At 28.3% G+C, this 57,671-nt stretch carries 49 protein-coding genes, 1 other RNA gene and 1 pseudogene (2 of these 51 cut by a window edge); 47 read left to right on the forward strand and 4 right to left on the reverse strand.

Annotated elements, in window-relative coordinates:
* The 6 genes and pseudogenes from WJW32_RS11870 to WJW32_RS11895 all read left to right on the forward strand — a co-directional run.
* Positions 1-631 carry the 3' portion of a LytR/AlgR family response regulator transcription factor gene (locus tag WJW32_RS11870; protein ID WP_340258583.1) on the forward strand. It extends 80 nt beyond the left edge of the window, so only the last 631 of its 711 coding nucleotides appear in the window; its start codon lies off the left edge, out of view; it ends in the stop codon at positions 629-631.
* A gap of 107 nt (positions 632-738) precedes the next feature.
* Complete coding sequence (locus WJW32_RS11875) at positions 739-2,148, forward strand: carbon starvation CstA family protein (protein ID WP_340258585.1); 1,410 nt, start codon at positions 739-741, stop codon at positions 2,146-2,148.
* Between the two features lie 419 nt (positions 2,149-2,567).
* Entirely contained in the window at positions 2,568-4,445 is a 1,878-nt protein-coding gene (locus WJW32_RS11880; RefSeq protein ID WP_340258587.1) for a monovalent cation:proton antiporter family protein, read from the forward strand.
* A gap of 456 nt (positions 4,446-4,901) precedes the next feature.
* On the forward strand, positions 4,902-6,158 hold the full coding sequence (eam, locus tag WJW32_RS11885; RefSeq protein ID WP_340258589.1) for a glutamate 2,3-aminomutase: 1,257 nt from the start codon (positions 4,902-4,904) through the stop codon (positions 6,156-6,158).
* Between the two features lie 56 nt (positions 6,159-6,214).
* An RNA gene (rnpB, locus tag WJW32_RS11890) (RNase P RNA component class A) lies at positions 6,215-6,555 on the forward strand.
* A gap of 106 nt (positions 6,556-6,661) precedes the next feature.
* Positions 6,662-6,769: pseudogene (locus WJW32_RS11895) on the forward strand (IS3 family transposase); the annotation flags it as partial.
* A 59-nt stretch (positions 6,770-6,828) separates the two neighbouring features.
* Here the strand turns inward: WJW32_RS11895 and WJW32_RS11900 are convergent.
* A complete protein-coding gene (locus WJW32_RS11900) occupies positions 6,829-8,967 on the reverse strand; it encodes a methyl-accepting chemotaxis protein (RefSeq protein WP_340258591.1) in 2,139 nt (712 codons plus the stop codon).
* Positions 8,968-9,480: 513 nt separating this feature from the next.
* Here WJW32_RS11900 and WJW32_RS11905 point away from each other — a divergent pair.
* From WJW32_RS11905 to WJW32_RS11915, 3 genes are all read left to right on the forward strand, one after another.
* Positions 9,481-10,389, forward strand: coding sequence for a patatin-like phospholipase family protein (locus WJW32_RS11905; protein ID WP_340258593.1), 909 nt, complete (start codon positions 9,481-9,483; stop codon positions 10,387-10,389).
* A 64-nt stretch (positions 10,390-10,453) separates the two neighbouring features.
* A complete protein-coding gene (locus tag WJW32_RS11910; protein ID WP_340258595.1) occupies positions 10,454-13,147 on the forward strand; it encodes an Eco57I restriction-modification methylase domain-containing protein in 2,694 nt (897 codons plus the stop codon).
* 60 nt (positions 13,148-13,207) lie between these two features.
* Positions 13,208-13,549 carry a hypothetical protein gene (locus tag WJW32_RS11915; protein ID WP_340258597.1) on the forward strand — a complete coding sequence of 114 codons (342 nt, stop codon included), beginning with the start codon at positions 13,208-13,210 and terminating at the stop codon, positions 13,547-13,549.
* A 23-nt stretch (positions 13,550-13,572) separates the two neighbouring features.
* Here the strand turns inward: WJW32_RS11915 and WJW32_RS11920 are convergent, their stop codons facing one another.
* On the reverse strand, positions 13,573-14,508 hold the full coding sequence (locus WJW32_RS11920) for a DUF362 domain-containing protein (protein WP_340258599.1): 936 nt from the start codon (positions 14,506-14,508) through the stop codon (positions 13,573-13,575).
* Positions 14,509-14,664: 156 nt separating this feature from the next.
* On the opposite strand from WJW32_RS11920, the gene WJW32_RS11925 reads away from it, so the two are divergent.
* The 18 genes from WJW32_RS11925 (at position 14,665) to WJW32_RS12010 (ending at position 33,838) form a co-directional block, all read left to right on the forward strand.
* Positions 14,665-15,549 (forward strand): LysR family transcriptional regulator, encoded by an 885-nt coding sequence (locus WJW32_RS11925; protein WP_340258601.1) that lies wholly within the window; start codon positions 14,665-14,667, stop codon positions 15,547-15,549.
* A 78-nt stretch (positions 15,550-15,627) separates the two neighbouring features.
* Positions 15,628-16,605: a YeiH family protein gene (locus WJW32_RS11930; protein ID WP_340258603.1), complete on the forward strand. Its 978-nt coding sequence runs from the start codon at positions 15,628-15,630 to the stop codon at positions 16,603-16,605.
* Positions 16,606-16,737: 132 nt separating this feature from the next.
* On the forward strand, positions 16,738-17,814 hold the full coding sequence (locus WJW32_RS11935; protein ID WP_340258605.1) for an HD-GYP domain-containing protein: 1,077 nt from the start codon (positions 16,738-16,740) through the stop codon (positions 17,812-17,814).
* 23 nt (positions 17,815-17,837) lie between these two features.
* Positions 17,838-19,034, forward strand: coding sequence for a patatin-like phospholipase family protein (locus tag WJW32_RS11940; protein WP_340258607.1), 1,197 nt, complete (start codon positions 17,838-17,840; stop codon positions 19,032-19,034).
* 134 nt (positions 19,035-19,168) lie between these two features.
* A complete protein-coding gene (locus WJW32_RS11945; RefSeq protein ID WP_340258609.1) occupies positions 19,169-19,987 on the forward strand; it encodes a PRD domain-containing protein in 819 nt (272 codons plus the stop codon).
* Between the two features lie 192 nt (positions 19,988-20,179).
* Positions 20,180-20,443: an HPr family phosphocarrier protein gene (locus WJW32_RS11950; RefSeq protein ID WP_340258611.1), complete on the forward strand. Its 264-nt coding sequence runs from the start codon at positions 20,180-20,182 to the stop codon at positions 20,441-20,443.
* Positions 20,444-20,473: 30 nt separating this feature from the next.
* Positions 20,474-22,180, forward strand: coding sequence for a phosphoenolpyruvate--protein phosphotransferase (gene ptsP / locus WJW32_RS11955; RefSeq protein WP_340258613.1), 1,707 nt, complete (start codon positions 20,474-20,476; stop codon positions 22,178-22,180).
* Positions 22,181-22,297: 117 nt separating this feature from the next.
* Positions 22,298-24,151: a hypothetical protein gene (locus WJW32_RS11960; protein WP_340258615.1), complete on the forward strand. Its 1,854-nt coding sequence runs from the start codon at positions 22,298-22,300 to the stop codon at positions 24,149-24,151.
* A gap of 20 nt (positions 24,152-24,171) precedes the next feature.
* Positions 24,172-26,307: an ATP-dependent helicase gene (locus tag WJW32_RS11965; protein ID WP_340258617.1), complete on the forward strand. Its 2,136-nt coding sequence runs from the start codon at positions 24,172-24,174 to the stop codon at positions 26,305-26,307.
* Positions 26,308-26,309: 2 nt separating this feature from the next.
* Positions 26,310-26,978: a PD-(D/E)XK nuclease family protein gene (locus WJW32_RS11970; RefSeq protein WP_340258619.1), complete on the forward strand. Its 669-nt coding sequence runs from the start codon at positions 26,310-26,312 to the stop codon at positions 26,976-26,978.
* A gap of 258 nt (positions 26,979-27,236) precedes the next feature.
* Positions 27,237-27,575, forward strand: coding sequence for a YkvA family protein (locus WJW32_RS11975; RefSeq protein ID WP_340258621.1), 339 nt, complete (start codon positions 27,237-27,239; stop codon positions 27,573-27,575).
* Positions 27,576-27,817: 242 nt separating this feature from the next.
* Positions 27,818-28,345 (forward strand): hypoxanthine phosphoribosyltransferase, encoded by a 528-nt coding sequence (gene hpt, locus WJW32_RS11980; RefSeq protein WP_340258623.1) that lies wholly within the window; start codon positions 27,818-27,820, stop codon positions 28,343-28,345.
* A gap of 222 nt (positions 28,346-28,567) precedes the next feature.
* The gene (locus tag WJW32_RS11985; RefSeq protein ID WP_340258625.1) at positions 28,568-29,860 is read left to right on the forward strand and encodes a double-cubane-cluster-containing anaerobic reductase; all 1,293 of its coding nucleotides are present in this window, start codon (positions 28,568-28,570) and stop codon (positions 29,858-29,860) included.
* Positions 29,857-30,108: a DUF3343 domain-containing protein gene (locus WJW32_RS11990; protein WP_340258627.1), complete on the forward strand. Its 252-nt coding sequence runs from the start codon at positions 29,857-29,859 to the stop codon at positions 30,106-30,108. The genes WJW32_RS11985 and WJW32_RS11990 overlap by 4 nt, the downstream gene beginning before the upstream one ends.
* 18 nt (positions 30,109-30,126) lie before the next feature.
* Positions 30,127-30,882, forward strand: coding sequence for an acyl-CoA dehydratase activase (locus tag WJW32_RS11995; RefSeq protein WP_340258629.1), 756 nt, complete (start codon positions 30,127-30,129; stop codon positions 30,880-30,882).
* Positions 30,883-30,978: 96 nt separating this feature from the next.
* A complete protein-coding gene (locus WJW32_RS12000; protein ID WP_340258631.1) occupies positions 30,979-32,208 on the forward strand; it encodes a BaiN/RdsA family NAD(P)/FAD-dependent oxidoreductase in 1,230 nt (409 codons plus the stop codon).
* Positions 32,209-32,269: 61 nt separating this feature from the next.
* Positions 32,270-33,505, forward strand: a complete 1,236-nt coding sequence (locus WJW32_RS12005) for a competence/damage-inducible protein A (protein ID WP_340258633.1) — start codon at positions 32,270-32,272, stop codon at positions 33,503-33,505.
* Positions 33,506-33,619: 114 nt separating this feature from the next.
* Positions 33,620-33,838 (forward strand): small, acid-soluble spore protein, alpha/beta type, encoded by a 219-nt coding sequence (locus WJW32_RS12010; RefSeq protein ID WP_340258635.1) that lies wholly within the window; start codon positions 33,620-33,622, stop codon positions 33,836-33,838.
* Positions 33,839-33,887: 49 nt separating this feature from the next.
* On the opposite strand, the gene WJW32_RS12015 is transcribed toward WJW32_RS12010, so the two are convergent.
* Entirely contained in the window at positions 33,888-34,565 is a 678-nt protein-coding gene (locus WJW32_RS12015; protein WP_340258637.1) for a Crp/Fnr family transcriptional regulator, read from the reverse strand.
* Positions 34,566-34,701: 136 nt separating this feature from the next.
* On the opposite strand from WJW32_RS12015, the gene WJW32_RS12020 reads away from it, so the two are divergent.
* The 15 genes from WJW32_RS12020 to WJW32_RS12085 all read left to right on the forward strand — a co-directional run bounded on the left by WJW32_RS12020 (position 34,702) and on the right by WJW32_RS12085 (position 51,161).
* Positions 34,702-34,875 (forward strand): hypothetical protein, encoded by a 174-nt coding sequence (locus WJW32_RS12020; protein WP_099187882.1) that lies wholly within the window; start codon positions 34,702-34,704, stop codon positions 34,873-34,875.
* Position 34,876: 1 nt separating this feature from the next.
* A complete protein-coding gene (locus tag WJW32_RS14945; RefSeq protein ID WP_445330239.1) occupies positions 34,877-35,521 on the forward strand; it encodes a TIGR01906 family membrane protein in 645 nt (214 codons plus the stop codon).
* A gap of 143 nt (positions 35,522-35,664) precedes the next feature.
* Positions 35,665-36,165 carry a hypothetical protein gene (locus WJW32_RS12025; RefSeq protein ID WP_340258641.1) on the forward strand — a complete coding sequence of 167 codons (501 nt, stop codon included), beginning with the start codon at positions 35,665-35,667 and terminating at the stop codon, positions 36,163-36,165.
* A gap of 42 nt (positions 36,166-36,207) precedes the next feature.
* Complete coding sequence (locus WJW32_RS12030; RefSeq protein ID WP_340258643.1) at positions 36,208-37,974, forward strand: GAF domain-containing SpoIIE family protein phosphatase; 1,767 nt, start codon at positions 36,208-36,210, stop codon at positions 37,972-37,974.
* 50 nt (positions 37,975-38,024) lie between these two features.
* The gene (locus WJW32_RS12035) at positions 38,025-38,600 is read left to right on the forward strand and encodes a flavodoxin family protein (protein ID WP_340258645.1); all 576 of its coding nucleotides are present in this window, start codon (positions 38,025-38,027) and stop codon (positions 38,598-38,600) included.
* 38 nt (positions 38,601-38,638) lie between these two features.
* A complete protein-coding gene (gene aroC / locus WJW32_RS12040; protein ID WP_340258647.1) occupies positions 38,639-39,823 on the forward strand; it encodes a chorismate synthase in 1,185 nt (394 codons plus the stop codon).
* Positions 39,796-40,833, forward strand: a complete 1,038-nt coding sequence (aroB, locus tag WJW32_RS12045; protein WP_340258649.1) for a 3-dehydroquinate synthase — start codon at positions 39,796-39,798, stop codon at positions 40,831-40,833. The genes aroC and aroB overlap by 28 nt, the downstream gene beginning before the upstream one ends.
* On the forward strand, positions 40,823-42,100 hold the full coding sequence (gene aroA / locus WJW32_RS12050) for a 3-phosphoshikimate 1-carboxyvinyltransferase (protein WP_340258651.1): 1,278 nt from the start codon (positions 40,823-40,825) through the stop codon (positions 42,098-42,100). Before aroB ends, aroA begins: the two co-directional genes overlap by 11 nt.
* A gap of 66 nt (positions 42,101-42,166) precedes the next feature.
* Positions 42,167-42,736, forward strand: coding sequence for a phosphate propanoyltransferase (gene pduL, locus WJW32_RS12055; protein WP_340258653.1), 570 nt, complete (start codon positions 42,167-42,169; stop codon positions 42,734-42,736).
* A 410-nt stretch (positions 42,737-43,146) separates the two neighbouring features.
* A complete protein-coding gene (gene nifJ / locus WJW32_RS12060) occupies positions 43,147-46,686 on the forward strand; it encodes a pyruvate:ferredoxin (flavodoxin) oxidoreductase (protein WP_340258655.1) in 3,540 nt (1,179 codons plus the stop codon).
* A gap of 307 nt (positions 46,687-46,993) precedes the next feature.
* Positions 46,994-47,710 carry a gamma-glutamyl-gamma-aminobutyrate hydrolase family protein gene (locus WJW32_RS12065; protein ID WP_340258657.1) on the forward strand — a complete coding sequence of 239 codons (717 nt, stop codon included), beginning with the start codon at positions 46,994-46,996 and terminating at the stop codon, positions 47,708-47,710.
* A 679-nt stretch (positions 47,711-48,389) separates the two neighbouring features.
* Positions 48,390-48,947 (forward strand): GNAT family N-acetyltransferase, encoded by a 558-nt coding sequence (locus tag WJW32_RS12070; protein ID WP_340258659.1) that lies wholly within the window; start codon positions 48,390-48,392, stop codon positions 48,945-48,947.
* A 58-nt stretch (positions 48,948-49,005) separates the two neighbouring features.
* Positions 49,006-49,551 (forward strand): hypothetical protein, encoded by a 546-nt coding sequence (locus WJW32_RS12075; protein WP_340258661.1) that lies wholly within the window; start codon positions 49,006-49,008, stop codon positions 49,549-49,551.
* A gap of 279 nt (positions 49,552-49,830) precedes the next feature.
* Positions 49,831-50,595 (forward strand): hypothetical protein, encoded by a 765-nt coding sequence (locus WJW32_RS12080; RefSeq protein ID WP_340258663.1) that lies wholly within the window; start codon positions 49,831-49,833, stop codon positions 50,593-50,595.
* 431 nt (positions 50,596-51,026) lie between these two features.
* On the forward strand, positions 51,027-51,161 hold the full coding sequence (locus WJW32_RS12085) for a hypothetical protein (protein WP_340258665.1): 135 nt from the start codon (positions 51,027-51,029) through the stop codon (positions 51,159-51,161).
* Positions 51,162-51,348: 187 nt separating this feature from the next.
* Here the strand turns inward: WJW32_RS12085 and ychF are convergent, their stop codons facing one another.
* On the reverse strand, positions 51,349-52,443 hold the full coding sequence (gene ychF, locus WJW32_RS12090) for a redox-regulated ATPase YchF (protein WP_340258667.1): 1,095 nt from the start codon (positions 52,441-52,443) through the stop codon (positions 51,349-51,351).
* A 227-nt stretch (positions 52,444-52,670) separates the two neighbouring features.
* On the opposite strand from ychF, the gene WJW32_RS12095 reads away from it, so the two are divergent.
* The 5 genes from WJW32_RS12095 to lgt form a co-directional block, all read left to right on the forward strand.
* Positions 52,671-53,084 carry a YhcN/YlaJ family sporulation lipoprotein gene (locus WJW32_RS12095; RefSeq protein ID WP_340258669.1) on the forward strand — a complete coding sequence of 138 codons (414 nt, stop codon included), beginning with the start codon at positions 52,671-52,673 and terminating at the stop codon, positions 53,082-53,084.
* A gap of 98 nt (positions 53,085-53,182) precedes the next feature.
* Positions 53,183-54,301: a hypothetical protein gene (locus tag WJW32_RS12100; protein ID WP_340258671.1), complete on the forward strand. Its 1,119-nt coding sequence runs from the start codon at positions 53,183-53,185 to the stop codon at positions 54,299-54,301.
* A 1-nt stretch (position 54,302) separates the two neighbouring features.
* Positions 54,303-55,562 (forward strand): EF-P 5-aminopentanol modification-associated protein YfmF, encoded by a 1,260-nt coding sequence (yfmF, locus tag WJW32_RS12105; RefSeq protein ID WP_340258673.1) that lies wholly within the window; start codon positions 54,303-54,305, stop codon positions 55,560-55,562.
* A 15-nt stretch (positions 55,563-55,577) separates the two neighbouring features.
* A complete protein-coding gene (yfmH, locus tag WJW32_RS12110; protein WP_340258675.1) occupies positions 55,578-56,858 on the forward strand; it encodes an EF-P 5-aminopentanol modification-associated protein YfmH in 1,281 nt (426 codons plus the stop codon).
* Positions 56,859-57,034: 176 nt separating this feature from the next.
* On the forward strand, positions 57,035-57,671 hold the 5' portion of the coding sequence (lgt, locus tag WJW32_RS12115) for a prolipoprotein diacylglyceryl transferase (protein ID WP_340258677.1). Its footprint extends 101 nt past the window's final position; the window shows 637 of its 738 coding nt (coding positions 1-637); the start codon lies at positions 57,035-57,037; its stop codon lies beyond the right edge, outside the window.

Here is a 57,671-nt window from a genome sequence, read left to right on the forward strand (position 1 = left end):
GATAGTAAAAGAGTTTGATGATTCACTGGATGCCTTGAAGTTTATAGAAAGTAGTGATATCGATGTTATATTCCTTGATATAAATATGCCAAAGTTAGACGGTGTTTGCTTAGCTAGAGTTATAAATAAATTTAATAAACATTTTAAAATAGTTTTTATAACTGCATATAAAGAATATGCTATAGAAGCGTTTGAATTGGAGGCATTTGATTATATATTAAAGCCTTATTCTGAAGAAAGAATACTTACTACTTTAAAGAAAATAGAGAGATTAGAGTCTTGTGAAGAAAAAAAATTCATATGTGATAGAGTGACTGTTTTAAAGGGAGAAAAGATGATAGTCGTAAATATAAAAGATATATATTACTGTACATCTTCAGAACGAGATACTTTAGTTTACACTAAGGATGAAGAATATATTGTTAATATTAGTATATCTGAGTTTTATAATAAGGTTTCTGAGTATAATTTTTTTAAAAGTCACAGGTCTTATATATTGAATATGGATAAAATAGAAGAGATAATACCTTGGTTTAACAACACTTATAATGTTAAATTAAAGGACCTAGATATTAAAATTCCTGTTAGTAGAAAAAATATCAAAGAATTTAAGCACATAATGGGCATATAAATGCACTTTATGTGTTTTTTTTTGCATTTCATGTAAGAATTAAAATTTCATAGCAAAACTTTATTATAATTTAGTTAAAGACAATTAAAATTTAAGGAGGGAATGCAATGATAACGTTTTTCTCAGCAATTATACTTTTAATCTTGGGATATTTTATATATGGTAAGTTTGTAGAAAATGTCCTTGGAATCGATGATTCACAAGTTACACCGGCTATTGAAATGGAAGATGGTGTAGATTATATACCTATGAGTTGGCCTAGGATTTTCCTTATTCAGTTTTTAAATATTGCAGGACTTGGACCTATATTTGGAGCAGTAGCAGGAGCTTTATGGGGACCAGCAGCATTTTTATGGATTGTATTCGGATGCATATTTGCAGGAGCAACACACGACTTTTTATCAGGATACTTATCTATGAAGCATAAAGGTACTAGTGCATCAGAAATAGTTGGTATTTACTTAGGAGAAACTGTAAAGAAGATAATGAGAGTATTTACAGTAGTATTATTAATATTAGTTGGAGTAGTATTTATTACAGGACCAGCTGGACTTTTAGCTAATTTAACTTCATTTGACAAAGGATTTTGGGTTATAGTAATAATAGCATATTATATATTAGCAACTGTACTTCCAGTTGATAAATTAATAGGAAAGATATATCCAATATTTGGAGCTTCTCTTCTTATAATGGCTGTAGGTATAGCTGGAGGATTGGTTGTAAAGGGATATAATATACCAGAAATAACTGTTGCAAACTTACACCCTAAGGGAACTCCTATATTCCCATTCTTATTTATAACTATCGCATGTGGTGCTATTTCAGGATTCCATGCTACACAATCTCCTCTTATGGCTAGATGCGTTACAAAACAAAGCGAAGCTAGAAGAATATTTTATGGATCAATGATAGCAGAGGGAATAATAGCTTTAATATGGGCAGCAGCTGCTATGACTTTCTTCGGAGGAACTGAAGGACTTGCTGCGGTACTTGCTAAAGGTGGAGCGGCAGTTGCAGTTAACGAAATATCAACTTCTTTACTTGGAAAATTTGGAGGGTTATTAGCTTTACTAGGAGTTGTTGCTTGTCCTATAACATCAGGAGATACTGCATTTAGAAGTGCAAGACTTACTATAGCAGATTCTATAAATTATAAGCAAGATAGTTTGGTTAAGAGATTTTCAATAGCACTACCATTATTTGCTATAGGTATAGCACTTACATTCATGGACTTTAATATAATCTGGAGATACTTCTCTTGGGCTAACCAAACTTTAGCTATGATGATGTTATGGGCAGGAGCTGCTTACTTGGCTAAAGAAGATAAGAATCACTGGATTGCAAGTATACCGGCTACATTTATGACTGTTGTAACAACAGCTTATATAATACAAGCACCAGAAGGATTCAAGCAATCTGCAAGCCTTGCAAATCCTATAGGTATAATATTAGGACTTGTAATATTTGGACTATTCTTATCTAAAAAAAACAAAAACAAAGATAAAATAGCTGCTTAATAAATAAATGTATCGAAATGAAACATGTGTACTGTTTTGATACACTGGGAAAAAGATATCAAATTCATAAGTGTATCGATATGAAACAAAAAAGGTATGGTTGAATTCAACCATACCTTTTTTATTTCATAAAAATATATATTTTAAACATAAAATATATATTTTTAACATATTGATAATTATGTTAGATACCAATTGGGTTATGAAACGAAGTTTGTTAGAACTAGGTGTATTATAAGTAGTTGCAATGGGAGCTTGTAAGAAATTTTTATTATATATATGATTGAAACTGTAAGATAAAGGGTATTTAATATAAAAATAAATTGGATAAATTAAAAAACAGACTTTAATAGATAGACTTGGTATAGATATTGCTTAATAAAAGAATACTATAAAATAGAAGAGAAAGGGGGATTTATATGGAACATACATCTATTTCATATATATCTTTGTTAATAATAATTTTACTTGCTACATTTGTGCCTATATTAATAACTAAAATTAAGTTTATACCAATACCTATAGTGGTGGGGGAAATATTATCGGGAATGATTATAGGAAAGAGTGGGTTTAATTTAATTCAAGATAGTCCGCAACTTGAGTTTTTATATACGTTTGGATTTGCATTTTTGATGTTTTTATCAGGTCTTGAAATAGATTTCAATTTGATGAAGCCAACTAGTGAAAATTCTGAATCTAAATGGTATAAAAAACCGTTATTAGTATCTATAATTTTATTTCTTATAACATTGATTTTATCATTTGGTATAGCGTACCTGTTTAAAATATTCGGACTTGTATCTAATGTAGCTCTTATGAGCTTGATACTTAGTACTACATCTTTAGGAATAGTAGTCCCTATACTAAAAGAAAAAAATATAATAAACTCAGAATACGGTCAAACAATATTACTTACTGCTTTGATATCTGATTTTGTAACTATGGTACTTATAACATTTTTTGTTACGTTTTATACATCAAAGGGAGCTTATGAAGTACTTTTAATTTTACTATTGTTTGTTGCATTCTTTTTCTTTTATAGAATGGGACTTAGGTTTGTAGTAAATAATAAGATAGTAAAAGAACTAGCAGATACTACATCTCAGATAAAGGTTAGAGGGGCGTTTTCTTTAATATTAATATTTATATCTCTAGCTCAAAGTCTTGGAACTGAAATTATTTTAGGAACATTTTTAGCAGGTCTTATAGTTGCTCTTTTAGATGAAAAAGACAAATCGGATTTATATGTTAAACTTGATGCAATAGGATATGGATTTTTTGTACCTATATTTTTTATAATGGTTGGAGCTAACTTTGATATTAAATCAGTTATTGATAATCCAAAGGCAATATACCTTGTACCAGCTTTATTAGTTGCTGTGTATGCAGTAAAAATAATACCATCTTTACTTTTGAAATTTAATTTTTCAATGAAAAAAAGTATAGCTGCAGGTTTTTTACTATCGTCAAGACTTAGCCTTATTATAGCTGCAAGTGCTATAGGGTTAAAGCTTGGACTTATAAAAGAGGAGACTAATGGTGCAATTATATTGGTCGCTATAATAACTTGTACATTTTCACCTCTTGTATTTAATCAAATGATGCCTAAGATAGATTTGAAAAACAAGAAGAATATATTCATAATAGGAATTAATGATAAGAGTATGTTGCTTGCTAGAAGACTTAAAAAATTCGAAATGAATTTGATTTTTATAACATACAACAAATCTCAGTTTGACAAGATAAGTGCTAATGGAGAAACTGTATATTTAGGAGATGCTACTGATGTTAAATGGCTTAAAGAGGTAGGGATTAAAAAAGCAGATACTGTTGTTGTTGCAAAAAGTATAGAAGATATAAATACCGAGATATGCAAAATTTGTAAGGTTGAATTTGGCATAGATCATATAATACTTTTAACCAACAGTCAGTCAACGCCTGAAGGCGAGTCTTTATATGGAGCTATGAGTGTGTCTCCGGAATTTGCAACGGCCTTTATGGCTGAACATTTTATAATACATCCTAAGGCATTTTCTTTATTATTTGAAGAAGAGGATTTTATGATAGAAGAAGTATATCTTGAAAATGAAGAGTATTTTTTTAAAGTATTAAACAAGTTGGTTTTACCAGGAGATTGCTTGATTTTATCAATATTAAGAGGATGTGAAAAAATAATACCTCATGGAAATAATATACTTAAGCCTGGGGATGTTATAATGATCGTTGGGGAAAGTCATAATGTTAAAAAGGCAAAAAATATGCTTGGAAGTAAAAAAGAAGGCAGTTATTTATTATAAATAACTGTCTTCTTTTGTTATAAAAAAATTATGATATTTACTTTTAATTGTAATAATGATATAATGAATAGAACGGTTTTAACTCTAAAAACTTCGGAATTAGAATTTACAAATCTTGATGAAATTCTTACCTAGATACAATATCTAAATTCAATTAATAACAATGAATATGCATAATTGAGACTTTATAGAGTATATTTGACTAGGAAAATAGTGAAAAATATCGAAAATATCCAATTGATTAAGCTATAAAAATTTTATAGTGCAAATTGTTGTATAAATATAGTAACGAGTTATAGTTTATATGGCAGTATTTACACCTATATAGTACTTTAAACTTGGAATATTAATAATATGTTTATAAAAATAGAAACAACTTATAATGAACGATAAAAATGTTACAACAGTATAAGTATTCATATTTAAAATAAATAAGGTAATACAAGGAGGTTTTAAATGGAAAACAATAAAAGACAAATTTCATTAAAAAGAGCTGAGGAGTTAAAGGGTAGAATAGAGGACTATTTAGAAGCTAAAAAAACTATACCTAAAGGCTTGGAAAATCAAGAAGTACTACTTGAGAGAAAAAATAAAATTTTATCTGTTCTTGGAGGAACTGAGGAAGATTGGAATAACTATAAATGGCAATTATCTAATAGAATCGCAGATGTAGATACTCTGTCTAAAATACTAGATTTAGAAGATGAAGAAATTAAGAAAATAGCAGAAGTTGGGAAGCAATTCAGATGGGCTGTATCTCCATATTATTTAAGCTTAATAGATCCAAAGGAAAAATTTGATCCTATAAAACTTATGTCTATACCTGAATTTATAGAGCTTCAAGATGATGTAGATGACTTAGATCCTATGGGAGAAGAGTTTACAAATCCTGCAGGAAGTATAACTAGAAGATACCCAGATAGACTTATAATAAATGTTACTAACGAATGTGCTATGTATTGTAGACACTGTCAGAGAAGAAGAAACATAGGTCAATGTGATGAAGCTAAATCTAAGGATGTTATACAAGAGTCTATAGATTATATAAGAGAAAATGAAGAAATAAGAGATGTATTAATAACAGGAGGAGATCCACTTACATTAAATGATGATTATTTAGAGTGGATAATAAGTCAGTTGAGAGATATTCCTCATGTTGATTATATAAGACTTGGAAGTAGAACTTTAGTTACTATGCCTCAAAGAATTACTGATGAGTTCTGTAACATGATTAAAAAGTACCATCCTATATTTATAAATACTCACTTTAATCATCCTATGGAAATTACACAAGAAACTAAGGCTGCTTGTGAAAAACTTGCAAATGTTGGAGTACCTCTTGGAAATCAAGCTGTATTATTAAATGGTATAAACAATGATAAGTTCGTTATGAGATGCTTAAATCACGAATTATTAAAGTGCAGAGTAAGACCTTACTATATATTCCATGCAAAGCATGTTAAGGGAACTACGCATTTTAATACTTCTATAGATGATGGACTTGAGATAATGGAGTATTTAAGAGGATATACATCTGGAATGGCTGTTCCTACGTATATAGTTAATGCTCCAAAAGGAAAAGGTAAAACCCCTATACTTCCTCAATATTTAATTTCAAGAGGAAAAGATTTTGTAATGATAAGAACTTGGGAAGGTGAAATTGTAAAGTATGAGAATCATCCTTCTGTAGATATAAAGGAAGTTATTAAATAGTTTTTGACAATGATATTATATTGTGATACAATACATTTTGTTGAAAAATTAAATAATGAGTAAGTCGGATAGTTACGTGTGTAAACACGAGGAAAGTCCGAGCTCCATAGAGCAGGGTGCTGGATAACACCCAGTGAAGGCGACTTTAAGGATAGTGCAACAGAAATAAACCGCCATAATTTATTATGGTAAGGATGGAAAGGTGAGGTAAGAGCTCACCAGCAACTAGGTGACTAGTTGGCTATGTAAACCCCACCTGGAGCAAGACCAAGTAGGAACTAGAAAGGGGAGCTGCTCGTTCCCTTTCCGATGGTAGGTCGCTTGAGCCTATTGGTAACAATAGGCCTAGATAGATGACTATTCAAGACAGAACTCGGCTTATAGATTTACTCATTATACACGGCATAAACACTATTCTTCGGAGTAGTGTTTTTTGCTTATTGTTCGATTTTTTTCAAAGTGAGTATAACTTTAGTATATAAACCTATAGAGATGAAGATAAAAAAGCAATATCTGAATATATTAAGATGTTCTATAATCGCAAACAAAGGCATTCTTCTCTTGGTTATCTATGTCCCTTAGAATTTGAAAAACTGAACCTGCAGAAATAGACTATTTATAATGTCTACTTAAGTGGGTTCAGTCCAGTCTATTTTATAATTGATTATTTTTAATTTATTTTAAATTTTTCAATCTCTCTTTTAAGGTTTTGAACTAAGCTCCTTGTATTTTCAATATAAGAGTATATTTCATCTAATCCTGATAATTGTTCTTCGGATGAAGTTGCTATCTCTTCTGTATTTGTTGCTGTTTCTTCCGTTGCTGTTGATATATTACTAATACAATTAATTATGTCCTCCTTATCCTTCATAACTTCTGATGTATATTCCGTTAATTTATCAATCTTAGAAGCAAAGCTCTTCAATAATTTAGAAGTATTACTGAATATTTCATTTGTATTCTTAATAGTTTTATTTTGTTCTTCTACTATTTCACCGAATTCATTCATTGTATCTGTTGCTCTATTAGATTTTCCCTGTATATTTTGAAGAAGATTTTTTATATCATTTGTTGCTTTAGATGTTTCTTCGGATAATTTTCTTATTTCCTCTGCAACAATAGAAAATCCCTTCCCAGCTTCTCCAGCTCTAGCCGCTTCAATACTTGCATTTAAAGCTAATAAGTTTGTTTGATCAGCTATACTATTTATTAATCCAATAATTCGTTCTGCATTATTTACATATTCACTCGTATCTTGTATTACCTTTGCTATTTCTGTAGTTTTTTCATTACTTTCTTTCGTTCTAGCATCTAACAACTTCATAATATCCATCCCTTTATGAGTTAACTCACTTGTATCATAAGAAATATGAAATACATCAAGAACTAAGTTATTAGAATCATTAATTTTAGTTCCTAGGTTATTTGCTTTTTCTGATATTATTTCAATATCAGTAGACTGATTTACTATACTACCTGAAATTTCATCTATATTTTTTGACACTTCACATATAATTTTATTTGACTCTTTAGACATATGTGTTACCGCTTCAAAACCTTCATTCACTTCTTCAAAAGATATATTTATCTTAGTTAAAATATCCTTTATATTGTGCTGCATTTTACTGATAGCTCGTCCTAAAATTCCAAACTCATCTTTTCTTTGTATAATATTTTCAGGCATTTCTCCCGTAAAATCACCTTTTTCTAAATTTTTCAGGTAAGTAACTACATTTGACAAAGGCTTGGTTAATTGTTTTAAAGCAATATATATAAATATTAAAACAATTAATAATGAAATTATTGTAATAATAATAGAAGATAATACTGCTGAATTTACCTCGGTTTTAACTTTAGATATTGGCGTATCCACAACAAGAGACCAAGGTGCCTTTATATTTCCAACAAAAATCGGTGCATATATTCTATACACATTCGTGTGCAAATACTCAGAATATACAATTTCCTGGCGATTTTCTCCTTGTTGAATTATATTCATTATACGTTCTTTTTCTTTCTTATATTCTTCAGTCATATTTTCTTCGTTGTCATCATTTTTAAATATACTCTTTCCTAATAATTCACTATTAGGGTTGGCAATATATGTTCCATTGTTCGCTATTAAGCTAACACTTAAATCAGAATTACCTTGTGTAAGTTCCATAATATACTTTTGAAATGAATCTAATGATATATCGCTTCCTACTAATCCACCAAATTTACCTTTATGCACTATAGGCGTCAATACACTTGTGAATAAAATCTCTTTTCCATCTACAGTATCTAAATAAGGATTATGCATTATTGGTTGTCTATCAATCTTCATCTTATCATAATAACTACCTGGCACAAAATCGGGCTCCGTTGGTTCATCAATGATTTCGTCTCCTTTTCTTACAAAGAAAGTTATGTATCTTCCATCATTCATTTCCCCTTCTTTTCCAGCAAATTCAATATCTTTTCCATCTATCCCATTGTTATCTCCTGTTATAAATATACTATTTATATCTTTATTATTTTTTAAAACTGCTATCTGCATATCATCTAACTGACTTCTATCTACATTTCCATAATCCATAATGCCATCTATAGATGATGCCAATATAGATGTCGTTTGCAGTGCTTTTTCCATTTTCGCTTTAATAAGTACTTCATATTTATAAGATAAATTTAATGCTTCCATATATGCCTTTTCTTCAATTATTTTATTTGTCTTTTTACTTATGATAAAGTTTACTCCTATAAAAGATACTAAAATAATGATTGACATTATCATCATTATTTTAAATCTAAAACTTCTAAATTTCATGGTAATTCTCCCCTTTGTATAATGTAGTTGTAACATTTAATATTGTTTTACATCATAGTGTAAATGATGATTTAATTATTGGTGTTACTTTTATATGTTTGGTATAAAAAGCTTAACTACTTTAGAGAATATTGATACTGTAAATACTTGGAGATTTTAAAAATTTTCAGGTTCTAGATAAATAACTCATAAATAATAAAGCAACTGCGCTTGTTGAGATAATGATAATTTTCTAACGCTAAAATTAAAGATTTTGCATTTGTCACCCCCAAAAATATGTAAATTTTACTCTATTATACCAAATATACAATAAAATATCAATTATCGACATTGTTTTACAACATAGTCTACTTCTGCTTAAGGACGGTTCTAATGTTTTAATGGGCATCATTTCTATACTTACAATAAAACAGTATAAAAAGTTTAATAGAGATGTCTGTTAGGACTTAATATCACCACATCCCTCTCTAAATCATATGATGATACTAAGATGCTTTAGAGGAGGAGAGTTTTATGTCTAAGAAAAAATATAGGATAATGGCATTTGATGGAGGAGGTATAAGGGGAGTGCTCAGTGCTACTATACTTAAAAGATTAGAAAAAGAAAATCCTAGATTAATCAAAAGTACAGATTTATTTGCTGGTACATCAACTGGTTCTTTTATAGCGTTAGGTCTTGCTTATGGGTTATCTGTCAAAGAAATATTAAATTTGTACTCTATGGTCAATTGTAAATATATATTTTCTCCTAAATACAACGAACTTTTTAGACCTAAATACAATAATAAGCATTTGAAGGAAGTTCTTATGAGTGTATTTCCAAAAAATCTTAAATTAAAAGATTTAAAAAAGAAGGTATTAATACCAAGTTTTGAAGTTATAAGTAAGAATAATGGTAGCTGGAAGCCTAAGTTTTATACTAATTTTGAAGATAAGGGAACGGCTAATGAGTATGTAATAGACGTAGCTTTATATAGTAGTGCAGCTCCTATATATTTTCCATCTCATAAAAAACATATAGACGGAGGTATTATAGCAAATAATCCGAGTTTAGCATCTATTTGTGTTGCTAAAGATCCAAATGGAGCTAATAAAAAACTTGAGGATATAAGACTTTTATCTATTGGAACGGGATTTACTTTAACCAATATAAAAGCAGATACTAGAAAGTGGGGAGCTATAGAGTGGGGTCTAAATCAAAATCCTCCATATCCACTTCTTAATATATTATTTGAGGGAAATACGGATGCTGATACTTATTATAGCCGTGAATTGTTAAAGGATAATTTTTTTAGAACTAATCCTCAACTTTCAAAGTCTATTGATTTAGATAGTTGTAAAGAAATACCTTATTTGATTAATGTTGCAGATAGTTGTGATATAACATTTATAAACAATTGGATTAATGATAAATGGTTCTAGTATTTGTTTAAATAAATCAGCTGTAGTATAATTTATTTAAACAAATAATACTAAGGAGTGCTGTATGGACAATAAATCGAACTTTACTAAAGAAAAATTAGTACTTAGATTTAAAAAGATTCACAGACAATTGACTGATATATATATAAGGATTTTAAGTATTGAATACAACAGTTGTGATGAATCTTTGGCGTTTAGGCAGGCTTATATTTTTATTAATAAGGTTTTTTTACTTAGAATACTTCAAAATAATGGATTTGAACTAGGAACTTATAATGAAAAACAATTTATTATAGAGAATAAACTTGATGAAATATTAAAAATTTATCTTAAAAATACAGAAAACTATGAAGATTTAAATTTGTTTTGTGAGGAGATAGATTTAAATGAAAAACAATTGAATGAAGATGAAGTATGCGTTATGTACAATGCAATAAATAAAATAAAACTAAATGTGGACTATTTGCAGAGCATAGATAATACTATACTTGGAGATTTGTATGAAGTTTTTATGGATGAGGAGATTAGAAAGTCTCTTGGACAGTTTTATACCCCTGGGTTTATAATAGATTATATTTTAAATAATACTATCGCAAATGAGGATATAGTAAAGAAACCCTTTATCAAAGTTTTGGATCCTGCATGTGGTAGTGGACATTTTATTATAAAAGCTTATGATATGTTAAAAAAGAAGTTTGTTAAAAAGTTGAGTGTTTTAAGACAAATATACAAAGATGAAATCTATACTATAAAAAAAGCAGGAGAGTATATAAATCTTAGGGGTGTAGACTATTGGAAAATAGAAAATTTACATTATCATTTGTTAAAAAATTGTATATATGGATCTGATATTGATAAATTTGCTATAGATATTACTATTGTAAATTTAATTATAAAGGATGTAAAAAATTTTAGTTATGATATTAATATTATACATTCAGATAGTTTGGTTAGATGGGAAAATGATAAGTATAGTAAAAAAAGAGAATTTTGGAGCAATAAATATGATTATGTTATAGGAAATCCTCCTTATGTTGGAAGCAAGAAGCTTGATATTTATTATAAAAAATGGTTAATTGAGGAATATGGTGAAGTATTTAAAGATAAATCTGATATTTACTACTGCTTTTATAAGAGAATATTAGAGGTTTTGGATGTTGATGGTAAGGCTTGTATAATAACTCCCAGGTATTTTATAGAAAGTCCTAGTGGAAAGTCGCTTAGGGGCTATTTAAAGAGAAAATCTAGTATATTAGAAATAGTAGATTTTTATGGTAACCAAATATTCAAAGGAGTAGGTGTGGCTATTGCTATATTTACATTTAAGAAAAAGTTAGATACAGACATTATATCTGTTTATAAGCTTGTGAATGATAGTTTGAATTTTTATAATAATACAAGTCTTGAAACTATGTTGAATAACAAGTGTTTTGAAAAATTCAATTTAAAAAGGTCTGAGCTTGAAGATGATAGATGGATTCTTGTATCCGATGTTAAGTACAATATTTATAAAAAGATTAAGCAAAATTTAAATTATGAACTAAAGGATATAGCTGAAAGTTTTCAAGGAATAATAACCGGATGTGATAAGGCTTTTGTTTTAAATACTAAAGAAGTTGAAGCTAATAATATAGAAACAAGCATACTTAGAAAATGGGTTAAAAACAAGAATGTAAATAAATATTCTGTTGAAGATAGCGATTTGTTTATAATATATTCAGATTTTATTGAAGATAAATATAAATATAAAAATGCTTTGAAATATATAGGCAGGCATAAACAAAAATTGATAAATAGAAGAGAGTGTAAAAAAAATATAAGAAAGTGGTACGAGCTTCAATGGGGTAGAGATTATAAGTATTTTGAAAAAGATAAGATAATGTACCCTTATAAGGCTTCGCATAATAAGTTTGCCATTGATAAAAATGGATATTATTGTAGTGCTGATGTGTACTCTTTTTATATAAAAGATGGGTATGAAAAGATTTTTTCTTTAGAATACATAGTTACTTTGTTAAATTCAAAGATATATGAATTTTATTTTAAAATGTTTGCAAAAAAAATAAGCGCTCGTATATATGATTATTATCCTAATTCTATAATGGATTTGGGTATATTTAAGAATCTTAAGTATGAAGAAATAGAAAACATAGGTAAAAAAATAATATCTTTAAAAAGAGATATAGATATTATAAAAAATAAAAAAAGCTATGATGAAAAAGATCCTATAAAACATTTTTATAATAAATGTGTTGATATATTAAAATTGAAAGAGGCAATATACAGATTGGAATTAGAGGTAGATAATATTATCCTAGATTCGTTTGATTTGACTAAAGAAGATTTGAGTATAGTATATGATGATTTAAATATAAGAGATATAGATGAACTTAAAAGTATAATACCTGAGAATGAATTTGTTGATATGCATATAAACAGGAAAAAATCTATAAGTTATATATCTAATTTATATGATTGTGATGAGTTTAAAATAATTAAGTTGAGGCATGATTATAGTATGTCTTGTTTTGGAGATGAGCCATGGCGACTCTACAATATGAATGAATTATACGATGAGATAACAGAATATTTACAAAAGAATATAGAAATGATAAAAAATAGTAAAGATATGAATATAGAGACTATAGATAAGATTATGAATAAAAAATGCAAGAATTACCTAATCAACATTAAAATATTGGGTGAAAAATACAATTCTAAAAATAGATTAAATACATTAAATAAGATTATGAAATAATAGCAATATATAATAAATTCCTTCATAAATATATATAGAGGCTTAAAAAGGAGGGATTGTATGTTTAAAATAAATGTTACTGAACAGGATTCTATGTTTTTAATAAATGTAGGCGGGAATATATCTAAGGAAGAGATAAATGAATTTTTCATAGAGTACAAAGAAAGTATAAAAAAAATAAAAACATCAAAATATAATTTGGTTGTACATCCGCATGAGTTTGAAACAGATGAAGAATATGCTATGAAAAACATATTTAAAAAATTCATGAAGAGTGGATTTAAAAGAATATACATATTAGATAAAATAGGAATAAAAGAAAATTTGAGACTAAGTAAATTAGAAAAAAAATTCTTTTATAATAAGGTTAGGATAGTTAATTCTATGGCTGAGATAGAATAAGTTGAAAACATTATGTTTTCAACTTATTTTTGGTTCCCATGAATATTTTTAATACCGTTTTTATCTATAACTATCTCTTGATTATAAGCGGCTTTTGAAAATATTTTTTCTGCTTTTGCAATAGGAAGACCCTTTAATATCATATTCTCGGGCTTGGCTTCTCCTACATTATCCATATAAAGTCTGTATAGATAGTTAACTGCTTGTGGTAAAAATCCCAACATCCTAGCTGCTACAGTATCACAAGCAACAGGATCTGTTCCAGCTATTATAAGACCATCTGTATCTACAGCTTTTCCATCACTTGGACCGTTTCCTATCATAGTCTTATCAAGACTTATTATACTTAAGTCTATTGGAATTTTTTTAGACATTGCAACTATAAATCCGTGTAAATCCTCATGTATGCCTAATTTTTTCTTTGGAAATCCGTGAACACCAGCTGGAGGCCAACTAAGCATTATATTTTTGATACTAGCACTCATAGTAGCTTCCTCGTGTTGCTTAAGCTGTGTAAATGATATTAACACATCAACTTCATCTATTAACTTGTTTATCTTGGTATTTGGGATTATATTATGGTCTAAGTCTATTGTTGTATATGGTCCGTAGTTTAAGTCGACAAATTCTACATTCTCATCCTCAATTACCTTATCGTAACCTACAAATTTCATTACATCTAAGGTTTCCTCTCCTCCAGAACCTGTTGCTATGTATATTTTTGAAGGGTTATAAGACTTTACATACTGAATTAATGATTTCAAAGTATTGGGTCCTATTACTGTAGCTGTTGAAGGTTGTTTAGATTTTACCCAGTTAGGGGTTATAACCACTGTATCATCATTTTTTATCATATCTCCTATAGGAAGCATATCTAGAGCATCCTTTAATGAATTTTTTTCACTCTTTGACTGACTTATAGAAACTATACTATCTTTTATTTTCCTGTTATTTCTCATAAAAAAACCTCCTCATTAAATTAGAATATCCAAGAAATTTATATAAATACGTATGAGAATAAACATAAAATCATTATTTACTAATATTAAAAAAATATGATAAAAAAAATTCTTTGAATTATAATAAAAATATATTATGCAAATGGAGGAATTCTTATGATAGATACAAGACTAGATACATTTATAACCGTTGTAAAAACTAAAAACTATACAAAGGCAGCTCAAATACTAAACTTGACACAACCTGCAGTATCTCAACAAATCAAATATTTAGAAAATTATTATAATGTAGAGCTTATTAAAAAAGCTAATAAAACAATATATCTAACTAAAGAGGGGGATATACTATATAATTATGCTCAAAAAATGAAAGCCTTAAATAGAGCTTTAAAATCAGAAATAAAAAACAACTCCTCTTTAAGAAAAATACACAATATTGGTGCTACTATGACAACAGGAGAATACGTAATGCCTTATATACTTGGCGATTATAAAAAAGATTATCCGAATATAGATATTATACTAAGTGTGGATAATACTAAAAGCATAATTGAAAAATTACAGGATGGAGAAATAGAACTTGCCTTGATAGAAGGATATTTTGATAAAGATAAATTTAAATATATAAAACTAAAGGATGATGAGCTCGTACTAGCAGTATCTCCTAAACATGAATTTGCATCCAAAATAGAGGTGGAACTAGAAGAAGTTATAAAGGGAAAACTAATATTAAGAGAAAAAGGATCAGGAACTAGAGATATATTCGAAAGGAAGATATCTGAGTTTGGATACGGTATTGAAAATATGAACGTATATATGGAAATACGAAGCATAAATGCAATAAAATCTCTTGTTGAATCAAACCTTGGATACACTATAATTTCGAAAGAAGCTATAAAAAGAGAAGTGGATTTAAAATTTATAAAAATAGTACCTATAAAAAATATCAAGATAAAAAGAGAATTTAACTTCATATATAAAACTAGCTCGTTTTTAGATTTTATAAATAGCTTTATACAATACTGCTACAACCATAAGTGAAAATTATGAATATATAATAAATCATAATTTTTAATTATATACATTCTTTGGTATAATCAAGCTGAGGGAGTGATTAACTTGAAAAAAATAAAAAGATTATTACCGGGGTTGGGGTTTGTATTTTTAATATCAATACTATCTATGTTTATAAATGATAGCATAAAACACATAATAAACTTAGAGGCATTGACAATAGGTATTGTACTTGGAATTATATATAATAATACTTTTAAAACTAGTGATGTATTAAAGCCTGGAATTACCTTCTCGCTTAAAAAATTGCTAAAGTGGGGTATAGTATTACTTGGATTTAAGCTTAATTTTAGAGCTCTTATAGAATTGGGACCTAAGGTTGTAATGATGATTGTATTATATGTTCCATCTGTTTTGATATTATCGTATTTACTTGGTAAAATATTCAAAATAAATAGTAAGGTAGCTGTTTTACTTGGAGTAGGATCTAGTATTTGCGGAGCGTCAGCTGTTGTTGCGATGAGTAGTTGCATAAATGCACAAGAAGATGATTCGATTGTTGCAGTATCTATAATAAACTTTTTAGGTGCGATAGGTGTACTTGTATACTCTACTATAGCAATAACTTCTGGTATGAGTAATTTAGAATACGGTATTTGGTCTGGAATATCTCTTCAAGGAGTAGCACATGCTATTGCAGCAGCTTTTGCAAGGGGAGACCAATCGGGAGAAATAGGTACTTTGGTAAAAATGGGAAGAGTAGTAATGTTAGTGCCTGTTTCGTTAGTGCTTAGTTATCTATTTAATAGAGAAAGCAAAGAAAGTAAAGTCAAGTTTCCAATGTATATACTATATTTTATATTCGCGGGAATAATAAGTTCTTTGAATATTATATCCATAGATTTTATAAAAATATTATCTAAATTAAGCTCTATGTTTATATTAATGGCAATGGTTGGTATGGGGCTTAGTGTAGACATTAAGAGTATAAAAGATAAGGGGATGAAGGCGCTTATCATGGGATGTTTGTTATTTTTGATAATATCTACGACTATGTATTTTGTATCTATATCGATTATATAAAAATATTGAAATTATAACAAATAATATTATAATTTGAAATTTAATACTGTTTTTATAGTATAATATAGAATAAAAAATAATTTGATTTGAAGTATTTTACATTTGGATAAGACATAAAAATAGGGGGAAATGATGGAAGAAAGAAAAATATTTATAGATATTGATGAATTAAAATCGGGTATGGTTCTTGCACAGCATATTGTAAATAAAAATGGGGTATTCTTATTATTTGAGGGATTTGAATTTAAGGAGATAGAAAAAATAAAGGAAATGCTTTTAAGTCATAATATACATAATTTAAAAGTTATAGTGAAAGAAGGTATGGATGATACTTACACTAAAGAGTATTTTCAAATATATGATTTCAGACAAAATATGAATGAATTAATAAATGATATAAAACACAAATTTTATTGTATAGAGTCTGGAGAAGAAGTAAATAGAGAAGATTTTGAAAAGACGATAGAAATTGCTATTAGATCATGTAATGGAAGTGTTAGTTTATTTAAGCTTATGAATAAGATAAAAGATATGGAAGATTATATATATATGCATTCTATGAATAGTTCATTGATAAGTTATCAAATAGGAAAATGGTTAGATTTAAAAGAAGAGGAACTAAAGGAGTTAACGCTTAGTGCTATATTAAGCGATTTAGGAAAAATGAAAGTATCAAAAGAAATAATTAATAAGCCAAATATACTAACATATGAAGAATATTTAGAAGTAAAAAAGCATTCTATATTTGGGTATAAATTAATAAAGGGCAGCAATTGCATAAACAATAAAATAAAAAGAGCTGTACTTGAGCATCATGAAAGAATAGATGGAAGTGGATATCCTAGAGGAATAAAAGGAGATGAAATATCATTATATGCTAAAATAATAGGAATAGCTGATGTATATAGTGCTCTTACGTCTAAAAGACCTCACAGAGATAGGAATACTCCTTTTGAAGCTATAAAAATACTTGAAGAAGAATTTGTGTCTAAATTAGATACTAAAATTTTGTATTTATTTTTGAAAAAGGTCGCTGCAGAATATTTAGGAAGTGAAATTATCTTAAATGATGGAAGAACTGCCAAGATAGTATTTATACCATCTCAAAATATATGCAAGCCTTTAATTGAAATGGAAGAAAATGGTGAAGTGGTTGATTTAGGTAGTAACCAAAATTCTAAATTATATATAAAGGAATTTATATTATAATATAACTGTGGATAGGTGATATTATGAGAGGTTTGATATTAGAAGGAGGAGGATCAAAAGGATCCTATCAAATTGGAGCATATAAGGCATTAAAGGAAATTGGTATAGACTTTGATGGAATTGCAGGGACTTCTGTTGGTGCGCTTAATGGAGCTTTAATTGTTCAAGATGAATATGAAAGGGCTCATGAAATATGGTCAAATATAACTCCTCAAAAGGTAATAAATATAGAAAATGAAATATTTGAAAAAATAAGGGACATAGATATAAATATAAAAAACTTCAACATGATAATAAAAATACTATCTAAGACTTTAAATAATAAAGGATTAGATATATCACCTTTAAAAAATATGCTAACAGAACATATTGATGAAAATAAAATAAGAAATTCAAAAAAGGATTTTGGAATAGTAACAGTCTCTATTAATTCATTAAAGCCACAAAGATTGTTTCTTGATGATATACCTCAAAATATGCTAGTAGACTATTTAATAGCAAGCTCAAGTTTACCTATATTTAAGTTAGAAAAAATAAATGGAAAGTTGTATTTAGATGGAGGATTTTATGATAATCTTCCTATAGGTCTTCTAAAGGATAAAGGATATGATGAACTAGTAGTGATAAGGCTTTATGGAATTGGAAGAACGAAAAGAGTAAACACAAAGGGAATGAAAATAATATATATAAATCCATCTGAACATCTTGGACCTACTCTTGATTTTAACAAAAACAGGAGTGAAAAAAACATTAAACTTGGTTATTACGATGCATTAAAAAGTTTGAATCAACTATATGGGAATAGATATTATTTTAAAATAGATGGAACTTGCGATGAGTTTTATTTTGATTTAATAAAAAAAATGAATAATAAGACTGTAGCTAAACTTGCAGATAAATTGAAAATTAAAGGAGAAACCTCGTTAAGATTATTATTGGAAAAAATAGTTCCTAAGCTGGGAGAATTATTGGATCTTGGAAAAACATTTTCCTATAAAGATTTAATTATAACTATATATGAAATAAGGATGAATCAGTTGGGATTTGAAAGGTTGAGAGTATATAGTTTTAAAGAAATATTTTGGTATATAAATAGAAATTATAATTTTGAAGAATATAAATCTAAAGATATTCTGAATAGAATATTAGTAAAAAAAGAAAACTTAATAAATGATATTATTAAAGAAATTATAATAGATATACAATATAGAATGGAATAGAAATTCCTCAAAATATAACAGAATATGGCAAAAATCAAAAAGTCAGAAAATATAAGCATATTATATTGACAAAGAAAATAATATTTTATAAAATGGAATTGAAAAATTCATAATATTTTTCGTGGAGGATGCAGATGAGTAAATATTTGGTGAAAAAAGTATTGAGCAATAATGCTATCTTCGTTAGCGAAGGAGATAAAGACTATATACTTTTGGGAAAAGGAATCGGTTTTGCCAAAAAAAAAGGTATGGTCTTAGAAAAATTGGATAATATAGAAAATACATTTGTAGCACTTACTGATGAAGATAAAAATCTAATATACAATGTAGATAAAGAAATATTAGAAACGGCTGAGCAAATAATAGATATGGCATCGAATGAACTTAATGAAGATTTAAATCCATACATTCATATTGGACTTATAGATCATATTAACTTTGCTATAAAAAGATTAAGAGAGGGTATTGAGATAGTAAACCCTTTTTTAGTAGAGACAAAATTAATATACCCTAAAGAATACGATATAGCTAGTAAAGCTGTGGATATACTTAAAGAAAAATTAAATATAGAAATACCTGATACAGAAATAGGATTTATTGCTTTTCATATACATGGTGGAAGAAGCAATACTAGTAAAACTTCTGCATTAAAAAATACCAAATTAGTTAATATGATAGTAGAATATGTTGAGAAAAAGTTAAAAAAAGATATAAAAAAAGATTTGATGATATATAATAGATTTGTGTATCATTTAGTGGCTCTATTAGATAGAGTAAACAGTGGGAAAACTGTAATAAATAATTCTTTAGAGACAATAAAAAAAGAGTTTTTCTTTGAATATAAAATAGCATATGATATTTCTAAAATAATTCAAAATGAATTGAAAAAAGAAGTATCTCAAGATGAAGTGGGTTATATTACCCTACATATTTACAAACTCAATAGCTTATAATTAAAGAGACTATCGGTGTGTTACTGATTATGCAGGCATTAACCAAATTGTTTTATGGATATGTACGTTTTTTGGATATTGACGTACGATTTTGTTAAAAATATTCATAAACATTTGTTGATGTCTTTTTACATTATATAAAAATATCCAAAAATAAAAAATTAAAAAATAAATTGATGAGGTGAATTTAAAATGGAAAAGAAAGTAACTATAAAAAATGAAAGCGGAATACACGCTAGACCAGCAGCATTACTTGTTAAGAAGGCTTCTGAATTTGAATCTAAGGTTGAAATAGATTTCAATGGAAAAAAAGTAAATGCAAAATCAATAATGGGAATAATGAGCTTAGGAGCTTCAAAGGGAAGTGAAATAACAGTAATAACAGAAGGTTCAGATGAAAGTAAAGCTTCAAATGAAGTTGCAAAGCTTATTGAAAGTGGATTCGGAGAAGCATAATCAATACCTGTGTATAAAGGAGAGGTCGGAATGATTAAAGGAACGAATGCATCACCGGGTATCGCTCTGGGGAAAGCGTTAGTACTAGAACATAATGAAATAGTTATAGAAAAGAAAACTATAGAGAATATAGAAATAGAGAACAAAAAATTAACAGATGCAATAACTAAATCAAAAGAAGAATTAACTAAGGTTAAGGAAAAGGCTTTAGCGGAATTAGGACCAGAAAAAGCGGAAATATTTGAAGCTCATTTACTAGTTCTTGAAGATCCAGAACTTGTAGAGTCTACTTTAAATAAAATAAAAGATGAAAGAATAAATGCTGATTATGCGTTTAATGAAGTAAAGAATATGTTCGTTTCTATGTTTGAATCTATGGACAATGAATATATGAAGGAAAGAGCAGCTGATATAAAGGATGTAGCTAATAGAGTTTTAAGACATATATTAGATATAAAATTCGTAGATTTATCAGCTCTTGAAGATGAAGTTGTGTTAATAGCTCATGATTTAACACCATCTGATACTGCAACTATGAATAAGAAAAAGGTTTTAGGATTTTTAACTGATATAGGTGGAAGAACATCTCATACAGCTATAATGGCTAGAACATTAGAAATACCAGCAGTTGTAGGACTTAAAAATATAACTGAAACTGTTAAAGATGGAGATTATATAATATTTAACGGAGAAACAGGTGAAGTTATAATAAATCCAGATGAAAATATTATAAATGAATATAAGGCTTTAAAAGAGAAGTTTGAAAAAGAAAAGAAAGAATTAGAGTCTTTAAAAGGACAAGAAAGTAAAACACTAGATGGAAGACATGTAGAATTGGCTGGTAATATAGGAACTCCAAATGATGTACAAGGTCTTATAAATAACGATGCAGAAGGTGTTGGACTTTACAGAACTGAGTTTTTATACATGGATAGATCAGATTTTCCTACTGAAGAAGAGCAATATGAATCTTATAAGGCTGTTCTTGAGAGTATGAATCCAAAGCCTATAGTTATAAGAACTCTTGATATAGGTGGAGATAAAGAACTTTCTTACCTTCAATTGGATAAGGAGATGAATCCTTTCTTAGGGTATAGAGCTATAAGAATATGTCTTGATAGACAAGATATATTTAAAACTCAATTAAGAGCTCTTTTAAGAGCTAGTGTACATGGAAACTTAAGAATAATGTTCCCTATGATATCAAGTCTTGAAGAATTACTTTCAGCAAAAGAAATACTTGAGGCTGTTAAATCTGATTTAGATAAAGAAGGAATTTCTTATAGCAAGAATATAGAAGTTGGTATGATGATAGAAGTTCCATCTGCTGCATTAATATCAGATATTCTTGCAAAGCATGTTGATTTCTTTAGTATAGGAACTAATGACTTAATTCAATATACTACTGCGGTAGATAGAATGAATGAGAAAATACACAACCTATACAATCAATTCAACCCTGCTGTTTTAAGACTTATTAAAATGGTTATAGACAATGGCCATAAAGAAGGTAAATGGGTAGGAATGTGTGGAGAAGCTGCAGGAGATAAGAGAATGATTCCAATACTTCTTGGAATGGGACTTGATGAATTCAGTATGAGTCCAATATCTATACTTCCAGCTAGAAAGCTTATAACTTCATTAAAATATGAAGAAATGAAAGAAGTAGCTCAAAAGGTAGTATCTATGGGTACTGCTAAAGAAATAGAAGAATATATGCAAAATAACTTTGCTTAAATAATGAGAACCTTATGCCGATATAAATTGGCATAAGGTTTTTATTTTTACAAAAGTATTCATATTTTAGTTATAATATAATATAAGAATTTAAATAAAAACTGTGGTGGTGTTTTGATGAGTAAGTATGCATACATAGGGTCATCCAATACTGGAAAGACAACAAAGCTGATAAGTGTATATAAAGAATTTATAAAAAATAACGTAGATGAAAATAGAATAATTGTGTTTATAAACTCTAAGTCTCAAAAAAGATTTTGGGGGGACATAGATACTAGTACATTTTATAAAATAATTAGAAATCATATAGTTTTATTTTGGCCTTTGGTACAAAGAAACATAAATATAAAAAAAACTACTCCTAAGTTTTTGGATATGGAGATAAGTGAATACCTTCTAAACAAGCTTGTGGACAAATACAGAGAAGGAGGAAGGTTTCTAGATGTAAATATACCTAATTCAGTTTTGTCATCGGATATACTCAACAATATATCTAAAATATCTCTAAATTGTATCGAATATGATGAGGTAGATAAGTATTTGATTAATTTTTTAGATATAGAAGATATATTTGTAAAAGAGAATATTTTATCTATGAAAGATATAATAAATGTATTTGTAAGAAAAAATATAAGCGAAGGTGTTTTGAATTTTAGTTTGGCATCATATCTTTTCAATAAATATATAATAGATGATCCTTTATATGAGGAGTATATAAAAAATAATATAGATTGCTTTATTGTGGATGATATTCAAGAAAAGTCATTTCTTGAGCTTAAGTTTATAAATAAGGTTATGAGTATAGTTAAGGAAACTCATATTGCATATAACTCAGATGGAGCTATAACGAAGATACTAGGAGCTGATGAGGATTCTTTTAAACAGATAATACTTCCTAAATGTAAAAAAATAGATATGGGAACATCAGACTTTATAAATATAGAGAATATAGAATTTAAAAATTCTACTATGAGAAGTGAGATGATACTCAAGATATCTGAAGAAATCCAGAATTTACTAAAAAATGGATATAAAGAAGAGGATATAGATATAATAGGACCATTTATAGATTCTATATTTGAGAATAGAATAAAAAAAGAGATGGACAAAAATGGTGTTAATATAAATATTATGACTAGAAGTGGGTCTCTCACTGATAATCCATATATAAATAGTTTGATTACTATAACTCTTTTAGCCAATAGTTCTTGGAAAATGAGTCCGAATAAAGATTCTATATGTAAGATGATATCGTTTGTACTAGGTGCAGATATGATAAGGTCTAGGTATATAACTGATAAGATAACTCAAAAAGAGCCTTATGAACTGCCAAAAGTTGAAGAATTAATATCTATTGATATAGAAGAAGAGTATACAAATAAATATGAAATTTTAAAAAGTTGGATATATGAAAATAAAAACAGTGAAATAGATATGGATAAATTCTTGAAAAAAATGTTTTTGGACATACTATTACCTCTTGAGGTGAGTGCTGAAAATTTAAGTACCTGTAATTATTTAATAAATCTAGCAAAATCATTTATAGAATACGCTAATGAAAACGAAAAGTTTAAAGATAATAAAAGTAAATTATTTATAGACATGATTTTAAAGGGAATAAGGGTTTCTGATACAAGAGATAATATAGAGTTAAAGGGAATAAAGGTTTGGTCATCATATTCATATTTACTAAGCTCTAAAAATAGTAAAATACAAATATGGACAGATTCAAGCTCTGATGTATGGCATCAAATAGGTATAAAAAAATATTATAATCCCTTTATATTCTTAAGAGAAAATAAAGGTGAAAAATGGAGCTTTGAAAATGACGAATTATATAGATATAATCAAACTAAAAGCGTAGTAGATAGCTTGCTTAGAAAAGCTTCAGACAAAGTTTATATATACAGTAGTGAATTTAACTCTAATGGATATGAGCAAAAGGGTGAGTTGAGTAAATATATAAGATAGATACTTAAAGGAGATTTTTTATGAAGTGGAGAGAAGGTCAAATAAAAGTAATGCAGTATAAAGGGGGTACACTTGCTGTACCGTCTGTTCCAGGTGCTGGAAAAACTACGGTTATAACATCAAAGACAGCTGAACTTATAGATCAGGGATTGAATAAAGATGGGAAGATTCTTATAGTTACATTTACAAATAGTGCTGTATCAAACTTCAAAACAAAGTTAAAAAGCATACTAGAAGAAAAAGGACTTGATAGCAATAAGGGGTGGGAATGCAAGACTCTTCATTCGCTTGCAAATTCTATAATAAGAGAAAGTCCAAAGGATGCAGGTTTTGATGATGATTTTGAAGTCATAGATGATATTGAGGCTAATGATATAATTAGAAAACATTCATTTGAATTTTACAAAACGTACAAACATATATATTCTAGATATTTAAATATAAAAAATAATAGTTCTCAGGAGTATATACAAAAAATCGAAAAAAGATGGAATGATAAATTTGTATCTGTAGCTAAAAATATAATAAGTTATTTAAAATCAAAAGGAATAACTTATAATGAAGCACAGAATATCTTAAGAAATAATCCTAAAATGGATGATCTTCTTAAGATAATAGTAAATATATATATATTGTATGAAAAAGATCTTGTGAAAAAAGGAAAATTAGATTACGACGATATAATAATAAGAGCTTTGAAACTATTGGAAAATAAAGAAGATATATTAAATAAATTCCAACAAAGATATACATATATATTTGAAGATGAGGCACAGGATTCATCTCCTGCCCAAGAAAAAATACTCGCTTTATTATCTGAAAATCACAAGAATTTAGTTAGGGTTGGAGATCCTAATCAAGCTATAATGTCAACTTTTACAAATTCTGATCATAGGCTTTTTAGAAAGTTTTGTGAAAGAGAAGATGTAGATAAAGTAGTTATACCAGTATCTAGTAGAAATACAAAAAATATATTGAATCTTGCAAACTACTTAGTAAAATGGAGTAATGAAGGTGGCATGGAGTTGAATAAAGATGAAGTTTTGGTTAATCAGTATATAAAGCCAGTTGATGAGGATGATCCATTTCAAAACCCTGTTATAGATGATATAGGTATATACACTAGAATTTGTCAAAATGAAGATATTGAGATGCAGGATGTAGTTTGCAATATAAAAAATATTGTAAAGAAATATCCAAATAAGACAATAGCATTGCTTCTTAGATATAATTATAAGATAGATAGATATATTAATTTGTTTGAAAAAGAAGATATACCGTATCAAGTTATAGATAAATATAGAGGAGAGGCAGCTCTTGTAATTGAGAAAATAGGAAAGATAGTAAGTTTTATAGCAAATCCTGATAAACCTAATTTATTTAAAGTTATAGATATGGTACATGGAGAGCTTAGCGAACTTCAAAAAAGTGAATTTAATAAATATAATATAGAGGATATATTCTTTCCGATGGGAACTAAAACTATCCAAAAATTAGAGATAGGTGAAGAGTTAAATGAATTACTCAATAATCTTAGAAATTTATTTGAATACTCAATACAAAAAATAGATAAGTTCTTAGTTCAAATAGGAGAGGAATTTAAATTCAACTTGCAAGAACTTGCAATATTAGATTATATCTCTAGTATATGCAATAAAATGTTTTTTGAAAATAATAATTTTACATTAGAACATTTAGCTTATGAGCTTTTAAAGAATAAAAATGCATTTAATTATTTTGCATCTATGGTATTTGAAGAACAAGGATATGAGCCTCAAAAGGGAAGTGTTACTATAACTACTTGTCACAAAGCCAAAGGACTTGAATGGGATTTGGTAATTATACCTCATATGACAATATCTGATTATCCTGGCAAATTCAACGATAAGTTTATAGGAGAGCTATATTATTTAAAACAAGAGTATAAAAATATAGAGACTTTATATAAATCTGAGATAGATTATTTAATAGAAAATAAAGAGATTCAAAACATCACAAGAAAGATGAAGGGAGAAATACTATCTGAAACATTAAAACTTGTATATGTAGCTTTTACTAGAGCTAAGGAGAGGTTATATGTATACACAAATGGTAAAGAATCGAATCATTCTATATACTTTAAGGTAACACAAGAATTTGTAGAAGGGAGCAAGTAATTATGAGTGATTTGAAAAATATACAATTTAGTCAATCTAGTATAGATACTTACGATACATGCAAACTTAAATTTAAGAAAATATATATTGATAATATAAAGTGGAGTAGGGATAACCAAAATTTTGGTAGTGAATTTCATCTATTGGCACAGAGGTACTATATAGGAATAGATGAAGAATTAGAGCCAGGAAGAGAAGATTATATGCTTTTCAATAATCTAAAAAAGTTCTTAAAAAGAGAGAAAAATATGTATCCTGAGTATAATATAAAATATAAAGACGAAGAAATTACATTAATAGCAAAAGTAGATCTTATAAAAATAGAAAAAGAAAAAATAATTATATACGATTGGAAAACTAACAAAAGTAAGTTTGATAGATCTAAGATGGAAAAATCGTATCAAACTAAAATATACTTGCATAATGTAGCTGAAAAATTCGATGTAAATCCTAATGATATAAGCCTTATATATTATAATCCAAGATTTGATAATTATATAAAAATAGGTTATAGCGATACTGATCATAAATACAATAAAACAGAGCTTAAAGAAAAAATAGTTAGAATAATAAATGAAAAAAACTTTGATCAAAGAATAGGTAAACACTGCTCGTTCTGCCAATTTAATTCTATTTGTAATCAACAGTTTATAAGTGTAGATTGCCTTTAAGAATATCTATAAAATTTTTTATTGTTCTAGTTTTTATATTTATATATTAATGTGTCGTATACACCTTCTTTAAATTTATAGTACCTAGAAATGGAATTTCTGATGGACTGGTATTTAAATCTTTTGTATCATAAAATTCTTCTTTAAATACTTATTTTATAATGAATATATATTATAATTATAATATATATTTAATATATAGTGTTAATGAGTTATGAAAAATTGTATACAAATAAATATATAAAAGGATGATATATTATGAAAAAATTTAAGTATGCCTTGTCGTTTTTTAAAAGAATAGGGCTTGTATCTGATTTTTTAAAGGATGGCTGTGTTTCTAAGTTGAAAAAATTAAAGGTTATTATGATGTTGTTATTTGGGTTTTTGTATTTTATATCGCCACTAGATTTAATTCCAGAGGTTATATTAGGGCTTGGTATTATTGATGATGGAGTGGTAATTCTTTATTTGCTTACAGAAATAAACAAGGAATTAGACGAATATGAATTAAAGTCAAAAAATATTAAGTGCAGATACCATAGTGAATATGGAAATGTTATAGATAATATAGAGTACGATATAGAAGATAAAAGCTAAAAATATTCTTAGCTTTTATTTTTTTATGAGCCATGCGTTAGCATGAAGCGAATTTTGTATATGTTGAAAAACAGAGACTTATAAAGGATAATACTTTGAACTTATGGATAACATTAATAAGTGAACAAAATTAATGATTCAAAGAATAAACACGAATATTTTAAAATGCAAATCTAAAAACATTCACATTGCAGCGGAAGTATGATATAATTTTATAGAATAAACAAACGGGAGTGATAAAAGTGTATAAAATTACGGACGTTCTTATAAGTGAGGAAGAAATATCAAAAAAAGTTTATGAGCTTGCTAAAATTATAGAAAATGAATATAAAGGCGAGGAAGTAGTATTCGTTGGAATATTAAAAGGCGCTTGTGTATTTGTATCGGATATTATAAGAAAGATAAATTTAGATATAGAATTAGACTTTATGGCTGTGTCAAGCTATGGAATGTCTACTCAAAGTTCAGGTGTTGTAAGAATATTAAAGGACTTAGATAGTGATATAGAAGGTAAAAATGTAATTATAGTCGAGGATATAATAGATACTGGGCTTACTCTTAGCTATTTACGTGAAAATTTAATGGCTAGAAATCCAAAATCATTAAAAATATGTACTCTACTTGATAAACCTGAAAGAAGAAAGTGTGATATACCAGTTGATTATGCAGGGTTTAAAATACCTGATAAGTTTATCGTGGGATATGGAATAGATTGTGGAGAGAAATTCAGAAACTTACCTTATATAGGTATTGTTGAAAAAGAAGATTAATAACTAAATTTTATGTGACTAATTCAAAAATATATTATTCTAAAAAAAGGCAAACACTTGATTACCATTTGTTATATGGAATTTAGTTTTTGTTTTTTTTTATAGATTTTTTTTATAGTTAAAATTTACATATTAATAAATTTTATATTTACTGGTTTTTATTACAAAATAATGTACTATATTAAGGAACGTGTTCACAAAACTTATTTTGGAGGAGATAATATGGCGGATTATACAAAAATGTGGCAAGAATTAGATGTTGATATTGAAAAGCACGATGGACTTTGCGAAGTTCTTCCGATGTTTTATGAAGATATATATCTTTCTCAAGAGAATAGACCAGAAAATATGAATTATTATAATTTTGTGATATCTGAAGTTCATGGACTTAGAATAAAAGAACTTCAAGACTCAAAGAAGGAAGATAAAAAGGTTGTGGGATCTTTTTGTGTATTTGTTCCAGATGAGATAACATTAGCTTTAAATTGTGTACCTGTAGGTATATGTTCTGGATCTCAATTTTGGGTTCCTGACGGTGAAAAAATCCTGCCAAGAAATACATGTCCTCTTATTAAAGCTTCAATTGGTGCTAAGTTGAGTAGAACATGTCCGTATTTTCAATCATGTGATATGGTAGTTGGAGAAACTACATGCGATGGAAAGAAGAAGGCGTGGGAAATACTAGGGGATTATATGGATGTACATGTTATGGACTTGCCACAGATGAAAAGAGAAAAAGATAAGCTTCATTGGATAGATGAAATGAATATATATAAAGATGTTTTAGAACAAAAAACTGGAAATAAACTTAGCTTTGAAAATTTAAAAGAGAAAATAGAGCTTGTAAATAAAAAGAGAAAAGTTTTAAAAAGATTATATGATCTTAGAAAATGTGATCCAGTTCCTATAAGTGGAAAAGATGCACTTTTAGTATCTCAAATTGCTTTTTATGATGATATAGATAGATTTATAGAACAAACTAATAATTTATGTGATGAGTTAGAAGAGAGAGTAAAAAAAGGTGAAGGTGTATTTGATAAGAATACTCCAAGAATTATGATTACAGGAACTCCTATGTCGATTCCGAATTGGAAGATACACCATATAGTAGAGACAAGTGATGCTGTTGTAGTTTGTGAAGAGACTTGCACTGGAACTAGATATTTTGAAAATCAAGTTATTGAAAATGCAGAGAGTATGGATGAACAATTTGAAAATTTAGCTAGTAGATATCTTGGAATAAACTGTGCGTGTTTTACACCTAATAAAGGAAGGGTAGAGGATGTATTGAAATATGTAGATGAATATAAAGTTGATGCAGTTGTATATAATTCACTACAATTTTGTTCTACATATTCAATTGAATATAAAAATATAGAAAGAGCGTTAAAAGAAAAAGGAATACCTGTTATCATGATAGAAAGTGATTATAGTGAAGAAGACACAGGTCAAATAAAAACAAGAGTGGAAGCTTTAGTTGAAATGGTTAAAGAAAAGAAAGGTGTTACAGCTTGATAAAGTATTATATTCTATTTGATTCTTATAATGATGGATTTTGCTTTGAAAAAGTTTTAAAAAAAGACAAAATAAAATACACAATAGTACCAACTCCTAGAATTATAAGCAAATGCTGTGGAATGTCTATAATGTTGAAAGAAGAAGTATTATCTTGTGTATATAATTTGGTGTATAAAAATAAATTAAAAAATGAAGGTTTGTACAGGGTAAATAAAGAAGTAAATACATGTGAAAAATTATGGTAATTTAAGGAGTGCATTAGATTGTATACAATAGGAATAGATATAGGTTCAGTTGCCACTAAACTAGTGCTTATGAAAGATAAAAAGGTTGTTGAATACAGAGTATGTCCAAGTGGATGGAGTCCTAAGGAAACTTGTGAGAGTTTAGTTGATGATATACTCTGCAATAATAATTTGGATAGAAGAAATATCAAAAGTATTATTGCAACGGGTTATGGAAGGGTTGCACTAGATTTTGTTGATAAGAAAATAACGGAAATTACATGCCATGCTAAGGGTGCTAAATTTTTAAACGAAAAAACTAGCGCAATAATAGATATAGGAGGGCAAGATAGCAAAGCTATTGAATTAGATGATGAAGGAAGGGTTTTGAATTTCATAATGAACGATAAATGTGCAGCGGGTACTGGTAGATTTTTAGAGGTCATATGTACTGCAATGGATATAGATATAAAGGATTTATCTGATATGGCTTATAATGGTACTCCTGTTAAAATAAATAGTATGTGTACTGTATTTGCTGAATCTGAAATTATAAGTTTGAAATCTAAGGGAGCTAAAAAAGAAGATATAGCAGCTGGCCTTATTCATTCTATAGTAGATAAAGTGACTTCTCTTACCTCAAAAATTAACTTGAATGAAGAAGTGTTTTTTTCAGGTGGATTATGTACTAATGAATACCTAAAAGATGCACTTCAAGCTAGATTAAATAAAAAAATAAATACTGATAATCGAGCTCAATTCACAGGTGCAATTGGAGCCGCTCTTTTAGGGTAATGTAGTAAGGATAAGATTTAATCTTGTCCTTATTTTGTTTTTCGGGTATTATTTTAAAGTATAATAAGTAGATAGTTAATTGAGGAGGAGTTTTGATTGATAGATAAAAAAGTAGTAGTAATTGGTGGAGGAGCAGCTGGAATGATTGCAGCGGCTATTGCTGGTGACAGAGGTTTAGACGTTACTTTAATTGAAAAAAATAGAGTTATGGGAAAGAAGCTTTTGATAACGGGAAAAGGAAGATGCAATATAACGAATGACTGTGATGTAGAAGAGTTGATTGAGAATGTTACTGTAAATGGAAAGTTTTTATATAGTGCTTTTTATACTTTTACTAATATGGATGTTATAGATTTATTTAATAAATTAGGTGTTAAAACTAAGGTGGAGAGAGGGAATAGAGTATTTCCTGTTTCAGATAAATCTTCTGATGTAGTTGAAGCTCTTAAAAAGTATATGAAACAAAACAATGTAAAGGTTTTAAAAGGAGAAGTTGATAAAGTAGAATCAAATGACGGATGTATAAAAAACATAGTATTAAAAGATGGAAAAAGCATAATGTGTGACAGTGTAATTGTTGCAACTGGAGGAGCATCTTATCCTCAAACAGGGTCAACTGGAGATGGATATAAATTTGCAAGACAAAACGGGCATAATATAAATAAAATAAAGCCATCTTTAGTTCCACTTGAGACTAAGGAAAAGTGGGTAAAAAATTTACAAGGACTAACGCTTAGAAATATATCTATAAAAGTTCTAAATAAAAATAACAAAAAAGTATATGAAGATTTTGGAGAACTTAATTTTAATAGTTATGGAATCTCAGGTCCTGTTGTATTGTCTGCTAGTTGTTATATAAAAGATATAGATAAGAATGATTATAAAGTTATAATAGATTTAAAACCAGCTTTATCTGATGAAAAGCTTGATAACAGAATACAAAGAGATTTCGATAAGTACTCAATCAAAAATTTTGAAGAAGCTTTAAAAGATTTACTTCCTCAAAAGATGATACCTACGATAATAGAATTGACAGAGATTGATCCTAAAAAGATAGTAAATCAAATATCAAAAGAAGAACGTAAAAAATTAATTGACACTTTAAAAAATATGACTTTGAATATAAAAAATTACAGATCTATAAAGGATGCTATAGTTACATCTGGAGGAGTAAAGGTAAATGAAATTAATCCAAGTACTATGGAATCTAAATTAATTAAAGGCTTGTACTTTGCAGGTGAAGTTATTGATGTAGATGCTTATACAGGAGGATTTAATCTTCAAATAGCTTTTTCTACAGGATATCTTGCTGGTATTAATTGTTAAAAAAACATATAATAAAGTAAAGCTATATTTTGAATGTAGAGATAAGCAAAGGGGTGATTATATGAAAGCAGAGATATTATGCGTTGGGACGGAAATACTTTTAGGGGATATAGTTAATACTAATGCACAATTTTTAGCTAAAGAACTAGCTGATTTAGGTATTTGTGTTTATTATCAAACTGTTGTAGGTGATAACCCAGATAGATTAAAAGAGGCTCTTAAAATAGCTTTTTCAAGAGCAAACTTGGTTATTACAACGGGAGGATTAGGACCTACTAAGGATGATTTAACAAAAGAAGTATGTGCTGAATTTTTTAATCAAAAGCTTGAATTAAATGAAGAGTCTATGGATTATATAAAAGAGTATTTTAAATTTCAAAATAAGGAAATGGTTAAATCGAATGAGAAACAGGCTTGTTTCCCTAATGATAGTATTATATTAAAAAATGATTGTGGAACAGCACCAGGTTGTATAATGAAGGATGACGAGAATACAGTTATATTACTTCCTGGACCTCCAAGAGAAATGACTCATATGTTTAAAAACTATGTAAAGCCGTATCTTCAAAAGTATCAAAAGGATATAATAGAGTCTAAAACATTAAGAATATGTGGTATAGGAGAAAGTAGTGTAGAGGAGAAAATACAGGATTTAATTGAAGGTCAGACTAATCCAACAATAGCACCTTATGCAAAGTATGGAGAGGTAACTCTTAGAATTACAGCTAGGGCTTCATCTGAGGAAGAAGCTCAAAGCTTGATTGAGCCATTAAAAAATGAGATTTATTCAAGGTTATCTCCATTTGTTTATGGAGAAGATGATACCTGTCTTGAATTTGAAGTTGCCAAGATGATTATAAATAAAAATCTAACAATAGCTACTGCAGAATCTTGTACAGGAGGACTTATAGCATCCAAGCTTATAAACTATCCTGGAATATCTTCTGTGTTTAATGAGGGTATGGTTACTTACACAAATGAGGCAAAGATGAAAAGGCTTGGAGTTAAAGAAAAAACACTTGAAAAATATGGAGCTGTAAGCGAGCAAACTGCTATTGAAATGGCTATCGGAGTAGCAAAAAACACAGAATCTAATATAGGTATTTCTGTAACAGGAATAGCAGGACCAAGCGGTGGGAGTGATCAAAAACCTGTTGGACTTGTATATATAGGAATTTGTATAAATGGAGTTACAAAAGTTAAACAATTGAATTTAAAAGGAGATAGAAATAGAATACGAAATATAACTGCTATTACAGCTTTAAATTTCTTGAGATTAGAGTGCTTGAATATATAGAATTGTATACACCATAAAAAGCAAGGTTTTACAAAAACTACTATACATGAAATTTTAAATTCTTCACAAAATAGTAACAAGCAACAAATAAAAAAATAAAGTGAGGGATTTAATATGACTAACAACAATAATAATAACAAAGCAGTTCCAGCAGCTAAGGCAGCATTAAATCAAATGAAACTTGAGACTGCTAATGAATTAGGAATATCTAATTATGAAAATATGGATAAGGGAAATCTAACAGCTAGACAAAATGGTTATGTAGGTGGAACAATGACTAAAAAATTAGTTGAGATGGCTCAACAACAAATGAGTGGTGGACAAACTAAATAGTAAGTTTAATAAATAAAAGCGAAGAATTAATTCTTCGCTTTTATTTTTATTATAATATACAATCTTCTAGCTGGTCTAAATTCTTTATAAGTATAGTGTTTTTATCAAATTCTATTAAATTTTCTTCTCTCATTTTTATGAGTTCTCTAGATAAAGATGGTCTAGTTACAGCAAATTGTTCTGACATTTCTTGTCTTGAATAAGGTATCTTTATCAATAGTTTTTTTTGTTTTGTATATTCATCTAAAAGATAGCTTGAAACTTTTTCTCTTATAGTTTGATAAGATAGTGTTTTTACTTTTTTGTTTAACATAAGGATTTTGTTTGATAAAAGTGACATAAAGTTATTTAATATATCAGGATTTATTGTACAAATTTTCAAAATATCTTCTTTTGATATGAACATAACTTCTGTAGAATTTATTGATACTAAGGTTGCTGGGTATGTGCTTTTTTGAGAAAAAACTATAACTTCTCCGAATATATCTCCTGATGATAAAGTTGAAATTGTAAGGGTTTTACCAGATGGATAAATTTTTTGGATTTCTATATTACCAGATATTAAAATACCTATACTATTTAAAGAATCTCCTTCTATGGCTATTAACTCATTTTTATTAAATGATTTTATTTTGTAGTTGATATTAGAAAGTATATCATTTAAATTGTTATCTACTATATTTTTGAACAATACACTTGATTTTAAAATATTTTCTAAATCTAACATAATAGTCTCCTTAAAAATCTTTAGAAAAAGACTTTTTTACTAAATAGTAATATAAATAAATTTAAAAATCAATACAGAATATTTTTATTCATTTTAGTAAATAATAGAATTAAAATGATTTAAGGAGTGATTTATAATGGAACAGAATGTGAATTTTGAAGCTATTAAGGAGCAATTTAAGAATGGTTCATTAGATGAACAAATAAGAATATACACAACTACATCTGGTCTTACAGTTGAACAGTTTAAAGAGTTACTTAAATATTTTCCTATACAACATCTAGATAAATTGGAAAAAGCTATGGCTTAAAATGAAAAAAACTATATATTATTTATGCGGGGGTTTAATATTTTTTCTTATACTCTTAACCAGTATTGAATTTTATTCTTTAAATTCTTTTTTTTACTTTAGTCAATATGATAAAAATAATGTTTATCAAAATATTACATATTCAAAAGAAGATGTAAAAAATATAACTTATAATTTGATAGATTATCTAAAGTATGATGTGGATTTAGACTATAAACATGTTTTTTCAGAAAAAGAAAAAAGACATATGAAGGATGTAAAGTATATATTTCAAAAAGGAATATGGATAAAAAAATTATCCATAATAATTATTTGTATAATAATTTATACAAATAGAAAAGATATGAATAATATGCTAAAGTGCTTTACCAAAAGCATTCTAACAATATGTGTTATATTTACACTATTGTGCTCTATAATATCTTTAAATTATTATAATTATTTTACTGTGTTTCATAAAATATTTTTTAATAACGATGATTGGTTATTAAGTCCAAAAGAGAGTATAATAATAAATTTATTACCACTTGAATTTTTTAAAAGCATAAGTATATATATTTTTATTACTACTATGATTGTAAGTTGTATCGTTATTTTTATTAACTTCTTTTTAATTAAAAGAAAAAAGCTAGAGTTAGAACTCTAGCTTTTTTCTATTTAAAATCAAATAATTGGAATTATATAAATATTTAAATACACAGGATCAGACAAGACAAAAATAGAGATATGTTGAAAGTATAAAAAATTTTATAAATGGAGAGAATAAAATAAAAAACAAGAGGTGATTTTATGCTCAGTAATTTTGTGGGACTTATATATAAGGAATTGATAAAAGGAAAAATAAAAGACTTAAAGAAATTAAATCAATACAATATTAAGAAAAAAGAAGATTTTAATATTATAAAAAGGATAGACAATTTTCTTGCTAGAATAGCTAAGTATCTATTGAATATATTTATATTTTTAATTATGGTCAAAATAAATATATATATTAGTACTGTTTTTTTGATAGGGTTTTTATTTTACAAAAAAATTATAAATGATAATATAAAGGAAAATATGAAAAATAGAACGTTCTCCTTAAAAAAGCTATTTGATGAAGTTATAAAAGAAAATTCAAAATTAAAAATAAAAACAATTATGGTTATGTTTATACTTATGCAATTTTCAAATTATACAAAACTTTACATGGGCATAATCGTGGTTCTTTTAGTATTTACTATGAAGGATATATATAGTAACATAAAAAATATAAACGAAAATACTTTTCAAGAGAGACTGTCTAAATAGTTTTAGATCAAGTGGAATTTGCTTGAAGTGGGGGACGATATTATGGAAAATGATAGAGATAGAGTTTATAATATATTAGAAATATCCAAATTAGTTACGGGGTCTATGAACTTTTTTGAAATAAAAGATGAAATTGTATCTAAAATGTTAAATGTAATACATCCTAGAAAAGCTTGCATAAACTTGTTTTATAAAAATAATTATAAATACTCATATTTAGTGTGTTCCGCTACTTTAGATTATATACCTGAATTGTTTTTAAATAAAAATGAAGATAAGATTAAAATAGATTTTAATAAATATCCTAAATACATCCATGAAGCTGTATTTGAAAAAAAAATAGTTTGGGTAAAAAATATATTTGAAGATGATAGAGCTATAATGGAAAGAGATGTGGCCACAAAAGAAGGATATATGGGAAGAATAGTATTTCCTCTTATAGCTAATAACAATGTGATAGGGTTTATAACTTGTTATATAACTGAAGATGATGATATGACACAAGAAGATATAAATTTTATATCTTCTGTTTCTTCGTTAATAAGTCTTTCAATAGAAATAACAAAAGAAAACTATAAGATAGATACTTTAATAAAAAAATTAAGAGGAGCTATAAAATATATAAGCAAGGCAACTCAGGAATTATATAAAAACAAATCAATAGATAACTTTCTTTCTTTAGTTAGTAGGCAAATGTGTAAGCTTACATTTAGTGAAAGTTCAATAGTAATACTTAATGATAATAACAATAAAACACAGTCATTTAACCAATACGGCAATGACAATATAAATATACACAAGGCGTTAGCTTGTGTTATAAAAGATGATATAGACGATAATGGAAAATATTACAATCCTAAGAATTTGAAAAAACATATAGATGATGATAATATAAAGTCCTTAATATATTATAAATTAAAGGTTGAAAATGAAACTATAGGATATATAGCTGCTGTAAACAGCAAAAAATACACTGATGATGATATTAAAATACTTAGTATATTTTCATCTCAAATAGTACTTGCTATTGAAATATACAATGATTCTAAAAAAATATTTGAGCATGAATTAATGGAAAAAGAGCTTGAAATTGTGTCAAAGCAGCAAAAACTTATAATGAGTGATACTAAAATTAAATTCTCTGATTCAAAAGAAATAGTATTTTTTCATGAGCCATCAAAACATATAGGTGGGGACTTTTGTGAAATAATAAAAATAGATGAAAATAAGGTATGTATATTTATAGCGGATGTTATGGGTCATGGCATAATGTCTAACTATTTTGTAGCTATGATAAAAGGGGTACTTCAGACTTTAGTATATGAAAAAGAATCTGCTAAAAGCATACTGACGAAGATGAACAGAATATTATATGATGATTTTGATAAGGTAGATGTATTTGCTACCGCTAGGATTGGTATATTTGATTCTAAAACTGGAAAAGCAGTAATATCAAATGCTGGACATCATCATTCTATAGGAATTAAAAAAGACAAAGATATAATTGTAGATGATCTTGATTTTGATAAGGGTATGCCAATAGGTGTATTAAAAGATATGGTATATAATGAACATGAATACAATATAAACGAGTATGAACTTGTATGCATATACACTGATGGTATAATAGAAGCATCTAATCAATATGGAGAAGAATTTGGGTTAGATAGATTGAAGGAATTAATAAAAAGTAATTATGATGATTCTACTTCAAATATATATGATAAACTTAGAAAAGAACTAAAAAGTTTTACAGGAAAAGATAGGTTAGAAGATGATTTGCTTATTTTATTTGTAAGAAAATTATAATATTTTTAACTTTCAAAGAATAAAGTAGATTAACAAATGGGGGGATATGAGTGAAGTTTTTAGTTATAAATGCAAGTCCGAGAAAAGGGAAAAACTGTCATATTATAGAGGATTATGTAGGTGATATACTTTATGATAATGATATGGATTATGAAGTGATAAATATATGGGATATGGATATAGAATATTGTAATGCATGCGGGTACTGTGATAAGACTGGGGTTTGTCACAAAACCGATGATATGAGCCACATGTATAAAAAGTTTGATGAATCCGATGGAACTATATTGATATCTCCTGTTTATTTTGATAGTGTTCCTGCAAAGCTTAAAAGCTTAATAGATAGAACTCAATCTTTTTTTGCAAGTAAATATATATTAAAAAGACCATCTATAGATAGAAATAAAAAAAGGCTTGGCATGTTCATACATGTAGGAGGAAGTAATCCTTATGAAACTCAATTTATGGGAGGACAAATAACAGTAGATTTTTTATTTAAAAGTATAAATACAAAATTGATTCATAATTATTATATATCTAATACTGATGATATTTTTGTAAAAAACAACGATTTATATAAGGAAGATATAAAAAATTTAATTATAGATTTAAATAATAAGGGCTAGTTATTAACTAGCCCTTATTTAAGGAAAGGGGAAGAAATATGCTTAGATATTTAACGAGTGGAGAATCTCATGGACAATCTTTAATTACAATAATAGAAGGTATTCCTTCTAATCTAAATATAGATGTGGACAATATTAATAAAGAATTGTCGAGAAGGCAACAGGGATATGGCAGAGGAGATAGAATGAAAATAGAAAAGGATAAAATCAATATTTTATCTGGGATGAGAGGGAATGTTACTATAGGAAGTCCTATAGCTATTGAAATAAAAAATAAGGATTATGAAAACTGGAAAGAGTATATGAATCCAGTTGAAGAAATAGATAAAGAGACAAGGATGGTTTCAAAAGTAAGACCTGGTCATGCTGATATGGTCGGAAGTTTAAAATATGATTTCAAAGATGTAAGAAATGTTTTGGAAAGGGCAAGTGCTAGAGAAACAGCAGCAAGAGTTGCAGTTGGAGGCCTTTGTAAGGAATTTTTATCAAAATTCGATATAGATTTTACATCTCATGTAATACAAATAGGAAATCACAAATTAGATAAATCTTTTGAATTTGATTACATAAAAAAAGAATCTGAATTATCACAGGTGAGATGCGTAGATAAAGAATATGAAGAACTATTCATAGATGAAATAAAAAAAGCAAAAGAAGAGGGCGATAGTTTAGGTGGAATATTTGAGGTTAGGATAAAAAATGTTGTTCCAGGGCTTGGGTCTTATGTTCATTATGATAAAAAACTTGATTCTCAGTTAAGTGCTCATATTATGTCCATACAAGCGATAAAAGGAGTAGAGTTTGGACTTGGATTTGAAATGGCAAGCTTAAAAGGATCTGATATTCATGATGAGATATATTATTCAAAAGAAAGAGGGATTTATAGAAAAACTAATAGATTAGGAGGTATAGAAGGTGGAATGAGTACCGGTGAGGAAATAGTAATAAGGGGTGTAATGAAGCCGATACCTACTTTATATAAGCCACTTAATAGTATAGATATAAATACTCTTGAAAACTATAAGGCATCAATAGAAAGATCAGATAATTGTGCCTTACCTGCTGCCTGTGTTGTTGCTGAAAATGTATGTGCATTCGTTATTGCGAAGTTTTTTATAGAAAAATTTGGACAAGACAATATGAAGGATATTATTAAAAGCTATCAAAACTATTTAGAAAGGTTGTCTGATAGAGGATGGAAAATGGATACAAAGTCTATATAAAAAAAGATTTTAGTGAAATAGGTATAAAAAAAGACTATGACAAAGTGTTAATTATAACGGATGAAAATGTAAAAAAATTGTATATGGATGATTTTATACGAAATTTAAATTTTAAAAATATTATACAATATATTATAAAGTCGGGAGAAAACTCTAAAAGTCTTGAAGTATATGAAGATATATTTAAATTTTGTATAGAAAATGAAGTTAGCAGAAAATCATTGATTATAGCATTTGGTGGGGGCGTTGTAGGTGATTTAAGTGGATTTATAGCATCTACTTATATGAGGGGAATAGACCTTATCCACTGTCCTACAACATTATTATCTCAGGTTGATAGCTCGATTGGAGGTAAGACTGGAATAAATTTGGGAAATTACAAAAATATTATAGGTAGTTTTTATAGACCTGAATTTATACATATAAATATTAATACACTTAAAACATTAAATCATAATGAATTTCTAAGTGGACTTTCAGAAGTTATTAAGTATGCTCTTATATGTGATTACGAATTCTTGGATTATCTTTTAAAGAACAAAAATAAGATATTAAATTTAGATGAGGAATGTTTGATATATATAGTAAAAAAATGTTCGAATATAAAAATTGATATTGTTAAGAAAGATGAAAAAGAGTCTGGAATTAGAAAAACATTAAACTTAGGACATACATTTGGTCATGGTATAGAAAAGCTAGGTAATTTTAGCCATGGTTTTGCTGTTGCAATCGGAACTCACATGGCATTTAGATTATCCTACAAAAAAGGATATATAAATAAATCTTATTATGAAAAAGTATTGAGCATTTATAAAGCCTACGACATACCTATAAGCTTTGATGGTATAAATTCTAGGGATATATTAAACATAATGAAAAAAGATAAGAAAAATAGTTTTTCAAAAATAAATTTAGTTCTGCCAACTGGCCATTCGGCTATTGAGATAGTAGACAATATAGATGAAGATGAGATACTTTGTGTAATACAGGAGGTTGGAAATGAGTTTTAGTAGTGTTAAATTAATAGGAGAAGTTAATATTCCAGGAGATAAGTCTATATCACATAGAGCTATAATGTTATCTTCTATATCTACTGGAAAAAATACAGTTAAAAATTTTTTGAGTGGAGAAGATTGTCTAAGTACTATATCATGTTTTCGAAAAATGGGGATAAAAGCAGAAATGTGTAGAAATAATGAAGTTACAATACAAGGTACAGGACTTAGAGGACTTGCAAAACCAATTGGAAATTTAAACGTAGGAAATTCGGGAACTACGATAAGGCTTATTATGGGTATATTATCTGGTCAAAATTTCGAATCGACTTTAATAGGGGATGACTCTATAGCTAAAAGGCCTATGAAAAGAGTGACAGATCCATTAAGGCTTATGGGAGCTAAGATATCTGGGAATGAAGATGGTAATTTTACACCTATAACTATAGACGGAGGAAACTTAAGTGGAATAGATTATAAAATGCCTATAGCTTCTGCTCAAGTTAAGTCGTCTATAATACTTGCGTCTTTATATGCAAACTCTCCTACTAAGATAATAGAAAAGAACAAAAGTCGAAATCATACTGAGATTATGTTAAAGTCTTTTGGAGCAGATATAGATGTAAGCGGCAACGAGATTTATGTAAAGCCTGTTCAAAATTTATATTCTCAAGATATATATGTTCCAGGTGATATTTCATCTGCTGCATTTTTTATGGCTGGGGCTAGTATGTTGAAGGGATCTGAGGTTTTAATAAAGAATGTAGGTCTTAATGAAACGAGAACTGGAATTTTAGATGCATTAAAAGATATGGGTGGTAATTATGAAGTATTAAATAAAAAATACGTTTGTGGAGAATTAATGGGAGATATACTAGTTAGACATTCTAATTTGAATTCTACTGTAATAGATTCAAAGTTAATACCAAGGATTATAGATGAAATACCTATAATAGCTGTTATGGCAACTCAGGCAGAAGGAACAACTATTATAAAAGATGCAAAGGAACTTAAGGTTAAAGAGTCGAATAGAATAAGTAGTGTTGTTTCTAATCTTAAGAAAATGGGAGCAGATATTGAAGAATTAGAGGATGGTATGATTATAAAAGGGCCGACAAAGTTAAAGGGTTGTAGTATACAGAGCTTTTCTGATCATAGAATAGCCATGGCATTTTCGATAGCTTCATTGGTGGCATCTGGAAACACAAATATAGATAATACAAGCTGTGTAGAAATATCTTTTCCTGGTTTTTACGAAATATTAAAAGAAATAATTTACTAAAAATTTGATTTTTAACACTAAAAAAAGTATAATATTCCTTGAAAAATAAATTAGGAGGTTAGTTAAATGAAATTACCTATAGCATTATCAAATAAACATATACACTTAGGACAAAAAGATATCGACGTATTATTCGGAGAAGGAACTGAGTTAACTCACTTTAAAGATCTTTCTCAACCAGGACAATTTGCATGTGAAGAAAAAGTAGACATAATAGGACCAAAGGGAGCAATAAAAGGAGTTAGAGTATTAGGACCTGCAAGACCAGAAACTCAAATTGAAATATCTTTAAGCGATGGATTTAAATTAGGAGTGAAAGCACCTATAAAGGATTCAGGAGATGTTGAAGGAACTCCAGGAGTAAAAATAGTAGGACCAAAAGGTGAAGTAGAACTTCAAAGAGGAGTTATAGTAGCTTCAAGACATATACATATGCATACTGATGATGCTGAAAAATTCAATGTAACAGATAAGCAAAAAGTTAAGATAAGAACTTTTGGAGATAGAGCAGTAGTATTTGAAAATGTATTAGTAAGAGTAAGTCCAAAGTTTGCTCTTGAAATGCACGTTGATGTAGAAGAAGGAAATGCAGCTGGAGTTAGAAACGGAGATTTAGTAGAATTAATTAATGAATAAAAAATATATATTTAAGAATAATAGAAAGGTAGCCTTATTAGAGGTTGCCTTTCTGTTGTTTTATAAGCTTAAAAAATATTTAACCAACATAATAGACGAGTATAATTACACATAAAATGAAAAAATTTAAATTTCAAATATATTTAAATTTAAATTATACCCATAAAAAGTTTGAAATTACTGAAAAATTAGAAAAAATAAATTTTGATAACAAAATTATACTATATTTACTTGATTTTAATAAAAATATGCACTATTATGTAATTAAAGAAATTAAATCTTATAAAAATACAGAAAGCTTAATCATGTTATTTTGATTTATTTTTTTAAATCGCAGAATGATTGACAGTATGTATATTGTATACTATACTCAAGGTGAGAAATTTAAAAAATGAGGAGGATTCACTATCATGACAAAGCAAATGAAAACTATGGATGGTAATACTGCTGCTGCATATGTATCATATGCATTTACTGATGTTGCAGCTATTTACCCAATTACACCATCATCTCCTATGGCAGAGCATGTTGATGAATGGTCAGCTAATGGAATGGAAAATATATTTGGTCAAAAGGTACAAGTTGTAGAACTTCAATCTGAAGGAGGAGCATCAGGTGCAGTTCATGGATCATTAGCAGCTGGAGCTTTAACTACAACATTTACAGCTTCTCAAGGACTTCTTTTAATGATACCAAATATGTATAAAATAGCAGGAGAACTTCTTCCAGGAGTATTCCATGTAAGTGCTCGTGCAATAGCAAGTCATGCGCTTTCTATATTTGGAGATCACTCAGATGTAATGGCAGCAAGACAAACTGGATTTGCTTTCTTAGCATCAGGTTCAGTTCAAGAAGTTGTAGATCTTGGAGGAGTTGCTCACTTAGCATCTATCAAGTCAAGAGTACCATTTGTACATTTCTTTGATGGATTCAGAACTTCTCACGAAATTCAAAAAGTTGAACTTATAGATCATGCAGATTTTGCAAGACTTGTAGATAAAGATGCTGTTAAAGAATTCAGAAATAGAGCTTTAAATCCAGAGCATCCTGTAACTAGAGGTACAGCACAAAACCCAGATATCTTCTTCCAAGCAAGAGAAGCATCTAATACATATTATGAAAAAGTACCTGGAATCGTTGCTGAATACATGAAGGAAATAAGCAAAATAACTGGTAGAGAATATAAGCCATTTAACTACTATGGAGCTGAAGATGCAGAAAACGTAATCATAGCTATGGGTTCTGTAACAGACGCAATAGAAGAAACTATAGATTACTTAGCAACTAAAGGTGAAAAAGTAGGATTAATAAAAGTTCGTCTATACAGACCGTTCTCACCTGAGTACTTCTTCGATGTTCTTCCAAAGACAGTTAAGAGAATAGCTGTACTTGATAGAACAAAAGAGCCAGGAGCATTAGGAGAACCTTTATATCAAGATGTTCGTACTTTATTCTACGGAAAAGAAAATGCACCTATAATAGTTGGTGGACGTTATGGACTTGGTTCAAAAGATACTACACCTTCTCAAATTAAGGCTGTATATGACAACTTAAAGAAAGAAGAAATCAAAAACAACTTTACTTTAGGAATTATAGATGATGTAACTAATACATCTTTAGAAGTAACAGAAGAAATAAACACAGCTCCAGAAGGAACTATAAGATGTAAGTTCTGGGGACTTGGTTCAGACGGTACTGTTGGAGCTAACAAGAGTGCTATAAAAATCATAGGAGATAAAACTGATCTTTATGCTCAAGGATACTTCTCATATGACTCTAAAAAGTCTGGTGGTATAACTATTTCTCACTTAAGATTTGGTAAACAACCTATAAAATCTACTTACTTAATAAATGAGGCAGACTTTATAGCATGCCACAACCAATCTTATGTAGAGCAATATGATTTATTAAAAGGACTTAAAAAAGGCGGATCTTTCGTTCTTAACTGTAAGTGGGGAATGGAAGAGCTTGATGAAAAATTACCAGCTTCAATGAAGAAATATATAGCTGATAATGGAATTAACTTCTATACAATAAATGCTACTGATATAGCATCTGAAATAGGACTTGGAAACAGAATAAACATGATAATGCAATCTGCATTCTTTAAATTAGCTAAAGTTATCGAATTAGACAAAGCTGTTGAATACTTAAAAGAGTCTATAGTTAAGTCTTATGGTAAAAAAGGTGAAAAAGTAATAAACATGAACTATGCAGCTGTAGATAAGGGATTAGAGGCTCTTGTTAAAGTTGAAGTTCCTGCTTCTTGGGCAACTGCTGTACAATCAGAAGTTGCAATAGGTGAATCTAAAGAAGTTCCAGAATTTGTAGAAAAAATATTAAATCCAATAAACAGACAAGAGGGAGATTCTCTTCCAGTAAGTACTTTTGTTGGTAGAGAAGATGGAACATTTGAAAATGGATCTGCTGCATATGAAAAACGTGGAATAGCTGTTAATGTACCTGAGTGGCAAATGGATAGCTGTATTCAATGTAATCAATGTTCATTTGTATGTCCTCACGCTGCAATAAGACCAGTTTTATTAACTGAAGAAGAAGTTAATAATGCACCAGAAGGATTCAAAACTAAGAAAGCTGTAGGTAAGGGTCTTGAAGGTCTTCAGTATAGAATGCAAGTAACTGCTTTAGATTGTACAGGTTGTGGAAACTGTGCTGATATTTGTCCATCTAAGCAAAAATCATTAATAATGAAGCCTCTTGAAACACAAACAGAAGTAGAAGTTCCAAACTGGGATTACGCTATGACTGTATCACCAAAAGAAGATTTAGTAACTTCAAACAACGTTAAAGGAAGCCAATTCAAGCAACCACTTCTTGAGTTCTCAGGAGCTTGTGCAGGTTGTGGAGAAACTCCTTACGCTAAGGTTGTAACTCAATTATTTGGAGATAGAATGATAATAGCTAATGCAACAGGTTGTTCATCAATCTGGGGAGGATCAGCTCCAACTACTCCATACTGTACAAATCATGAAGGTAAAGGACCAGCTTGGGCTAACTCATTATTTGAAGACAATGCTGAGTTTGGATTTGGTATGTCAGTAGCGGTTAAGCAAATGACAAATAAATTAACTGATTCAGTGAATAAAATACTAGAACTTGACATAGCTGATGAATACAAAGCAGTATTTACTGAGTGGTTAAACACTAAGAATGATGGAGAACTTTCTAAAGTATCAAGTGCTAAAGTTCTTGAATTATTAAAATCAAACAATATAACAGATGAAAAAGCTAAAGCATTATTAGCTGAAATAGAAGATAAGAAAGATTACCTAATCAAGAAGTCTATGTGGATCGTCGGTGGAGACGGTTGGTCTTATGACATTGGTTATGGTGGACTTGATCATGTATTAGCTTCAGGAGAAAATGTAAATGTTCTTGTATTCGATACAGAGATTTACTCAAATACTGGAGGACAATCTTCAAAAGCTACTCCAACAGGAGCAGTTGCTAAATTCGCAGCTTCTGGTAAGAAAGTTAAGAAGAAGGATCTTGGTATGATCGCTGCAACTTACGGATATGTATACGTAGCTCAAGTTGCTATGGGAGCAGACAAGAACCAATTCATGAAAGCTTTAATAGAAGCTGAGAAGTATGATGGACCATCTCTAATCATAGCTTATGCTCCATGTATAAGCCACGGTATTAAAGAAGGAATGGGACGTAGTCAAGCTAATACTAAGCAAGCAGTTGAATCTGGATACTGGCATTTATACAGATACAACCCAACATTAAAAGAAGAAGGAAAAAATCCATTTACATTAGATTCTAAAGAGCCAACAGCAAGCTTTAGAGACTTTATACTTGGACAAGTAAGATATACATCTTTACAAAAAGCTTTCCCTGAAATAGCTGACGAGTTATTTGCTAAAGCTGAAAAAGATTCTAAAGATAGATATGAAACTTACAAAAAAATGGCTGAACAAGCTTAATAAATAATAAAAAAGGAGAAGCGAAAGCTTCTCTTTTTTTATGGAAAAAATCATATTTTGGAAATGATTTTTGTTAGAACCTGTATATAATGCTTCTATTTTGTGTACCTGTAACATGCTTTGGAAGTTTAGGGGTTATACTTTGAGCTAATGAATTTATAAGATTTAAATAAGAAAAGTATTGTAAATTAAAAAAATATGATATAATGCTTTTAATGCAAATGTAAACGTTTTCCATATGGGTGAGTGGACGGAATTTGATTTTACAAAAAGGTATTGAAATAATAAATGAGGGGGAAAGGATAATATGAAACCAATTATTGGGATAACAACATTTTTGGAAAGTAAGTCTAAAGAAACATATGAATCAGTTAATTATAATTATATAAAGTCTGTTTATTTAGCTGGAGGAATACCTGTGTTGATTCCAATAGTAGAAGATGAAGAAATAGTAAATAATTATTTAAAATCAATAGATGGACTTATACTTTCAGGGGGAGAAGATGTATCACCATTAATGTATGGCGAAAATCCTACGCAAAAAGTCCAATTGATATGTGCGCAAAGAGATAAATTTGAAAAAGAACTTTTTTTAGAAGCTCTTAAATTAAACATACCAGTATTGGGGATTTGTAGAGGACTACAAGTAATGAATGTTGCATTAGGAGGTACATTATATCAAGATATAAATACACAAATAGAAAATTCTTTAGGTCATTACCAAAAGGATACACCTTCAAATAACCTTTATCATGAAATAAAAATAGATAAAGAAAGTATACTTTTTGATATATTTGATGAAGAAAAGATAAGCATAAATTCCTTTCATCATCAGTCTATTAAAAAGATTGGAAATGGGCTCAAGGAAACTGCTTGGTCAATAGATGGAGTTGTTGAAGGAATCGAGCATATAAGTAAAAATTTTGCATTAGGTGTTCAATGGCATCCAGAGGATTTGGCGGTCAAATATCCAGATTTTTTAAATTTATTTAAAGCTCTAGTTCAAGCATGTACACCGTACTAAATTAGTATGAGAGTGTGATGATGGATTACTTACTTATAGATAAATTATAGCCTGTGATTTCACAGGCTTTTTTGTTTATAAAAGAAATGTGTGATTAAAGCAAAAATGGAACTCATTGAAATACCGCTACTTGAGTTAATATTTTAATAAAAAAGTAGCTAACATTTCAACGAGCTCCATTTTTAGTTTAGGTGTTTTTAGTTGGTAGGGATGTTACAAAAAGTATCATGAATAACTAAATTTTACTAAATAATACATGAATTTCATGTATAATATTTATGTAGAGAAATTTGAATTATATATATATATTATAGCTATATTGGGGTTTTCAAAGATGGAAGTATACTTAAAGAAAAGTGTATCAAAGTAAGTCAAAAGATTAATAGTATTAAAGGCTAATAATTATATTGTTTAGTAAATAATATTACTAGGAATAAATATAATTAAAACCTAGTCCACCAGAATAAAATGAACTATCACAAATATAAATTTGGAATATTCTAATTTCAACTACCCATTAGGCTAATAACATGAAGCTGGTTACATGTAATGAAATGTCTAGAATCAGAAGCTTAAATTTACTGTTAAATAGATTTAGTATGACAAATTAATTAATGAAGGGGGGATTGATTTAGTGAGAGTTTTGGTCATACATACACTCTCTCGCTAAAGATAAATAATGTTTAAAAAGATAATAGACGAAGAGATTGAATTAAAAATTTTAGAAGATAGACATACAGAAGAAGATTACTTATTAATTGATAAGAATAGAAATTATTTAAGACAATGGCTACCTTGGGTAGACAATACTACGAACAGTGAATACGTGAATAAATTTATTAAATCATGTCTTCAACAGTTTGCTAACAATGAAGGTTTTATAGCAGGTATATGGTATAAAGGTGATTTTGCAGGTGTCATTGGATATCATGAATTGAATTGGTCACATAAAAAAGTGAGTATTGGATATTGGTTAGGTTATGAATTTACTGGTCTTGGAATAATGACAAGAGCTTGTAAATCTATGGTTGATTATGCTTTTTCAGAGTTAGGTTTACATAGAGTTGAGATACGATGTGCAGAAGGTAATGTAAAAAGTAGGGCAATACCAGAACGATTAGGTTTTAAGAAGGAAGGAATATTAAGAGAAGCAGAATGGCTATATGACCATTATGTAAGTCATGTTGTTTATAGTATATTAGATATTGAATGGAATAAAACTAGGGAATTGGTATGATTTGAACATTATTTAAAGGTATTTATTTTTATAAATAATTATTAGTGGGAGGTTTGCTATGGTAATTAATATCATACATATAGTAGGTGCATCTGGTTCTGGCACAACAACACTTGGCAAGGCAATTGAAGATCGATATGGCTATAAGCACTTGGATGTTGATGACTATTATTGGTTACCAACCGAGCTTCCATTTACAGCTCCTAGAGAGCCAAATCAACGAGTGAAGCTATTAGAAGAAGATATAAAGAAATATAAGAAATGTGTAATAACAGGTTCATTGTGTGGATGGGGAGATTATTTTATTTCAAAATTTGATTTAATAATTCGTGTAGTTACACCTACGAAAATCCGTATAAAACGACTGAAACAAAGAGAACTTAAAAGGTTTGGGAATCGTATTCGACCTAATGGTGATATGTTTATTAAACATATGGAATTTATAAGATGGGCTGAAAATTATGATACAGGAGATACATCTATAAGAAGTAAACGATTACATGACGAGTGGTTAAAATCAATTTCATGTAAGAGAATTATAATTGATGGAACAATATCTACTGATATAGCACTTTGCGAAATCGAGAAGTTATTTGTCAAATGAGGGTAAGGTAGTTGTGCTATTACCTAATTTTAGATATGTAGAAATAATATGAACTGTTTAATATAGTAAATAGTGTTGGAGAATCTATAGATAAATCTATTTTGAACTGAATTTTTTTAAGTCATAGCATATTTATGGCTTTTTGTTTTTGAGTTTAGAAAACTTATATAAAACTTTAAATTTAAAAATAAGATTAAATGGAATTTATATAGTTGAATTTAAGGGAATTATAAATATTTATAGATTATAAATCGAGTTAGATACTGGGGGGATGAAATAATGAAGAAAATAAAAACGAAGAAGTTTTTGATTTTGGGAATTATTTTGCTGCTTATTATAGTCATACAATCAATACCAATTTTTATTTTAAAGGATATAGGTATGCAAAGAATAGATGGTGATTATGTGAATGTATACTATGATAAAGGTGATGAAAATGGAGCGGCTATTGTATTTAAAGATCTAGAAAATAGTGGAAAAGAAATTGTAAATAAATTAAACTATAAATTTGATTCAAAAACAGTCATTTATGTTTATAAAAATCAACCATTATTACATATTAGAAAATATGGTTTAGCTACATTAGCTATAGCACCAAATTGGTATATAGGTGATAATAAAGGTTCTAGAGTGTTGATGGTTTCGCCTGAAGCAAATATAAAAGATCACAATATGAAGAGCATAATGAGTGCAGCAAAGCATGAACTTGTTCATACAATTAATTATAGAATTAATCCTAACCTATCATATTTTATAGATAATGGTGTTGCAACATATTTAGCAAAACAAAGTCCTTATAAAAATTTTATTCAAGATAATGTAATACCTTCTATAGAGTTTCTGGATATTAAAGATGAATTGAAATTTGGAAATGCGGGAGGTTATCAGTATTCATATACTTTTATAGAGTTTCTAGATAAAGAATATGGATGGGAACGTGTGATTGAATTAATCGAAGGAAATAAATCTTATATGGATATATTTTCTAAAGATAAACAGGAAATATATAATGAGTGGGTAATATATCTAGAAAAATATTACTAATTTATGATTGATGTAACAGGTCGCGATTTCAGAATAAAATAGCGTCACATTATTCATAGTATCAACTTCACATTAGGTTAATAATTTTTAGTTGGTTATATGGAATAAAATAGAATGTCAATATATCAAGTTTAATTCATTTACATTTTTTAAAAGGATGTGAAATAATATATGGATATTTTGAATTTGTCTATAAGATTTTTCATTGTTTTTATAGTATATATGATTACTATAAGAATTTATATGATTTTAGCAGAGGGTATTGGTCATCTCCTTTTAAAACCATTACGATATATATGGAATAATCGGAATAAAAATTAAAAAAAGAATTTTACATATGGTACTCTAAAAATGGGAATCAAAAACCTTAGAATATCAAGTAGGGGGATAAAGTAATTTGGATGTGTGCAAGAATAAATTGAGGTGATATTTTGAAAAAGAAAACTATGCTAGGATTTTTATCAATATTTCTAATGATATTTTCATATGCTTTTTCTGTAGAGCTAAGAAGTGGGATATCTTTAGGCAAGTTATTTTTTGAAAGTATAGGATTTGATAATAGGTAAACTGCGATACCAGTAGAATATAAGACATTTAGATTAACTTAAAATGCTGGTCGTTAAAATATTTACAACAGTAGCGTTATTTTAATGACCAGCATTCTCACACACTCAAAAATAATATATAAATTTCATATAACAGTCCGTTAGGACACATAAAAAAAGCTCGATGAAATTTCATCGAGCTTTTTTATTACACGTTAAATCTAAATAATATAACGTCTCCATCTTTAACTATATATTCTTTTCCCTCAAGTCTAACAAGACCTTTTTCTTTAGCAGCACTCATAGTTCCAACACTAACTAAATCATCAAATGCTATAGTCTCTGCTCTTATGAATCCTCTTTCGATATCTGAGTGGATCTTTCCACCAGCTTCAGGAGCCTTAGCACCCATCTTTACTGTCCAAGCTCTAATCTCTTTTGGTCCAGCAGTTAAGTAACTTATAAGTCCAAGTAAAGAATAAGAAGCGCTTATAAGCTTATCAAGACCAGATTCATTAAGACCTAAATCAGCTAAGAATTCTTTCTTCTCATCTTCTTCAAGTTCAGAAATTTCAGCTTCTATTTGAGCACAAGCAACTACTACTTGAGCGTTTTCTAAAGCAGCGAATTCTCTAACCTTTGCAACCATTGGATTATTAGCAGCTTCATCAGCAAGCTCATCTTCACATACGTTAGTAACGTAGATTACAGGCTTTGAAGTTAAAAGGTTTAATTGCTTAACAAAAGCTTGCTCATCGTCTGTAAAGTCCATAGTTCTGATACATTTATTGTCTTCTAAAGTATCTTTTAATCTATTTACTAAGTTAAGCTCAGACATAAGAGACTTATCAGCTTTTGCAGCTTTTTGAGTCTTTTGGATTCTTCTTTCAAGTATCTCAATATCAGAGAATATTAACTCAAGGTTTATTGTCTCTATATCTCTTAGAGGATCTACAGAACCATCAACGTGAACTACGTTAGGATCTTCAAAGCAACGTACAACGTGAATTATTGCCTCAACCTCTCTTATATGAGATAAGAACTTGTTACCAAGACCTTCTCCTTTACTAGCTCCACGAACAAGACCTGCTATATCACAAAACTCTATAGCTGTAGGAACTATTTTTTGAGAATTATATATTTCTTTTAATTTATGTAATCTTTCATCTGGAACTGAAACTACACCAACGTTAGGCTCAATAGTACAGAATGGGTAATTTGCAGATTCTGCACCAGCTTGAGTTATAGCATTAAATAAAGTACTTTTTCCAACGTTAGGTAAACCAACTATACCTAATTTCATATGAATCTTCCTTTCGTTCATTAGTTATCAACTAGTTTTTGTAAAAAACTTTAAAACATACAGAGTTATTATAACTTATATGAGCTATACGTGCAACAAAACAAAAATATATGTTGAAAAAAATCAGATTATATTGTTTAGAATTTCCTAAAAAATATAAAATTGCTTAACATTAATTTATACAAAAAAGAAAAAACTATTTATATATTTATAAAGGATGTGATATTTTGAATAAAAGATATATTTTTTATATGCTTATAGTTTTGATTTTTATGATTTCGGGATGTAATTCTACTTCAAACAATACTTCTATGGTAAATGCTGTAGATATAGAAAAAGATATATCTAAAATACAGTATATAGGTAATTGCAATGTACTTTGTACTAACACTACGGCATTGATTAACATAGACTTTAAAAATAAAAATGATATGAATTATATTAACCAACAATCACTTAAAAAAAGTATAAAAGATATAGTAAAACATGAAAATTCAAACATTAAAAATATATTTATAACATCTGATGAAAATGTATCCAAAAAGATTCAAAATATATCTAAGAATGCAGATAAAGGTAAGAGTGTAGATTTGAAATGGGAGATACAAAACATAGTAAATAATTTTATACCAAATGTTTAGATGAACAGAAAAACTTCTGTTCTTTATTTTTGTAAGTATTCATAATTTTATAAGTATATAAAATATTTTATATTATTTATAAAATGTGGGTGATGAGGTTGTTAAAAAAAATAATATTGGGATTATGTTTTTTTTGTATATTCGTATTAGATGGATTCTTAGAAAGATTTTGTATAGTGCTATTTACTGTTTGTATTTATAATATAATATCAAATAAAGATACTGAGTTTTTGATTACAAGCTTTATTATATCTTATTTTATACTCAATTTTGTGATAATAATGTTTTTTCAACAAGAGGTCAAGACTAAAAGCTTAGAATTATGTGATAAAGCACAATCTAAAAAAGCTATAGTTTTAGTATATGATGGAGAAGATAGACGATATAACTTAAGTCAAAGAGCAAAGGAAATTTATTATAGAGATAGTATTTATTCGTTTTTTAATATGACGTATAATCTTTATAAATATAAAGATGCTTATGAACATTTAGGATCTAGTCAATTCAAGGATAAAGCGAGTGTTTTAAGAAAGAAACTATCAAAAAAATTAAATAATGAGTACACAATAGTAAATAGCAACTTATATACAGATAACTATATAGAAGATACTTTGATAGACTTGGTAAATAGAGGATATAAAGATATAATATTATGTCCAGTATTTTTGACTGAGGGAAAGGATTACGATTTGTTGAAAAAGAGGATAGATAATCTGGGAATATTAAAGTATGAGATAAATATAAGCATGACCGATTTGTTTTGGAATTCAAGGGCACTTGCCGATGCTTATAAGGAAGAAATTATAGGTAGCATAAGTGAAAATAAAAAGTCTGTAGGGGTACTTTTGGTTGGACTTGAAAAAAAGAATAACTTAAATGAGGATATACTTTTTAGAGAAAAGATAAAAAAATATCTTGAATATGATAAAAATCATGATATAAAAGTAAAATTACCTCTTTTAGAAAATCATAAAAAGGATATAATAAAAACAGGAGATGAATTACTAGAATATGGCATAGATCGTTTATACTTGGTTATGCCAACTGCATTATTTGAAAACATATATATAAGATCTTTGGGAGAATATATACTTAAAAAGCTAGACATACCTGATGGAACTGGATTTTATTACATAGGACCATTTAATGAAAATGAGGTATTCGTAGATGAACTTTATAAAAAAATAAAATTGTTAGAAAATGAAGGAGGTAAATAAATTGCACAAAGTAGAAAGAATAAATTTAGGTGATAAAATAAACTTAACTTTTATAGGTGTAGATAAATTTAAGACTAATTTGATAAGCGTATATATGCAAAGACCACTTGATAAAAAAGAAGTTACTAAAAATGCTTTGATACCTAATATACTTAAAAGTGGTAGTAATAAATTTAAAAGCCAAAGAGAAATATCTAAGAAACTAGATGACTTATATGGAGCTGGAGTTTATGCTGATGTAGCTAAAAAAGGAGATATGCAGATACTTAGTTTTAAGATGTCTATAACAGATGAAACTTATTTAGATGAAAAAATATTTAAAGAAAGCTTGATTTTTTTTAATGACATGATAAATGATCCTTTAGTAGAAAATGGAGGATTCAATAAAGAATATGTAGATATAGAGAAGAATAATTTAAGTGATAAAATAAAATCCAGAATAAACGATAAGAGTAGATATGCACTTGAAAGATGCATTGAAGAAATGTGTAAGGATGAAAAATTTAGTATATACGAATACGGATATGAAGAGGATATAGAATCTATAAATGAAAAGAACTTGTATGATCATTACAAAACTATAATGAAGTCATCTCCAATAGATATAGTTGTCGCTGGGAATTTAGATAAAGATAAGGTTTTAGATTATATAAAAAATATATTTAAATTTGAAAGAGAAAATGTTATAGATATAGTTGGGGATAATAATATAGGTATGATTGATTCTATTAAGAATGTCGTAGATAAGATGGATGTTACTCAGGGTAAGATAACACTAGGATATAGAACGAATATAGATTACAAAGATGATAGATATTATTCTTTAATGGTTTATTCTAGCATATTAGGAGGAGGACCTCATTCTAAGTTGTTTGTAAATGTAAGAGAAAAAGAGAGCTTATGTTATTATGTTTACTCTATGATAGAAAAGTATAAGTCTATAATGTTTATATCATCTGGAATAGAAATAGATAAGTACGATAAAGCTATAGAACTTATAGGTGAGCAGCTTGAAAAAATAAAAAAATCTGATATATCTGAGGAAGAAATAGTAAATAGTAAAAATTCTATAATAAACTCTATAAAGTCTGTTAGAGATAGTTTAAATTCTCTTTCTGATTTTTATTATAGCCAAGGTATAAGTGATGTTAATGAAAATTTAGATAGTATAATGAAGAAGATACAAAATGTTGATATTAAAGATGTTGTAGATGTATCTTCTGATATAAATCTAGATACTGTGTATTTTTTAAGAAACTAAAGGAGGCGTAAAAACATGAAAAAAATAGTAAATGATATATTAAAAGAAGAACTATACTATGATAAATTAGATTGTGGCTTAGAAGTATTTTTTATGCCTAAAGAGGGATTTAGTAAAAAATACGCTGTATTTGCTACTAATTATGGATCAAACCAATTAGAGTTTATACCTATAAATGAAAATGAAAAAATTAAAGTTAACGAGGGAATAGCCCACTTTTTAGAGCATAAGATGTTTGAACAGCCAGATGGAGGGAATGCATTTGATAAATTCTCTTTATTAGGAGCTAGTGCGAATGCTTATACTAATTTTACTATGACGGCTTATCTGTTTTCGGCAACAGATAATTTTTATGAATCGCTTGACCATTTGATAGATTATGTTCAAACTCCTTATTTTACTGATGAAAATGTAGAAAAAGAAAAAGGTATTATTGCACAGGAAATAAATATGTATGATGATAATGCGGATTGGAAGGTGTATTTTAATACATTAAAGGCGATGTATATTAAGCATAATACGAGAATAGATATTGCTGGAAGCGTGGATAGTATATATAAGATAGATAAGGAGGAGTTATATAAGTGCTACAATACTTTTTATAATCCTTCTAATATGGCTTTATTCGTAGTTGGTGATTTGGATTGTGATAAGGTTATGGAGACTATTAATAAAGCTATAAAGCCTAAGGATACTCTTGATAATATAAAGACATTTAAGGAAGAAGAACCAAATGAGGTTAATCAAAAAGAGATAGTAGAAAATTTATCTGTTTCTATTCCTTTATTTAATATAGGTATAAAGGATTTAAATGTCAATGTTAGTGGCAATGATCTTCTTAAAAAAGAAATATGTACAGAGATAATACTAGATATGATACTTAAAAAAGGGAGTAGCATATATGAAAAGCTTTATTTAAGTGGACTTATTAATCAAAACTTCGGTTGTGATCATGTATCTCAAATAGATCATGGATATACTATTTTAGGAGGAGAATCAAAAGATCCTTATAAGGTTAGAGATATTATATTTGAGGATATAAATAAATACAAGCAAGAGGGTCTTCATAAAGAAGATTTTGATAGAATAAAGAAAAAGAAAATAGGAATGTTTTTAAAATATTTTGATTCAGTAGAATTTATCGCCAATAATTTTATATCTTATCATTTTAGAAACATAAACTTTATAGATTACTTAGAGGTATTAAAAGCTGTAACATTTGAAGATGTAAAAGATAGATTCAACAAACATTTTAATGAAGAGTATTCTGTTATATCAATAATAAACCCTAAATAATAACTTAAAAATCGATATTATGGTATAATAAAAGCTAGGTTTAACCTAGCTTTTTTGTTTCAAAGAATTGAACTAGCAACTATTTTTGAGCAAAAAAGCTCGTTAGGTATCGTTGGCGACATCAGTCAGTGCGTAGCGACTAGACGAATTTTTTATTTTTTTTGGAGGTGTTTTTTATGGATCCTATTGCGTTTACTATATTCGGACTAGATGTTAGATGGTATGGAGTGTTAATATCTACAGGCATAATGATAGGTATGGTACTTGCGATTAGAGAAGCTAGGAGAGTAGGTATAAATGAAGATAAATTATTAGATTTATTCTTAATAGCGATTCCTTGTTCTATAATTGGAGCTAGAACGTATTATGTTATATTTAACTGGGATATATATGAAGGCAATATATATGAAATGATAAATATTAGAGGCGGAGGACTTGCTATACATGGAGCTATAATAGCTGCTGTTTTAGTTGGATATATATATTGTAGGGCTAAGAATTTGGAATTTCTCAGAATACTAGATTTGACTGCACCAAGTCTTGCGATTGGTCAGGCTATAGGAAGATGGGGAAACTTCATAAATCAAGAAGCTTATGGTAGACCAACTGACCTTCCTTGGGCAATTAATGTAAATGGAGTTAATGTACATCCAACTTTCTTATATGAGTCTATTTGGGACTTTTGCCTGTTTTTGTTTTTAATGTGGCTTAGAAAAAATAAGAAATATGATGGGAATGTGTTTGTATATTATGCTATTATATATTCTGTTGGAAGATTTTTTATTGAAGGTCTTAGAATAGATAGTTTAATGA

This window comes from Tepidibacter sp. Z1-5 (genome assembly GCF_037844525.1).
Lineage (GTDB): Bacteria > Bacillota > Clostridia > Peptostreptococcales > Peptostreptococcaceae > Tepidibacter_A.

What these genes read in the sequence shown, in the direction of transcription:
- WJW32_RS12015 (WP_340258637.1), bottom strand. Translation starts at nt 34,565, where the DNA reads ATGTTAGATTTAGAAAATATTTTAAAATCAAGTGTATTGTTCAAAAAT.
- WJW32_RS11935 (WP_340258605.1), top strand. Translation starts at nt 16,738, where the DNA reads ATGGAAGAAAGAAAAATATTTATAGATATTGATGAATTAAAATCGGGT.
- nifJ (WP_340258655.1), top strand. Translation starts at nt 43,147, where the DNA reads ATGACAAAGCAAATGAAAACTATGGATGGTAATACTGCTGCTGCATAT.
- eam (WP_340258589.1), top strand. Translation starts at nt 4,902, where the DNA reads ATGGAAAACAATAAAAGACAAATTTCATTAAAAAGAGCTGAGGAGTTA.
- WJW32_RS14945 (WP_445330239.1), top strand. Translation starts at nt 34,877, where the DNA reads ATGAAAAAAACTATATATTATTTATGCGGGGGTTTAATATTTTTTCTT.
- WJW32_RS11915 (WP_340258597.1), top strand. Translation starts at nt 13,208, where the DNA reads ATGTTTAAAATAAATGTTACTGAACAGGATTCTATGTTTTTAATAAAT.
- WJW32_RS11985 (WP_340258625.1), top strand. Translation starts at nt 28,568, where the DNA reads ATGGCGGATTATACAAAAATGTGGCAAGAATTAGATGTTGATATTGAA.
- WJW32_RS12005 (WP_340258633.1), top strand. Translation starts at nt 32,270, where the DNA reads ATGAAAGCAGAGATATTATGCGTTGGGACGGAAATACTTTTAGGGGAT.
- WJW32_RS12030 (WP_340258643.1), top strand. Translation starts at nt 36,208, where the DNA reads ATGGAAAATGATAGAGATAGAGTTTATAATATATTAGAAATATCCAAA.
- WJW32_RS11975 (WP_340258621.1), top strand. Translation starts at nt 27,237, where the DNA reads ATGAAAAAATTTAAGTATGCCTTGTCGTTTTTTAAAAGAATAGGGCTT.
- WJW32_RS11970 (WP_340258619.1), top strand. Translation starts at nt 26,310, where the DNA reads ATGAGTGATTTGAAAAATATACAATTTAGTCAATCTAGTATAGATACT.
- WJW32_RS12075 (WP_340258661.1), top strand. Translation starts at nt 49,006, where the DNA reads ATGGTAATTAATATCATACATATAGTAGGTGCATCTGGTTCTGGCACA.
- WJW32_RS11920 (WP_340258599.1), bottom strand. Translation starts at nt 14,508, where the DNA reads ATGAGAAATAACAGGAAAATAAAAGATAGTATAGTTTCTATAAGTCAG.
- WJW32_RS12065 (WP_340258657.1), top strand. Translation starts at nt 46,994, where the DNA reads ATGAAACCAATTATTGGGATAACAACATTTTTGGAAAGTAAGTCTAAA.
- aroC (WP_340258647.1), top strand. Translation starts at nt 38,639, where the DNA reads ATGCTTAGATATTTAACGAGTGGAGAATCTCATGGACAATCTTTAATT.
- WJW32_RS11900 (WP_340258591.1), bottom strand. Translation starts at nt 8,967, where the DNA reads ATGAAATTTAGAAGTTTTAGATTTAAAATAATGATGATAATGTCAATC.
- WJW32_RS12080 (WP_340258663.1), top strand. Translation starts at nt 49,831, where the DNA reads ATGAAGAAAATAAAAACGAAGAAGTTTTTGATTTTGGGAATTATTTTG.
- ptsP (WP_340258613.1), top strand. Translation starts at nt 20,474, where the DNA reads ATGATTAAAGGAACGAATGCATCACCGGGTATCGCTCTGGGGAAAGCG.
- WJW32_RS11925 (WP_340258601.1), top strand. Translation starts at nt 14,665, where the DNA reads ATGATAGATACAAGACTAGATACATTTATAACCGTTGTAAAAACTAAA.
- WJW32_RS11910 (WP_340258595.1), top strand. Translation starts at nt 10,454, where the DNA reads ATGGACAATAAATCGAACTTTACTAAAGAAAAATTAGTACTTAGATTT.
- aroA (WP_340258651.1), top strand. Translation starts at nt 40,823, where the DNA reads ATGAGTTTTAGTAGTGTTAAATTAATAGGAGAAGTTAATATTCCAGGA.
- yfmH (WP_340258675.1), top strand. Translation starts at nt 55,578, where the DNA reads ATGAAAAAAATAGTAAATGATATATTAAAAGAAGAACTATACTATGAT.
- aroB (WP_340258649.1), top strand. Translation starts at nt 39,796, where the DNA reads ATGGAAAATGGATACAAAGTCTATATAAAAAAAGATTTTAGTGAAATA.
- WJW32_RS11960 (WP_340258615.1), top strand. Translation starts at nt 22,298, where the DNA reads ATGAGTAAGTATGCATACATAGGGTCATCCAATACTGGAAAGACAACA.
- WJW32_RS12010 (WP_340258635.1), top strand. Translation starts at nt 33,620, where the DNA reads ATGACTAACAACAATAATAATAACAAAGCAGTTCCAGCAGCTAAGGCA.
- WJW32_RS11945 (WP_340258609.1), top strand. Translation starts at nt 19,169, where the DNA reads ATGAGTAAATATTTGGTGAAAAAAGTATTGAGCAATAATGCTATCTTC.
- WJW32_RS11965 (WP_340258617.1), top strand. Translation starts at nt 24,172, where the DNA reads ATGAAGTGGAGAGAAGGTCAAATAAAAGTAATGCAGTATAAAGGGGGT.
- WJW32_RS12025 (WP_340258641.1), top strand. Translation starts at nt 35,665, where the DNA reads ATGCTCAGTAATTTTGTGGGACTTATATATAAGGAATTGATAAAAGGA.
- pduL (WP_340258653.1), top strand. Translation starts at nt 42,167, where the DNA reads ATGAAATTACCTATAGCATTATCAAATAAACATATACACTTAGGACAA.
- WJW32_RS11880 (WP_340258587.1), top strand. Translation starts at nt 2,568, where the DNA reads ATGGAACATACATCTATTTCATATATATCTTTGTTAATAATAATTTTA.
- WJW32_RS12020 (WP_099187882.1), top strand. Translation starts at nt 34,702, where the DNA reads ATGGAACAGAATGTGAATTTTGAAGCTATTAAGGAGCAATTTAAGAAT.
- WJW32_RS11875 (WP_340258585.1), top strand. Translation starts at nt 739, where the DNA reads ATGATAACGTTTTTCTCAGCAATTATACTTTTAATCTTGGGATATTTT.
- WJW32_RS11950 (WP_340258611.1), top strand. Translation starts at nt 20,180, where the DNA reads ATGGAAAAGAAAGTAACTATAAAAAATGAAAGCGGAATACACGCTAGA.
- WJW32_RS11940 (WP_340258607.1), top strand. Translation starts at nt 17,838, where the DNA reads ATGAGAGGTTTGATATTAGAAGGAGGAGGATCAAAAGGATCCTATCAA.
- WJW32_RS12070 (WP_340258659.1), top strand. Translation starts at nt 48,390, where the DNA reads ATGTTTAAAAAGATAATAGACGAAGAGATTGAATTAAAAATTTTAGAA.
- WJW32_RS11905 (WP_340258593.1), top strand. Translation starts at nt 9,481, where the DNA reads ATGTCTAAGAAAAAATATAGGATAATGGCATTTGATGGAGGAGGTATA.
- ychF (WP_340258667.1), bottom strand. Translation starts at nt 52,443, where the DNA reads ATGAAATTAGGTATAGTTGGTTTACCTAACGTTGGAAAAAGTACTTTA.